Raw genomic sequence first — 49,609 nt, forward strand, 5'->3', positions numbered from 1 at the left:
TCGGCCGATCTCCACGTGCTCCAGCACGCCCAGCGCATCCGGGACCAGCACGGCCACCGAGTAGTAGGCGCTGACCAGGTAGGACACGATGGCCTTCTCGTTGATACCCATGAACCGGGCGTTCAGGCTCGGCTGCACCTCGTCCGGGATGCCGGGCTGGTGCAGGCCGATCACGCCGTTGTCCTGCTCGCCGATCCGCATCGCGATGATCGAGCTGGTCTGGCGCTCGGTGACGGGGATCTTGTCCGACGGCAGGATCGGGATGCCCCGCCACGTCGTCACCCGCGTGCCGTCCACGTCGGCCGTGTCCGGGTAGAGGCCGCGCTTGTTCAGCTCCCGGCCGAACGCCGCGATGGTGCGCGGGTGGGCCAGCATGAACGCGGTCTTGCGCCGCCTCGACACCAGTTCGTCCAGGTCGTCCGGGGTGGGCGGGCCGTTGCGGGTGTGGATGCGCTGCTTGAGGTCGGCGTTGTGCAGCAGCCCGATCCGCCGGTTGTTGATCATCTCGTGCTCCTGCCGCTCGCGCAGGGCCTCGATGGTCAGCCGCAACTGCTCCTCGGTCTGGTTCATCGGGTGGTTGTAGAGGTCGGCGACCCGGCTGTGCACCCGCAGCACGGTCTGCGCGACGCTCAGCTCGTACTCGCGCGGCGTGAGCTCGTAGTCGACGAACGTGCCGGGCAGCACGGGCTCGCCGTCGTGGCCGGACGCCACGTCGATCTCGGCCTCGCCGTGCTCGTCCTGCGGCTTGTTGCGGCTGTTGAAGGCGTGCTGGATGTGCTCGCGCAGGCCGCCCGCCTCGCCGTTGAGCGCCTGGAAGTCCTCCCAGGACAACGTGAGCACGGTGACCGGGGTGACGGCCTTGGCGGTGAACTCCCACTCGCCCTGCGGCCCCGCGAGGACGGTCTCGCCGAAGTACTGGCCGTCGGCCAGGTTGCCGAGCACGGTCTCGCCGCCGTACTCGCCGGTGCCGACCTTGTCGACCTTGCCGTGCGCGATCAGGACGACCTGGTCCTTCGGACGGCCCTTCCGGACGATGATCTCGCCGATGCCGTACTCCTGCTGCGTGAAGCGGCCCGCCAGCGCGCTGAGGGCCGCCTCGTCGTCGAAGCCCTTGAGCAGCGCGAGCTCGGTGAGCTCCATCGGGATGACGCGGACCTCGGCACCGATGTTGGTGAACGAGACGCGGCCGTCGCCCAGCGTGTAGGTGAGGCGCCGGTTGACGCGGTACGCACCACCCGAGGCCTGGACCCAGGGCAGCACCTTGAGCAGCCAGCGGGAGGTGATTCCCTGCATCTGCGGAACGGACTTGGTGGTCGTGGCCAGATTACGAGCGGCGGCCGTACCCAAACTCAGCTGCTGACGGCCCTCGTTGAGGTCAGTATCCGTCAAGGTCACAACCCACACCCACCCATCTCAATGCGCTAAAGGACCAATCCGAAAGAAGCCGGAATGGACGTTAGTTCGCGCGATTGGAGGCTGTGAAGGGGCCAAGAAGGCGACATTCGGGTGGGTGGTTTGGGCTCGTGGTTGCTACTGACGGTGTGCCTTTTGATCTAATAGGTTACCTCTACTTGCCCGATCGAGTGAGGGTGGGCTGGTAGCGAGATGCAGGAGCGGGCCACTCGTTTGGCTCAATAGGATCACTCTATTGTGCGCATTTTAGAGGTGTCGGACAGTGCTATGCGATACCACTCCGAGTGGGTTCGAATCCACTCGAAGTGGTGTCCATCAATACCGCCTCGGTGTCCTTGGCGCTGACCGGAACAGAAATCAGGATTTTGTGCCGGAGCCTATTCGTGCTATTGCGCTTCGCGGGCGTTCAAGAAAGATTCGAGCTGGGTCACGACGAACTCGTGGTCGTCGGCCTGGGGGAGTCCCGAGACGCCCGCGGTGCCGACCGGGCCGGTGCCGCGGACGATCACGGGGAAGACCCCGCCGTGCGCCGCGTACAGGACCGGGTCGAGCCCTGAGCCCGCCTCGAACGTCGTGCCCTTCTCGCGGAACGTCGTGCCGACGTAGAAGGAGCTGTGCCCGAACAGGTCGACGACGCGGGCCTTGCGCTCCAGCCACCTGTCGTTGTCCGGCGCGGTGCCCGGCAGCGCGGCGTGGAAGAGCAGGTGACCGTTGCGCCGCACCGAGATCGCGACGGGCAGGCCCTGGTCGCGGGCTGCGTCGAGCAGGTGCAGGCCGAGCTCGATCGCGACGTCGTTGCCGAAGCGCGTGAACTGCAGCCGCCGCTCCTGGTCCAGCAGCTCCTCACTCGTGGGACTCACAGCTCCACCACCCTGTTCTGTCGTGCGGACGTGAACGCGGCCTCGATGACCCGCAGTGCCTGGACGGCGCCGGCCGGGTCGACCGGGACGCGGCCGGCCAGCAGCTCGGCGTAGAAGTTCTGGTAGGCGCCGGGTTCGACGGCGACCTCGGTCGTCCCGCCGAGGACGCCGAGCCGGCCGGTCCGGTCCTCGTGGCCCCAGCCGGAACCGGTGGGACGGCGGCCCGCGGCGAGCGCGTCCTCCTGCTCGTCCAGGCCGCTGATCTCGAACGCGCCCTTGCTGCCGAGCACGCGGAACCGCGGCCCGTGGTTCGCCGCGTGCGCGTTGGCCCACAGGTGCGAGCGGACACCGTTCTCGTGCGTCAGCGCCACGAACACGTCGTCGTCGACCTGAGCGCCTGGCCGGCGCCGGTCCAGCTCCGCGTAGACGGTCCTGACCGGCCCGAAGAGCTGCAGCGCCTGGTCGACGAGGTGTGCGCCGAGGTCGTAGAGCAGGCCACCGGCCTCCTCCGGGGCGCCGAACTCGCGCCAGTTGTCCCAGATCTCGGGGATCCAGCGCTCGAACCGGGACTCGAACCGCCGGACGTCGCCGAGCTCGCCGAGGACCTCGCGGACGGTGAGGAAGTCGCTGTCCCAGCGGCGGTTCTGGAAGACCGTGAGCAGCACGCCCTTGGCCTTCGCGGCGGCCACGAGCTCCTCGGCCTCGGCGGACGTCGGCGCGAACGGCTTGTCGACGACGACCACCACGCCCTTGTCGATCGCGCGCCGCGCGTACTCGACGTGCGTCCGGTTGGGGGTGGCGACGACGACCAGGTCGAGGTCCATCTCGAACAGCTCGTCCGCGGTGACGATCGCCGCCTCCGGGTACGCGGCACGGGCCTGTGCCTGCCGTTCCGGGTTCGCCGTCACGATCGCGACGAGGTCCATGCCCTCGGTGGAGGCGATGAGCGGGGCGTGGAAGACCCGTCCCGCGATGCCGTGGCCCAGAAGTCCGACTCTCATGCTTCCGATTAAAGCAACGCTGTTGAATAATTGCGAGCGTGGACCTCACCTCGCTGCGTTCGCACAACGACCGGACAGTGCTCGGCCTGGTCCGCTCCGGGGCTTCGAGCAGGGCTTCCATCGCCGCACGGGCCGGACTCACCCCGCAGGCGGTGTCGAAGATCGTGGCCAGGCTCATCGACGCCGGCCTGCTGGAGGAGACCGGCGCGGTGCGTGACGGAGGCCGTGGGAAGCCCCGGATGTCGCTCCGGCTCGCCGCCGGGGGCGCCTGCTCGTACGGGGCGTACGTCGACCGCGACGAGCTGCGGGTGGTCCGGCTCGACCTGACCGGTGAGGTGGTGTCGGCGTCGGTCGTGCCGCTCGCGCCGATGTTCACGCCCGGCGACGTGCTGGACGCGCTGGCGCCGCTGGTCCCGGCAGAGGAGAAGGTGCTCGGCCTCGGCATCGGGATCGCCGGTCCGCTCGACTTCCCCAGCGGCGTGGTGTCCCCGAACGGCCTGCCAGGCTGGGGCTCCGTGCCGTTGCGGGCGCTGGCGGAGGAACGGCTCGGGTTCCCCGTCGTGGTCGACAAGGACACCAACGCCGCCGTGCTCGCCGAGGCGTGGCGCCGGCCGCTGGAGGACGCCGCGCTGGTGTTCGTCGGCACCGGTCTGGGCGTCGGGCTGCTGCTCGGGGGAGAGGTCCACCGCGGCGCGCGGTCGGGGGCGGGCGAGTTCGGGCACATGACGATCCAGCTCGACGGCCCGCTGTGCGTGTGCGGGCGGCGCGGGTGCGTCGAGGCGGTGCACGCGGCGGCGTCCACCGGCGTGGAGGCGGCACGGGTGCTGGGTGCCGCGGTGGCGAACCTGGTACAGCTGCTGGACCTCGACCAGATAGTCCTGAGTGGACGGAAGGTGCTGGAGTCGCCAGAGCTGTACCTGCGGGCCATGCCGGACGTCGACGTGAGCATCACGTCCTACGGGCCGGACCTGGTGCCCGTGGGCGCGGGGCTGCTGGTTCTGGGAGGACTGTTCTAGCATCGGCGCTGTGGACGTGGAACACGTCGTCGGCCTGCCGCACCCGCGGCTGAGACCGTTCGTGACGCGGTACTCCGGGTATCGGATGCGGACCGAGCCCGGCATCCACCGCGGCCTCCCGTCGCGTTCGCTCACCCTGGTCGTCACGATGGACGGCACCGTCGACCTCGCCGACGGCCGGTTCGCCGCGTTGTGCGGCGGCCTGCACGACGAGGCCGTGATCATCAGTCACGACGGGTTCCAGCACGGTGTCCAGTGCGACCTCACGCCGGTGGGGGTGCGGGCGTTCTTCGGCATGCCCGCCGGCGAGCTGTCCGGGGTGACGGTCGCGCTGGACACCCTCGGCGTGCCGGCCGCGGAACTGCGGGAACGCCTGCGGGTGGCCGCGACGTGGGCCGACCGGTTCGCGCTCGTGGACGAGGTGCTGAGCGGGCTGGTGCGGCCGGTGAGGCAGCAGGTCGAGGTGGCGTGGGCGTGGCAGCGGCTGGCCGCCGGGGCGCCGGTCGGGGAGATCGCCGCCGAGGTCGGGTGGAGCCGCCAGCACCTGAGCGCGCGGTTCGCCGCCGAGTACGGGCTGACGCCGAAGGTCGTGGCCAGGGTCATGCGGTTCGAGCGGGCGGGCCGGATGCTGCGCGGCGAGCGCAGGCCCACGCTCACCGAGGTGGCCGCCGCCTGCGGCTACACCGACCAGGCGCACTTCAACCGCGACTGGCGCGCGTTGTGCGGGGCGACCCCGACCGAGTGGATCACCGCCGAGCTTCCATTCGTACAAGGCAGCGAACCCGGATAGGACGCAGAGTGGTCGCCATGACGACACCTGCACCCACCTGCTGGCCGACACTGTCCTATCAGGACGCTCCCGCCGCGATCCGCTTCCTCGTGGAGGCCTTCGGGTTCTCCGAACACCTCGTCGTGCCAGGAGAGGCCGACGGCGAGGTCGTGCACTGCGAGATGGTCTGGCCGGAAGGCGGCGGCGTGATGCTCGGGTCCGTCGTGCGGTCGGCCGGCGAGACCGGGGCGACCAGGGCGGGCGCCGCGTCGATCTACGTCGTGACCGACCGGCCGGACGAGGTCCACGCGCGGGCGCTGGCCCGTGGGGCGACCGAGATCCGCGGGCTGCGCGACGAGGACTACGGGTCGCGCGGCTTCACCGTCGCCGACCCCGAGGACAACCGCTGGAGCTTCGGCACCTATCGCGGAGCCTGACCAGGCGCGGTGAAGTTCACCGCGTCGCGTCAGCCGGGCACTTTGCGTGAATTCCGCGGACGCCTCGGTCGACGACGGCCTCGACCGGGTGTCCGTGACGCCTCGAGCGGGACGGCCGATGGTCACGTATCGCTACGCCTGGTTGCGGTGAACGCCGCCGACGCCTCTGTCGGCCAAAAGGTCCTGCGCCCGTACCGCCTTTGGGCGTAACCGCGCGGCCGAACGGTCGTTGTACCCCGGCGGCGGCACCTGCCCGTCGTTGCGCGAGGCGAACCAGGGACGCGGCGTCTCGCAGCACCGGGCGGGTGTCGTTTTTTTGATGCGAAACGATGTCACGTGCGGTTGCGATGGAACGTGCGACGCTTCTGACACTCTGATCGGACACCGTTGCCGCACGTATTCATCAGCTACAGCCGCAAGCAGCGGGAGTACGTGCGTCGGCTGGCCACTCATCTCGCCGAGGCGGCCGGGGTCGAGATCTGGTTCGACTACGAGATCGTCACCGGAGAGCGCTGGGACGACGTCGTTCGTACGAAGATCGACACGTGCGCCGCGCTGATCGTGGTGATGACGCCGGACGCGGAAAGCTCGCACTGGGTCGCCGAAGAGGTGGCGCGGGCGCGCGACCAGGGCAAGGAGCTGCTGCCGCTGCTCCTCGAGGGATCTCCGATCTTCGGCTTCATGACGGTCCACCACGAGGACGTGCGTGGCGAGCGCATGCCAAGTGACAGATTCATCGAGGCACTGAGGAATGCTGCGGGCCACAGCTCGCGACCGGCGGGCCCACCGCTGCGTGGGCGATCAGCCGGACCGACGAAGCCGGCGGCGAGGCCGCCGCGACCGCGAAGTGCGCAGAGGAGTCGCTCGGTCCAACGACCGCAGCGAAATGCTCGGCTCCTGGCCTCGACCACGATTGCCCTGGTGGCGATCGCGATCGCCTTGGTGGCGGCCTTGTACCTGAGCGACACGATCTGGTCGTTCGTCACCAAGCCGGACACGTCCGGTCAGCAGCTGAGCACAGGATCGAGTGTGACCACCCGGCCATCCGCCACGACCGCCTCATCGGTCACCGGTTCGTCCTCTGCGACGTCGTCGTCGACGACGGCTGCACCAGGCCGGAACGTACGGTTGTCCTGCTACAACAACAACACCATCACTGGGCTCACTGCTCGCGCGTGCGATGACGCGAGGTCATTCGGCTGGAACGTGGCCGAGATCGGCAACTACAGCCAGGGCACGATTCCCACGACCACGGTGTACTTCCGGCCCGGTACCGAGGAGGAAGCCGCCGCGAAGGAGCTCGCTGCCCTTCTTCGTACGAGGGTCGAACCGAGGTTCAGCGGAATCGAGAAGGCCGAAGGCGGTCTGATATTGATCATCACGAACGACTACCAGGGGCCGGCGCGCAACGGCTGACGCCACGGTATTCCGATGGCCTCTGATGGGGCAGCTGTGGTCCCATTCGTGCCCATGGGGACGTTCGAGGAGCTGGTGGCCGAGGGGGCCGCGGTACCGCTGGAGGGCTGGGACTTCTCCTGGTTCGAGGGCAGGGCCACGGAGGAACGCCCGCCGTGGGGCTACGCGGCGTTGATCGCGGAGAAGCTCGCGGCCGTGGAGTCCGCGCTGGACCTGCAGACCGGCGGGGGAGAGGTCACGGCGTCCGCGCCGGTCAAGCCGCCGCTGCTCGCCGCCACGGAGTCGTGGCCGCCGAATGTCGTCGTGGCGGCGCGGAACCTGCCGGACGCGCTCGTCGTGCGGGCACCGGACGCGGGGCCGTTGCCGTTCCGCTCCGAGGTGTTCGACCTCGTGATCAGCCGGCATCCCGTGGTGACGCCGTGGGCGGAGATCGCGCGGGTGCTGAAACCCGGCGGAACGTACTTCTCGCAGCAGATCGGCGAGGGCACGAACCGCGAGCTGACGGACTTCATGATGGGACCGCAGCCCGTCGGTGACGCCCGCTCCACGTCGCGGGCCCGGTCCGACGCCGAAGCGGCGGGGCTGGAGGTGCTCCGGCTGGAACCGGTGGCGTTGCGGGTGGCGTTCTTCGACGTCGGCGCCGTCGTGCACTTCCTGCGCAAGGTGCTGTGGACGGTGCCGGGGTTCACCGCGGAGGCGTACCGGGACCGGCTCCTGGACGTGCACGAGCACATCCAGGAGCACGGTGAGTTCGTCTGCACCTCGGCGCGGTTCCTGGTCGAGGCCAGGAAGCCGTGACCGTCAGGCCTGGTGCCGCCGCCGGGCCAGGATCACCTTGAACAGGTCGACGTCCTGCTGGTTGATCGTCATCAGCCAGCCCTGCTTGCGCAGGTCCTGCACGGCGTGGACCAGGTCGGTCCCCACCCAGCCCGACTCGGGCGTGTAGCGCTCCTGCACCGTGCGCCCGTCGGCGCCCGTTCCGATCCTGGCTATCTCCCGTGCGTCTTCCACGGACTCCTTGTCCTCGGACAGCCAGGCGAAGTACTGGAAGTCCACGGGCGTCAACGCGGCTGACGTTCGCGGCGGATCGTCACGCGCTTGCCCTTGATCGTCGCGTCGCGCAGCTGCTCGATCACGTCGTTCGCGGTGTCACCGGGCACCTCGACCAGCGAGAACCGGTCGGCGATCTCGATCGCGCCGATGTCGCGGCCCTTGAGGTCCGTCTCGCCGGTGATGGCGCCGACGATGTCCTGCGGCCGGATGCCGGACGACCGGCCCGCGCCCAGGAACAGCCTCGTCATGCCCTCGGACGGGCCGCGGCGCTCGCGGCGGGGACCCGCCGGCGCACCGTCGCGGCGAGGACGGTCCTCGCGCGGGCGCACCTCCGGGATCTCCTCCTCGTCCGCGGCGGCACCGGAGGCCTCGTGGGCGAGCTTCACCGCGGCCAGCGCGATGTCCATGACGTCGAACTCGTCGGCCAGCGTCTCGACGACGACGCGGAAGCGCGACAGGTCGTCCTCCATCAGCGACTCCTGCAGCGACGAGCGGGTGAGCTCCAGCTGCCGGGCGCGCAGGTCGGCGACCGTCGGGACCTTCTCCATCGGGATCTTGGTCTTGGTGACGCGCTCGATCGTCTTGAGCAACGAGTTCTCGCGCGGCTCGACCAACGTGATCGCGACGCCCTCACGGCCCGCGCGGCCGACACGGCCGATGCGGTGCGTGTAGGCCTCGGGCGCGGACGGCACGTTGTAGTTGACGACGTGCGTGAGCTGCTCGATGTCGAGACCGCGGGCGGCGACGTCGGTGGCCACCAGCAGGTCGGCGGTGCCGCCGCGCAGGCGTCCCATGACGCGGTCGCGCTGCTCCTGGCTGATGCCGCCGTGCAGCGACTCGGCGCGGTAGCCGCGGCCGTTCAGCGTCTCGGTGAGCTGGTCGACCTCGTCGCGCGTGCGGCAGAAGACGACGGCGGCGGTCGGCGACTCGACGTCGAGCACGCGGCCCAGTGCGGCGGGCTTGTGCTCGCGGCGCACCAGGTACGCGGTCTGCCGGACGCGCGGCGCCTCGCCGGGCTCGGTCTTCTCGCGCTCGATCTGGATCAGCACGGGCGTGCGCAGGTGGCTCTTGGCCATGCGGTCGATGCGCGGCGGCATCGTGGCGGAGAACAGCACGGTCTGACGTTCGACGGGCGTCTCGCTGAGGATCGCGTCGATGTCCTCCGCGAAGCCCATGTCGAGCATCTCGTCGGCCTCGTCGAGCACGACGACCTGCAGGTCGCTGAGCTGCAGGGTGCCGCGCTGCAGGTGGTCGATGGCGCGGCCGGGGGTCGCGACCACCACGTCGACGCCGCGGGACAGCTCGCGCAGCTGCCGTCCGATCGGCTGGCCGCCGTAGATCGGGAGGACGCGCGTGCCCAGGTGCCGGCCGTAGCGGTGGACGGCCTCGGACACCTGCACCGCCAGCTCGCGGGTGGGGGCCAGCACGAGGGCCAGGGGCTTCTCGCCCTTGCCGATCCGGTCGGCGATGCGTTCGAGCAGCGGCAGGGCGAACGCCGCCGTCTTGCCCGTGCCCGTGGCGGCCTGCCCGAGCAGGTCGTTGCCCGCGAGCAGTGGCGGGATCGCTTCGCTCTGGATCGGCGTCGGCTCCTCGTAGCCCAGAGTGGTGAGTGCGTTGAGGATGTCGGGCCGCAGCCCCAGGTCGGCGAAACCGTTGTCGGCGGTGGTCATGCCGACTATTCTCCCCCACCGCCCGACACCGCACTCACCCAGACCAGCTCAGGCGGCCTCCCGCGGCCCGATCCGCACCTCCGCGCTGCTCCGCACCCCGTTGACCACGGCGGAGATCTCGACCTGACCAGGCCTGACTCCGATGAGGACACCCGAGTCCGGGTCGAACCGGGCCACGTGCCACGGCCGGATCCCGTCCGCCCCGCCCACGTGCAGACCGCGTGACCCTTGCCACACCACGCCCATGGGATACCTGACCGGCACGGTCCGCGATCCCTGTTTCAGCGTCGCCGCAACCGTTTCCGCCGCACCGGGCCGCAGGTGCGCCGGAGCGTGCACCTGGAGTGCGTCCAGGTGAGGCCGGACCTCGGCCTTGACGCCGGCGCCCGTGACGCCGACGAGGGTCCAGCCGGTGAACCCGCCCACCTCGGCCGGCGCCTTGCCGGAGTTGCCGTTCACCACGTGCGGCACGCCGTCCACAGTGGACGCGAAGAAGCCGCCGACGTGCCCGCCGATGAACGCCGTGGGTTTGTCGCGTTCGGACATCAGCCGCTGCAGGTAAGCGGCTTCCATCCGGTCCGCCAACTGGCTCGTGCGCGCGGGCGTGGGGTCGTCCGGCGGGTGGTGCATCATCACGACGGCCTGGCCCTGGGCGGTCCGCAGCGCGGTCCGCAGCATCTCCACCTGGTCGAAGCCGCCGCCGCGGAGCGTCCCCGTCGACGAGTCGAGCAGCACGAACCGCGTGCCCCTGTGGTCGAAGGCGCGGTGGGTGGCGCCGAACTCGCGGCGGAAGTCGTCGATCGTTCCGGGTCCCATGATCTCGTGGTTGCCGGGCACGTAGTACCAGGGGAAGCCGCCGAGCTCCTCGTCGAGGATCCGGTGCGCGAACCTCAGGTCCTCGGGGGAGGCCTCGTCGACGAAGTCGCCGTTGATCACGACGAACTCGGCCCCGGACGCCTTCACCTCCCGGAGCGTCCGGCGCGCGGACCTCACCAGCTCGCTGTCGGGGGCGCGGGCCACGAACTGGGCGTCCGACACGACCGCGAACTTCCAGCCCCCGGCCTGGCCGATCACGTCCTCCTTCAGCACCGGCGCCGGTGGCAGGCCGACCTCGGGCGGGATCCTGGCGGTGATGTCGTCGACGACCACCTCGCCGGTGTACGAGCGGTCGGCCTTCGTCTCGATCACGGTGAACCTGGTGACCTGGACGGGGAACGCGAGCTCGGGCGGCACCGGCACTTCGATCCGCTGCCAGCCGGTCCAGGTGACGTACGGGCCGTAGAGCGACCGCGACTGGCCGGTCGAGTCCGTGACGGTGAACGCGGTCCACTCGCCCTTGCCGCTGCCGTGCACGTGGGCGGCGAGTGACAGGGGCTGCCCCTGGACCGGGATCGGCTTCGGTGGGACGGCGTGAGCGGTGCGCGTGCCGGTCGACCGGGTGAAGTCGTAGCTCAGCTTCAGGCCCTGGCCGGTGTGGCCGTCGGGGTGCGGGCTGACCGAGCCGGTCGCCCTCGCGGACCCGAAAGTCCACTGTGGAGCGTCGTCGAAGGTCGCGACCAGCTCGTCGTGCGCCCCGACGGTGACCGCGATCTGCGTCTCCTCGCCGCCCGCCCTCGCCGTGACCGTGGTCGCGCCGGCCTTCAGCGCCTTCACCTGGAGGTCCGGGGTGATCGCGATGACCTCGCGGTCGTAGCGGAGGTCGAGGTCGGCCCGCTCGACCGGCGCGCTGAAGCCCCTGGCGTCGACACCGCTGATCCGCAACGGCTTCTGCTCGGCCGGGTTCAGGCTGATCCTGCGCTCGGCCGGCGCGAGCCTGGCGAGCCTGCCCAGCACGGTCAGCTCGGTCGTCTTGGAGATGCGGCCGCGTGACGCCGTGAACGACGCCGGGCCCGGTTTCGTCGCCGCGTGGAAGGTGTCGCCGATCGCCCAACCGCCCGTGGCGCGCGTGACGTGCTCGTCGGTGGCCGGGCCGTACGTCTCGTCGTGGGCTCGTACGGTCATCCTGCGCGTCATGCCGGGGAAGACGCGCTTGCTGCTGGTCTGCACGTCGAAACCGGTGAGGCGGCCGGTGCCGGTGGGCGCGTAGAGCGCGAGGCCGTTGGGGACGGGGCGCTCGCCGCCGTCCGAGGGCGTGTTGACCGTCCTGAGCCCGGTGGTGCCGGGTTCGCGGACGAGCATGGTCGACGAGCCGCCGCCGTCGAGGTTGAGGGCGTTGTGCGCGCCGAGCTCGATCATGGCGTCGGCGAGGTCCTTCAGGTTCAGCCCGAGGAGGTGCGCGCCCTGCCGTCCGTCGACGGTCAGCATGTGCATCTTCTTGCCGTCCCGGGAGAACCCGACCGCGGTGCGCGGGTGCACCGTGTCGTCCGGTGCGACGTTCCTGCCGTTCTCGACCAGCAGCTGCCGCCCGCCGATGGCCGTCCTGGGCTCGCTGCCGTTGCTCGTGCGGCTCGTGTACTCGACCTTCACCTGGTCGCCGGGCTGGAGGGTTTTGAGCACGTCCGCGCCCTTGTCCCGGCCCACGAGCGCATAGCCGCTGATGGGCTTGTCTCCAGGCGTGGTCACCTCTTGGACGATGTCGTCCTTGACCAGCACTTCGGCCGTGTTGGCCGCACCTTGCACAGCGCGCGCTCGGCTGTACGTGCCCCACAGAGGATTGAAGACACCGATGCCGTCCACGTCGATGCGCGCGCTGTTGAGCTGTGTCAGCTTGTGCGTGCCGTTGAGCGTGCCTTCGAAGAAGGTCTCCATAACGCTGCCCACGCCCGCCGCATCGATGCCGACAGCTCGTCCCCGCCCCGACTTCCTCAGCCGGCCGTCCTGGATGCCGACACCTTCGGGTGAGTTGGAGTTGTCGATGTCGAAGAAGTCACCGTTGATCGCCGCGACGGCTCCGGCGGTCTGGGCGGAGAGGGGAGCGGCGTGCGCGACGGTGCCGGTGTCGACGTACCCGACCTGCGCCCGGGTGAGGTCGACGGCGAGCGCGTCACCGCGGATCCAGCCGTCCTCCTCGTACCAGTCGAAGGAGCCGAGGGTGACGCCGGGCGCGACGGGTCTCTCCACCCGCTCGGTCTCGATGCGCCTGGTGATGCCGGCGTGAGCAGAGGGAACGGGAGCAAGCAGGACCGCGGTGATGATTACCGCAAGTGCACGTCTCGTCACACCGTGAAACTTAAGCTGATCCGGTGAAGAACCGCTTAACGGTCTGCGCCTCGCACCTGATCACCCTGCCCAGCGCACCCCGCGGCCCGGTCCGCGAGGCGATCGCGACCGCGCGCGAGGCCGTGCGCGAGTTCGACCCGGAGCTGGTCGTCTTCTTCGGCACGGACCACCGGCGCGCCTTCCGTTCCGTCGTCCCGACCTTCGCCGTGGTGCTGTCGGCCACCGCGCAGGGCGACGTCGCCGGCCCCGTCGGCGCCTACGACGTGCCTTCAGCTCAGGGACGTGCGCTGATAGCCGACCTGGTCGCGCACGACTTCGACATCGCGACGGCCTTCGACGCCGCTCTGGACCACGCGTTCGGCCACACGACCCGAGACCTGCTGGGCTCGATCTCCGCGAAGCCGGTGCTGCCGATCTTCCTCAACTGCGCCTCGCCACCGCACGCCTCCTTCCGCCGCGCGGCGTCACTGGGACGCCGCGTCGGCGAGTTCTTCGCCACTCAGCGAGTGCTGTACGTGGGATCCGGCGGCCTCGCCCACGACCTGCCCGGCTTCCGCGAGCCCGAGACGGGCGAGGTGCTCACGGAGGCCGAGCGGCAGGCGTGGATCAGGTCCGTCAACGAGAGGGCGCGCTCCGAGGGCACGATCCGCTCGCTGGCGCGCACCTGGGACGACGCCTTCCTGTCCGGCGTCGGCGGCACGTCGTGGGAGTGGCTCGACTCGATCGGCGACGACCTCGTGTCGCGCGCGGGCAACGGCGCCGCCGAGTGCCTCACGTGGACGGCCGCCTGGGCCGCCGGTGGGCGGGCTTTGACGACCCTGGCGCACGAGTTCGACACGAACGGCCGCGCTGTCGCCATGTCGTAGGCCTCACGTCGTCGGCACCTCCACGGTCGCGAGCTCGTCGGCCTCGGCCAGGTACAGGCGGCCGAGGTCGATGAGCAACGTGCCGAGCTCCCGGTAGTGCGCCGCGCGTTCGAGGTCCGGAATCAGGCCGCACGTGCGCAACATGTTCTTCGCGAGCAGCTCGCCGAACTGTGGATAAGTCTTCACCACCTCACGCGAGAGCCGTTGAAGAGATATGCGGAGCAGGTCCTCCGTCAGGATTTCCGCGGCCATGGCAGGATCCCCTCGCTTTCTCGCCAGATGCCGTCGCAGTCCCGGCACGTCGGCCACACGTTCTTGTCGCGCCACAGGCTGACCTGGTGCGGGATGAAGGGATCGCCGCACAGCGTCTCGACGAGCTGCCCCCTGGCCGGCTCGTCGGGGATGGCGTGACGTCGCCCCTCGTGGGGCGCCCAACGAAACTTCACCGTTTTATTTTGCGGCTTGGAACTCGGCCAATCCACCGGCCTCGCGCGTGTTGCACCCGAATGGACGGGCGTGACGACTAAATGGGGCTTGGGGCGGTGTGAATGCGTGGTGCATAGCCGTTTTTGATTACGAGCGCGTAGTCGGCGCACGGCCGTGCGTTGTCGTCTGAAGCGATGACAGCGCGTATGCGAATGCATTCGAGCTATGAGATCCGCTAGCTTGATTTCGGCGCCTGAATGATCGACGGAGACCAGCCGAGCGATGTACCGGGAGACGAGCAGCCGGGCACCCCGGCCGCCAGGGTCGACCCGGGCCGGGGCGACCACCTCACCGACAACTTCGACGTGACCACTACCGAGACCCCTGGTGATGGCGGTGGCGCAGCCCATCGTCACCACCCGATCGCCGGGTGGGTCAAGAACAGGACGACTTCCCGAATGCGGTGTCATCGCCGCCTCTACGATCCGGGCATGAGTCAGCCGATCCCGTTCGCCGACATCAACTTCAAGCTCGCCGTCGTCCACGAGCTGATGTACGCCCAGGGCCTCCTGCCGAAGTTCCGGTTGACCGAGTACGCCGCCGCGCAGGGCTTCACCTACGACGCCTGGAGCGTCGAGGCGGTGCCCGAGGCGCTGGCCTACTTCGAGGCGCTCGAGGTCCCCGCCGAGCTCGCGGAGAAGATCACCGAGATCGAGATGGACGGCGGCAACAGCATCTACCTCCAGATCGCGCCGGGCTGGGACGGCGAGGACGACCTGTTCGACGTCGACGAGTTCGCCGACCTGCGGCACTTCCCCCACCTGAAGTCGATGACGCTGCTCTACACCGGCAACGAGGAGGCGCTGGAGATGCTGCGCGCCCGCGGGATCGACGCGGACTGGGTCTGACCCGGCCCCGAGGCAGGTCGTTACCATCCGAACCATGACCATGCCCGCAGCGATCGATGCCGTCAGAGAAGCGTTCATCGGGCTCACCGCGGGCGAGTTCGACCTGCCGCCGCGCCACGCCTTCAGCGACAGCCGGTCCCTCGTCATGGCCGTGCACCACCGGCCGACGGCGTCGACGGCGGTCAAGGTGGTCAGCATCGAGATCGAGCGGGATCCCGTCATCGCCGGCACGGTCGTCTACTCGCACCCGGACGGGCAGTTCGTCACGGACGCGGTGCCGCTCACCACGCTGCGGACCGGTGCTGTCGTTGGTGTGGCGACGGATCTGCTGGCCGACGAGGGGGCCTCGCACCTCGCGTTGCTGGGGGCCGGGGCGCAGGCGGCGGACCAGGTGCGGGCGGTGCACGCGGTGCGGCCGTTGAAGACGCTGGTCGTGTTCAACCGCAATGCCGGGAGGGCCGAGGCGTTGGTCGAGGACCTCAGGGACGAGTTGCCGGACACGGTGATGGACGTGGCGGCGAACGCCGCGGAAGCAGTGAGCGGGGCGGACGTCGTGTGTTGTGCCACGGCTTCGACGGTGCCGTTGTTCTCGTGCGACGCGCTCAAGGAACGTGTGCACGTCAACGCTATCGGGTCGTACCGGCCCGTCATGCGGGAGTTGCCGCAGGAGTTGCTGGCGACCGCGGAGGTCGTCGTGGTGGACCAGGTCGAGGCCGCGCTCAGCGAGGCGGGGGAGATCATCCGGGCGGTGAGCTCCGGCGTGCTGCGGCTGGAGTCGCTCGTCGAGCTCGGCGCGGCGCTGGGGAACCCGCCGCTGCGGCAGGGGCGGACGGTGTTCAAGTCCGTCGGCGTGGCGGTGCAGGACTGGGCGGTGGCAAGGCTTCTGGCGTGAGACGGCGCTGGACGCGAACCCTTCCGCCGCGGGGGTTCGCGTCCAGCGTTCTGGTCAGGTCAGGTGCGACCCGGAGGTGCTCCGGCGATACGCGAACCGTCCTGACCTGCTGGAAGACCTGCGCCAGTTCGACGACGTCTTAGCCGAGGAGCACAAGGACCAAACCTCTTGATCACGTCGTTGGAGGGGACGCACGCGCACCGGGGAGTCTCAAACAGGTCTTCGACATCGGCATTGCCCGGCATGCCTACCTCAGCATCCGTGCATCGAGTCACCCATCCGTGCCGGAGGTGCCTACAGCCGAAAGTGCCGCACCCCAGGGATACGCGTCCATGACCTGCCCACCCGTTCGTGGCGGATGCGGCACGAACCCGCCCTCGCCGAACAGCACGGTCACACCCGCTTCGCGCAGCTCCTCGACGCTGCGCCGGAACGGACGGTTGTTGGCAAGCGCCGTGTTCACAAACGGCAGGACTGCGATCGGGACGCCCAGCCCGGTCAGCTCGGCGAGCTGGGTGAGCACATAGGTGTCGGCGATGCCTGCCGCCCACTTGTTGATCGTGTTGTACGTCGCGGGCGCGACGATGACAGCCGTGGCTTCGGGGAGTGCTGGTTGTCCGGCCCGCTGGTGGCCCGTACGAACAGGATGGCCACTGAGTGCTTCGAGTGCTTCAAGGTCGAGGAAGTGTTCTACAGCGGCCGGCGTGGCCACGCACCAGACGTCCCATCCGTCCGCCTGCGCGAGCTTCACCATGCGGTCGATGTGGTCGGCCGGACCCGCCCCGCAGATCATCAGGTACAGGACAGGTGCGCTCACGCCTCGACTCCCGCCCGTTCAGCCATCTGACGCACCAGCTTTGCCGGCTCGCCCGTGGTGTTGTTCAGCAGCGATCGCAGCAGGCCGTGAGCCAACGGCCGACAGCGAACTTCCTCGGGCGCGACCTGTTCCGCACGGCCCAGCATTCGCACCGCCTGGCGGTAGTCGCCGACGCCCGTATGCGCCTCGGTGAGATCGAGTAGGTAGTTGGCCTGCCGTTCAGCAGACAGCGCAGCGACAGCACGGGGGCTGATCGTCGCGGCGAACTCCAAGGCCTGCCCGCACTCGTGCAGCCGCACCAAGGCGGAGACACGGTGAAGCTGCGTGTTGGTGACACCGAAGAAGGTGTGATGGTCGTTGTGGTGCGGCTCGTAGATCAGCGCGGACGCAAGCGCCGCCTCATGCATCTCGCGGGCCTGCCCGGCGTCTTCCTGCCCGGCCGCCGTGATCGAGGCCGCCAGGTACAACATCCCGTGTAGCGACAGCAGTTCGGACGCGTTGCTGTTGACCTCTGCTCGCATCCGGTCAGCCATCGCCAGCAATGTGGCGATGGCGTGCGCCTGCTCGTGAATGCTCGTCATAGCGCGGGCAACGCTGCGAGTGGCGCGGGCGAGCGACCACGTGTCGTCGATCTGCATCGCTGTGTTCATGGCGCGGTCGGCGGCGAGCCAAGCCACGTCGTTCGTCTCGAACTTGAGCAGCATGGACGACGCCAGGCGGTACACCGTGACCAAGATGCGGCAGGCCGCCACGCGGTCAGCTTCTGGCACGGTCTGCACCGCGGCTTGCGCCTCCGCCATGAGTCCCGGCAAGTGCCTCGCCACAACCGCGAAGCGGGACATGGTCCAGGCGTGGTCGAGGTAGGAAGCTTGGCGTGTGACAGCTTCGAAGTCCGTCGTCTCCGGGGCCGACGTCCGCAAGCCGGGATAGGCGGCGAGTGCTCGGCGGATCGCTTGGACTTCGCGGACATCAACGCATCGGCGGGCGCGCTGGTCGCGGTTGTCGTCGGTGAGCACAGCCGAGTCGATGCCCAGCACCTCCGCCACGCGCTCGATCATCGGCACACGAGCCAGGTCACGCTCGCCAGACTCGATCTTGTCCAGCCACGACGTCGAGCGTCCGACCATGTCGGCGAACTGCTGGCGTCCGAGCTTGCGCCGCTCACGCCAGTAGCGGACGCGTGCGCCGATGCGCTCGTCGGCCTGCTCCATGTCCCACCTCACTGACCTGCATGGACAGCCATCACTGTACCTAGTCGGAGGTCACACATTTTGTACGAGCCGTTACCCGCGGTCGCCATAGCGTCCTTCCGGGCGCTGGACCGTGGCACGCCTCCCAGCGGTCCTGTCAGCAGAGAGATCGGTGCGTTCTGCACTGCGCGAGGGCTGACGCTCTTCGCGGTGTTGGTCGTCTGCGGAGATGAGGAGAAGTGGGTCAGATCATCGCCCCATACATCACCACCTGGAGCGCCGAGCAGGAGATTCCTTCCCGCGTGGTGGAGCGTCCTGGTTTTGGCGTGGGTTACGCGAACGAGGTTCTTGGCGACCGAGACGCGCACGGCGTCCTGTGGCTGCGGTCCGGTGTGCGCCACGGCGTCGGCAAGCCGGAGTTCGGCAAGGTGCACCCGCTCAGGCAGCGGCGGGCTGTGCGCAAACTCTTGTGCCAGGTGTGCGCCGGCCCCGCTGATCGGAACGACGACGGCGTCCTGTGGCTGCTACGCGATCACCGAGGCGACTGGCCGGGATGGCCCGATGGCATGGCCTGTACCGAGCCGCCCGTCTGCGTGCCGTGCGTCGCCGTCTCCTTGCGGTTGTGTCCGGCATTGCGCCGGGGAGCCGCGGCTGTCCGGGTCCGTGTGTCCGAGGTCGCCGGAGTCCGCGGAGCGCTCTACCGGAAGGGCGTGTTCGGACCTGTCGTGGTCGAGGACGTGAACCTGGCCTACGACGACCCGGACATCCGGTGGGTGGTGGCCTCGGCACTCATTCGCGAACTCCGGGGCTGCACGCGCGTGCCGCTCGAGGAACTCACCGCCGAGCAGTACGACGCAGCCCGAGTGCGGTGATGGCAGCCCGGACACGCAACAAGAGCGGCACCCTCCCGGAGGAGAGCACCGCCCTTGTTGATCAGTCCATCATGGACCTGGTGACCACGGTCCTCGACCGCGGTTCCTCTGAAGCCATGGTGGTGTAGAGGAGGGTGTCAGACCCGCCACTTCTGGCTGGCGACGCCGAGGCAGTCCCAGATGTGGAGTCTCGTGCCGTCGGCCGAGGAACCTCCCACGGCGTCCAGGCACTTGTTGGCCTGCGGGTTCACTATGTCCTGGGCTCCTGTCACGACCCACTGCTGTGCGGCGGAGCCGTTGCAGTCCCAGAGTTGCGTCACCGTGCCGTTCGCGGTGCCGCCGCCGCTGACGTCCAGGCACTTGCCCAGCGCGCGGATGGTGCCGTCACCAGGACGGCTCCACTTCTGGGCGGCGTTGCCGTTGCAGCCGACGAGCTGGACCGGCGTGCCGTTGGCGGTGTTCGCCCACGCCACGTCGACGCACTTGTCGCCGATACCGCGGATCTCCGAGCCACCACCGGGCGCGGGGGTGTCGTTGGAGACGCGGACCCAGTCGATCACGAGCTGCTGCGGGAACGTCGTGCTGCCGTCGGGGTAGCCCGGCCACTCACCACCGACCGCGAGGTTGATGATGATGAAGAACGGCTTGTTGAACACCCACGGGTTGCCGTTGACGTCCGTCGGGGTGTTGCGGGCGTAGACGTTGCCGTCCACCGACCAGGTGATCTCGCCCGGCTTCCAGTCAACCGCGAAGTTGTGGAAACCGTCCGAGAAGTTCGGGCCGTTGTAGGCGTGGGACTTGCCGCCGGAACCGGAGTAACCGGGGCCGTGGATCGTGCCGTACACGGTGTTCGTCTGGTGTCCCAGGAACTCCATGATGTCGATCTCGCCGGAGCCCGGCCACGGGTTGCCGCTGTTGATGTCGGCACCCAGCATCCAGAACGCGGGCCAGATCCCCTTGCCGCGCGGCATCTTCATGCGCGCTTCGAACCGGCCGTAGGTCTGGGTGAACTTGCCCGCGGTGTTGATGCGGGCAGAGGTGTACTCACACCGGCCGGACCAGCACTGGTAGTTGCCGGGGTTCTCACGCTTGGCGGTGATGACCAGGTTGCCCTGGCCGTCGTGCACCGCGTTCGAGGTGCCGGCCTGGTACCACTGCGACTCTCGGTTGTTGCCGTTGTTGTTTCCGACTTCCATTTGCCACTTGCTGCCATCGACACCACTGCCGGCGGGAGCGTTGAACTCGTCGGCCCAGGTCACCGCCGCGTTGGCAGGGGGAGCTTGGCTGGTGGTGGCGACGGTGATCCCCGCGGCCACCATGAAGGCGGCGGCGAGGCCCGTCCCGATGCGTCGAAGCATCGAACCGACCTTTCCGGGTGTTTGGTCGTGCGCCCAGTGGTTCAGAAGTGTTGTCACGCCGTGACCCTCGGTCAACGTGTAAACGTTTTCATCTTTTTGTCACGTGAGAGCGCTCTCAAGCGACCTGGGCGCTGACCAGCGCGTTAACAGGGCACGAAAAACATGTTGCGCCCCAAAGGGGGTGTCACAGGTTCAGACCACGTATCCGAACAGGGGTGGTTGCTTGACGAAACCTGGCTAATGGCTTTAGCTCTAAAGCTATGGTCGTTCGCTCACGTCTCACCACCGCCAAGGTCGTCGACGCCGCGCTGGAGCTGCTCGACGAGCACGGCGTCGAAGGGCTGACGCTCGCCGCCGTCGCCGCGCGGACCGGCGTCGCCACGCCTTCGCTCTACAAGCATGTCGCGAGTCTCGGCGAGCTGCGCGGTCACCTCGGCGTGCGGGTGATGGAGCAGATGACCGACCGGTTCACCGAGGCGGTGCTGGGACTGGCGGGCGACGACGCGGTCAGGGCGCTGATGCACGCCTACCGCGCGTACGTCGCGGAGTACCCGAAGCGCTACGCGGCCGCGCCGATGGACCCGTTGCACGACGACCTGCAGCGCACCGCGGGCGTGAAGCTCATGGAGGTCCTGTTCGCGACGTTGCGCGGGTACGGCCTGGAGGGATCGGAGGCGGTGCACGCCACGCGACGACTGCGGGTGATCGTGCACGGCTTCGCGTCGATCGAGTCCAGCGGCGGCTTCGGGCTGCCGGAGGACCTCGGCGACACGTACGACCAGCTCGTCCGGATGTATCTCGACGATCTCAGGGGGAAATCGTGAAGTGGACGCTCACCGCCGCCGGACTGCTGTTCCTGCTCTACCCCGCGGTCAGACCGTGGGAGGACGAGACGACCGCCCAGGGCGCGGCCGCCGCGATGGGGTCGCAGGCGTGGGTGTTGTCGCACCTCTTCGCCATGATCGGCTTCATCCTGGTGCCCATCGCGCTGCTGGAGGTCCACCGCGCCGCCGCGATCACGTTCTGGGTCGGCGCCGGCCTCACGCTGCCCTACTACGGCGCGGAGGACTTCGGGCTGCACGCGATCGCCGCGCAGCCGAACCTCCTCGACCTGGCCGAGGCCGTGCGCTACAACCCCTTCGCCATCACGACGTTCGGCGTCGGGCTGGTGACGATGGGCGTCGCCGCGGTCCTGGTCGCGCTGAAGCTCCGGACTATGCCCTCGATCGTGTTCGCGGTGGGCTTCGCCCTGTTCCTGCCGCAGTTCTTCACGCCGCCCGCGGTGAGGATCGCCCACGGCGTGCTGATGGTCGTCGGCTGCGTGTGGCTCGCGTGGGACTCAGCGCGGAGTGAGGCGGAAGACCCGCAGCTCGCGGCCGCCTGAGCGCTCGACGTAGTCCTGGAACGCAGGCCAGGCCGCCACCATCCTGCTCCAGGCGGCCTCGCGCTCGGCCCCTTCGAGCAACGTCGCGCGCACGTCCCGGACATCACCGCGCACGTTCACCTGGACGTCCGGGCCGGCCAGCAGGTTCGCGGTCCAGGCGGGGTGGTGCGGCTTGCCCCAGTTGGACCCGACCACCAGCATCGACGAGCCGTCGGCCACGTACTGGACCTGGTTCTCGCGCCGCTCACCGCTGCGGGCGCCCACCGTGATCAGCGTCAGGCCGGTCTGCCCGCTGAACGACACGAGCCCGATCCTGCCACCGGTCAGCTTGTACAACAGGCGATCGGTGCCGATCACGGCCTTCTGCTGCCAGGACATTCAGAGCGCTCCCGTCGACCTCGCCGCGTGGACGGCGGCGGTTCTGTTGTGCACCCCCAGCTTGCGCATCGCGCCCCGGAGGTAGGCCTTGACGGTTTCGGTGCTCAACCCGAGCTCGGCGGCGATCTCCCGGTTGGACGCACCGACCGCGGCCAGCCGGAGCGTATCGAGTTCCCGCGGCGTCAGCCCCGTCGGGACGGCCACCGGCACCTCGCCGCCGAGGTCCTGGTGCACCTTGCGGAGCCGTTCGCGCAGCACGGGATCGCGGACGAGCTTGGCGACCTCGGAGAGCTCGCGGAGTGCGGCCTGCGTGTGAAGAGAAGGCATGTCGAGATCCCCTGCGAGGCCCTGTGCGACGGCTCCGGCCGTCCTGATCGCGCGGTCGCCGATGGTCGTCTGCCCGCGCACGGCCCCGTAGAGCACGCCGCGCACCGTGCCGCGCACCGTCACCGGGTAGGCGAACACCGAGGTCAGGCGCTCGTTCACGACCACCATCTGGTCGAACTCGTGGGTGATCGCGCGGGTGGTGGCGTAGTCGTTCACGCGGACCGCCGTGCCCAGGGCGATCGCCGTGCCGCCCAGGCCGCGGCCGGCCCCGACGCGCAGCCCGTGCAACGAGGTGCCCTGCGTGCCGAAGAAACTGCTCAGCACCAGGTCGCTGCCGGGCGTGACGGCACCGCCGAACACCACGGGCAGCCCGGTGGCCCGGCGCAACACGTCCAGGCGTTGCGCCAGCAGCGACGGGAAACGGTCTGGCAACACGCCCGCAGTCTCGCCGACACCCTCACCCCCGAAAAGGGGCACACCCCCGGACGGGGGTATACCGATCGCTCCGGTCCTCTCCACTCTTCGGGAATGTCCAGTCACGACACCTACCGCGCGGCCCGCGACCTGATGCTCCACGACCCCGAGTCGTTCGCCTGGCCGAGCTTCGAGGGCGACAGCTTCAACTGGGCGCACGACTGGTTCGACGTCATCGCCGTCGGCAACGACACCACGGCGTTGCACCTCGTCGAGGAGGACGGGTCCGAGCGCGTCCTCACGTTCGACGAGATGCGCCGCCGGTCGAACCGCGTCGCGCACTGGCTCGCGTCGCACGGCGTGGGCAGGGGCGACAGCGTCATGATCATGCTCGGCAACCAGGTCGAGCTGTGGGAGTCGATGCTCGCCGTGATGAAGCTCGGCGCGGTGATCATGCCGACCACCACGGCGCTCGGCCCCGCCGACCTCGCGGACCGGCTGCACCGCGGGTCCGTGCGGCACGTCATCGCACGGGTGCAGGACGCGGGCAAGTTCGAGGCCGGTCCCGTCCTGATCGCCGTGGGGGGCACCGCGGAGGGCTGGCTCGACTACACCGAGACGGAGAAGGCGCAGGACGACCCGCTGCCGCACCCGCTGACCAGGGCGGACGACAGGCTGCTGCTGTACTTCACCTCCGGCACCACCAGCCGCCCGAAGCTCGTCGAGCACACCCAGGTCTCGTACCCGGCCGGGCACCTCACGACCATGCGCTGGATCGGCGTGCGCCCCGGCGACGTCCACCTCAACATCAGCTCGCCCGGCTGGGCCAAGCACGCCTGGAGCTGCTTCTTCGCGCCGTGGATCGCCGAGGCGACGATCTTCGTCCACAACTACACCCGGTTCGACGCGGCCGCGCTGCTCGGCCAGATCCGGGACAAGGGCGTCACGACGTTCTGCGCGCCCCCGACCGTGTGGCGGATGCTGATCAAGGCCGACCTCAGCGGCGGACCGGGGTCGTTGCGGGAGGTCGTGGCCGCCGGTGAGCCGCTCAACCCCGAGGTGGTCGAGCAGGTCCGGCAGCAGTGGGGCCTCACGCTGCGGGACGGCTTCGGGCAGACCGAGACCACGCTGTCGGTCGGCAACCTGCCCGGTGAGCGGGTGAAGCCCGGCTCGATGGGACGGCCGCTGCGGGGCGTTCCCGTCGTGCTCGTCGACCCGATCACCGGTGAGCAGGCCGACGAAGGCGAGATCTGCGTCGACCTGGGACAACGGCCGATGTCGCTGATGGTCGGCTACTTCGGCGACGAGGAGCGCAACGCCGAGGCGATGGCCGGCGGTTACTACCACACGGGTGACATCGCGAGCCGTGACGAGGACGGCTACCTCTTCTACATCGGGCGGACCGACGACGTGTTCAAGGCGTCGGACTACAAGATCTCGCCGTTCGAGCTGGAGAGCGTGCTGATCGAGCACCCGGCGGTCACGGAGGCCGCGGTCGTCCCGTCACCGGACCCGTTGCGGCTCGCGGTGCCCAAGGCCTACGTGGCGCTGAGCGCGGGCTGGGAGCCGACCCGCGAGACGGCGCTCGAGATCCTGCGGCACGCCCGCGAGAACCTGGCGCCGTTCCAGCGGATCCGGCGCCTGGAGTTCTTCGAGCTGCCCAAGACCGTGTCCGGCAAGATCCGCCGCGTCGACCTGCGCGCTCGCGAGAACGAGGGTGCCGAACGGCCACAGGAGTGGCGGGACGACCAGTTCCCCGAGCTGCGCCGCTAACGTGGGGTGCCGCCGTCGACGACGACAGGAGCACCCATGCTGCGCAAGATCGCCGGACGTCCGGCCGTGATCACCGGAGCCGCGTCGGGAATCGGCCGAAGCCTCGCGCGACGGCTGTCCCGGCACGGCTCACCGGTGGTCATCGCCGACGTCGACGAGGCGGGCCTGGCGGAGACGGCCGCGTCGCTGACGGGCCCGGTGCTGAGCCGGGTCCTCGACGTGCGCGACGCCGACGACATGCGCCGGTTCGCCAAGGAGACCCAGGACTGGCTCTCGCTGCCGTTGGCCGCGGTGTTCAACAACGCGGGCGTCGCCACGTCCACGACCGTGCTCGACTCACGCCCGGAGGACGACTCCTGGCTGTTCGACATCAACTACTGGGGTGTCGTCAACGGCACGCGGGCCTTCCTGCCGCAGCTGATCGAGCGGAACTACGGCGTCATCGTCAACACGTCCAGCGTCTTCGGACTGGTCGGCATGCCGAAGCAGAGCGCTTACTGCGCCGCGAAGTTCGCCGTCCGCGGCTTCACCGACTCGCTGCGCCAGGAGCTGCGCGGCACCGGAGTCTCGGCGGTCACCGTCCACCCCGGCGGCATCAGGACCGGCATCATCCGCAACGGCCGCATCCACGCCGAGCTCGACGAGCAGGGCCGGTCGCTGGAGCAGATCGCGGCCGACTTCGACAAGATCGCGCTGACCACGCCGGACAAGGCGGCCGAGATCATCCACCGCGGCGTCGAACGGGGGAAGGCGCGGATCCTCGTCGGACCGGACGCCTACGTGTTCGACGCGCTGGCCCGCATCGCCCCGACGCACTACTTCAGCGTGCTGGCCCGGTTGTTCGACCGGTGAGGCATGATCCACGCCATGGCTTCCCCGGAGGTGGTGTGGCGGACCGAGCAGTGGTTCGTGCGGCAGGGCGCGCCGACCATGATCGAGGGCTACGGCTTCCGGTCCCACGTGCTGCCGCGGATGATGCCCGCGCTGGCGTTCGTCGCCGTCGGCAGCCTCGCGTGGCTGGTGCTGCAGCAGTCCTCGGGACTGTCGCGGTGGGTGCTGCTCGGGCTGATCGTCGCGGTGATGGTGACCGCCTGGGTCCTGCTCTCGGTGGTCGTGCGGCGGATGCCGAACTTCTCGCCGCGCACCACCGTGCTGGTGCTGGTCGCGTACGCGGCGATGCCGGTGATCACACCGTTGGTCCAGTACGCCATCGACAGCAAGGTGACCGCGCCGGCGGGCGATGACCAGCCCGACTCCGTGTGGGGAGCGCTGGCGTTGTTCGTCGTCTTCTTCGGACTTGCCTTCCTGGCAACGATGCTGGCCACCACCTACGGGCTGGGGTCGCTGGTCCGCGCGGCCATCCGGCACGTGATCGCGGACCTGCGCAACAGCGTCCACCTGCTCGGCAGGGCGTTGCCGCCGATGCTGTTCGTGACGCTGTTCCTGTTCTTCACCGGTGAGCTGTGGCAGGCGATGAACCAGCTGCGGTGGCCGCGGGTCAGCCTGGTGGTGCTGCTGTTCGCCTCGATCACCGTGCTGGCCGCGGCGGCACGGCTGCGCGACGAGATCGGCAGGGTCGAGCAGGACCTGCGGCCGGAGATCCTCGAGGTCGCCTGCAAGGGCACTCCGCTGTCCGATGTGGACATCACAGAGCCGTTGCCGCCCAGGCGGTTGAACGGCCAGCAGGTGCGCAACCTGCTGGTGATGCTCGCGATCCGCCAGCTCGTGCAGGCCGCGGTGGTCGGGCTCGCGCTGTTCGCGTTCTTCGTGGTGCTCGGCCTGATCGTCGTCACGCCCGCGATCGCCGAGCAGTGGATCGGCGCGACGCCCGCGATGTCGCTCGTTCCCGGCGTGCCGTCGGCGATGCTGCGCAACGCGACGCTGTTCGCGGCGTTCGGCAGCATGTACTTCTCGGTGATCTCGATGAGCGACGCCGAGCACCGGCGCCAGTTCTTCGCGCCCGTGCTCGAGAAGGTCGAGCGCACGCTGGAGGTCCGCGCGGTGTACCTGGAGGTCAGAGAGCGGGCTCTGGCCTGAGCATCGCGTCCCTGCTGGGCGGCGCGCCGAACTGGCGGCGGTACTCGCGGCTGAACTGCGACGGGCTGTCGTAGCCGACGCGGTGGCTGACGCTCGTGACGTCCCTGGTGGTCGCCAGCAGCAACCTGGCCTCCTGCAGGCGGATCTGCTTCTGGAACTGGATCGGGCTCATCGCCGTGACGGCCTGGAAGTTGCGGTAGAACGCCGACTCGCTCATGCCGGCGATCCGCGCGACGTTCTCGACCTTGAACGACTCGGCGAAGTTCTCCCGGATCCACCTCACGGCCTTGGCGATGTGGCTGAGGCTGCTGTCCTGCGCGCCGAGCTGGCGGACGACGGCGCCCTGGTCGCCGGTCATCACCCGCCAGAGGATCTCCTGCTTGATCAACGGCGCCAGGGCGCGCGCGTCGCGCGGCTGGTCGAGCAGGCGCGCGAGCCTCGTCACGGCGTCGAGCAGCTCCGGGGTGGCGTCGCTGACGGCGAGGCCCTCCGGCGTGCCCGCGGGTTTGGGGAGGTCGTTGCTCAGCAGCAGTGCGGCGACCTGCTGCGGGTGCAGGAGGAGGCCGATGCCGAGCGCGGGTTCCGACGGGCTGATGCCGACGTAGTTGCCGGTGATCGGCATGTCGATCGAGGCGACCAGGTACTGGCCGGCGCGGTAGTCGTAGACGCGGTCGCCCAACGCGATGCGCTTGCGGCCCTGGGCGACGAACGCGAGGATCGTGCCGGTCATCGCCGGTGACGGCGGTCCGCCGACCGCGGTCCTCGAGACCAGGACGTCGGGGATGGCCGTGGTCAGGTCGGGGCGGGCGTGCTTGGAGATCAGCGCGCGTAGTTCGTCCACGCCGCCGATGGTCCTCGCCGGTGGGACGATCAGGCAAGCCCGCCGACGAACGTGAGCGCGTCCGGCAGTGGTGCCGACGACGCCCGTGGTGCTGGGCTGGGCGAGCGGACCGTTGACGCGCCGCGCGCAGGCGTTCGCCGAGCACTGCCTCTTGCTGTTCGGCCAGGCCCGCACAGTCTCATTTGGTTGACAAAACAAGACATTCTTTTTGTTGTCCCTGCAATGCGGTGATCGCGGGGTCCCGCTTCTTGCGAATGCTCTCCGGAATCCCGTGCGCCCGGTGTCGAGGAAACGAACTTGCCGGTTCACGCACAGCGCGTTTACCGGTATGGTCCAGACCAAGTAGCCGTCTGGTCGAGACGGCGCTGAAGGAGCTGGCCAGGCTCTGTGCTGGAACAACGTTGAAGAGAAGTCGCACTGCGTATCAATTGGTGGGCTGAGATTCTCGTGTGATCCGAGCAGGGAAGGGCACCGTCGGAGTGACGAACGACAACACGCTCGACGACGTTCGCCGTGTGCGAATCGAATTGATCCGCAATGGACGCTGGAAAGAGGCGGACCTGCTCGCCGGCGACGCGGTGACACGCGCGTTCACCGCGGGCGGACCGGTTCCCGGACTGGATCCGGCTGACCTCGCCCACGTGCCGGGGTGCCCCGGCACGGGGGAGCGGTCCCCGACGGCCGCGCTCGTGTTCCGCGCCGTGCAGGCGGCGAACCGCGGAACCGGCCGGGCAGAGGCGACCGCCACCGCGCGGCAGGTGCTGACGTCGGCGGAGTCGCTGGACGCCGGCACGTTCTGGCAGGCGGTGGTGGTCCTGACCCACGCCGACGAAGTCGCCCTGGCGCACCGGCACTGGGCCTGCTCGGCCCACAAGCACGGCAGGGACGTGCACGACGTGCTCGGCGGGCGGATCATGGTGCGGCGCGGTGATCCGCGCACGGCCGTCCGGCTGCTGGACGCCGCGCTCCGCAGAGGCGTGCGCCCGCGGTTGCGGGGCGTCGCGGTCGCGTGGCTGGTGCTGGCGCTCGTCGAGGCCGGTGAGCTCGGCAGGGCTCGTGTCGTGCTGGAGTCCCGGCACGGGGCGGACGAGCACCCGGACAACGCCGAGCTGCGGTTCGCGCGGGGCCGCCTGCTGCTGGCCGAGGGACAGGCCGCCGCGGCGCTGGACGAGTTCCTCGACTGCGGCCGGCAGGTCGCGGCGGCCGGTGTCGTCAACCCGGCGGTGCTGCCCTGGCGGTCGTCGGCCGCCCTGGCCGCCGCCGACGGGGGAGACCTCGTGCTCGCGCGGATCTGCGCCGACAAGGACCTGGTCGCGGCGCGCCGGTGGGGTGGGCCGCGGGGGATCGGGCTCGGCCTGCACGCCTCGGCGCTGGCGCACGGCGGTGACGACGTCCTGCTCGAGGAAGCGCTCACCTACCTGAGCCGGGCCTCGACCGCGGGCGAGGCGTTGCGAGCGCGTCACGACCTGGCACAGCTCCTGCTCGCACGTGGGGAGGTCGACCGCGCCCGCAAGCACACCCGCTGCCTGCGTGAGGCGGCGGCCGACGCTGGATGTCCACAGTGGAGCAAAGTGGCGGACGAGCTGACCTGCCGGCTGCTGCGCAACGACGGCGAGTCCGCCCTCAGCGTGCAGCAGCGCAGGATCGCCCTGCTGGCCAGAGCGGGGAAGTCGAACCGCGAGATCGCCGCCGAGCTGAACCTGACGTTGCGCACCGTCGAGTTCCACCTCACCGCCGTCTACCGCAAGATGGGGGTGGAGGGGAGGCCGGGGCTCCGCCGGGCGTTCGTCCCGACGGCGTGAGCGGGCTGTTCCCGTGCCGGCCGGCTGATCCGGGCCACGAGTGCCCGGCGGTGGTCGCCGCCGGTCTGCTCGCCGCGGGGGAGAACTGGACCGTTGCCGTCGAGTCGGCCGAACAGGCGCTCGCCGCTCCTGCCTGCCGCGAGAACGCGCTGTGCGTGTCGCGTGCGTTGGCGACGCTGGTCTGCGCCGGTGAGCTGGTCGCGGCGGACGCGCACAGCCTCGCCCTGCTCGACGAGGGTTCCGGTGACAGGGCGATCGCGCTGCTCGCCCAGGCCTGCGTCGCACGGCGCACCGGTGACCTGGCGAGGTGCTCGGCGTTGCTCGCTGGGTTGCGGCACGACGGCGTCGCGGAGGAGATCCGCCCGGTCGTGCTGCTCTGGACGGTGGAGGACTTCGTCGTCCGAGGGGAGCCGCGCGACGCCGAAGCCGCGCTGCTCGCCCACGAAGCCGACGCTGGTCATCCGTTGTTGCACGCGGCCGAGGCCGTGGTGGCAATGGCAAGGGGACGTCCGCGCGACGCCTTGCAGGCCAATCTCGCCTGTGGACGGGCGTTGGCCGGGGCCGGTGTCGTCAACCCCGCTGTCCTGCCGTGGCGCTACCGGGCTTCCAGAGCCGCGTTGGCCTGCGGTGACAACGATGACGCCGCGCGCCTCGCGATGGAGGAGCACGCCGCCGCGGCCCGGTGGGGCGAGCCCGGAACCCTCGGCCTGAGCCTGTCGGCGGTCGCGGGGGCGAACCCGCCCGACGGCGAGGACCTCCTGGCCTACGAGCGCTCGATCCGTTTGCTGGAGATGGCACACGCCCGGCTGGAGCTGGTGGAAGTCCTCTGCGACTACGGAGATCGCCTCACCGGGCACGGCAAGCAGGTGGTGGCGCGCGAGATCTGCACGCGAGCACGTGCCACGGCCCTCGACATCGGCGCCACGGCACTCGTCCGGCGGGTCGACGAGGCCTTGGGTGGCGTCGCGTCACGCGATCCCGAACCCGTGCTGACGCCCGTCGAGGCCGAGGTCGCGCGGCTCGTCCGCACGGGCCTGGCGAACAGGGAGATCGCGTCGAGGCTCGCGATGGCGACGCGGACCGTCGAGCTCCACCTGACCAGGGTCTACCGCAGGCTCGGGCTGTCCGGCCGCCGGGAGTTGCAGGTCACCCGGTGGTTCCCGGTTCCGGAAGACCCCCGCTGAAACTTTGCGGTCTCACCGTGAAGCGTCGTTCGGCTCCGCTGCGTGACCGTGGGGCACTGACGACATCCGGTGCGTCCGCACCGAATTCGCAGGAGGGAGCCCGCAGATGCTCACAAGACGACTCGGCCGTTGGGTCACCGCTCTGTCCGCCCTCGCGCTCGCCCTCGCCGGTGTCAGCGCACCGGTGGCGAACGCGGCGATCGACCACAGGGTCACCTTCGTCAACAGGACCGGTCAGACGATCTGGATCGGCGCCACCGTGAACGCGGACGGCTCGCGTGCCCTGACGGGCCTGCCCACGCTGGCCAACGGCCAGTCCGCGACCATCACGATCCCCGAGACGGCCTCACCCGGTCACTGGCGCGGCAAGTTCTTCGCGCGGCAGGGCTGCACGGGCACGTCCGGCGTCGACTTCCGCTGCGCTGTCGGCGACTGCGGCGTCTACGCCGACCGGTGCGTCCTGGGCGACCAACCGGCCAGCCTCGCGGAGTTCAACTTCGACTCCCGCGACGGCCTCGCCCCCTGGTACAACGTCAGCTACGTCAACGCGTTCTCGGTTCCGGTGATGATCACCCCGGTCGACGCGGTGGTACCACCGGGTTCGACCTCGTGCGGCACCGCCGGGTGCACCGAGAACCTGTTGCCCTACTGCAACCCCGCGTACGTCAAGTACGGCGCCAACGGGCAGCGCGTCAACTGCGTCAACCCCGACCGGGACGCGCCGACGGACTACAGCAACACCATCAAGTCCCGCTGCCCCAAGGCCTACGCGTGGTCCAAGCAGGACACCGAGCCCGGCAACCAGACCGTGTTCCAGTGCTCGAACTGCAGCGGTTTCACCGTCACCTTCAGCTCCGTGGCCTGAGCCACCCCTGATCTGGAAAGGAAAGCCATGAAGCCCATCGCCAAGGCACTCGGCGCCCTCGCGTCGGCCGCGGTCCTCTCGTTCGTCTTCTCCGGTACCGCTTCCGCGGTCAGCGGGACCGCCAGCTACTACAACGACGCCGGCTACGGCGCCTGCGGCACCCAGATCAACGCGGCGACCGAGCTGCTCGTCGCGGCGCCCGCCGGCCTGTGGACGACGCCCAACCCGAACAACGACCCGTTGTGCCGCAAGTCCATCCGCGTCACGCACAACGGCCGCACCATCACCGTCCCGATCAAGGACAAGTGCCCCAGCTGCCCGACCAACAAGATCGACCTCAGCCAGCCCGCGTTCTCCCAGCTGGCCGACACCGCGGTCGGGATCATCAACGTCACCTGGGAGATCGTCTGACCTCGAAGTCCCTGCCGCTCAGGAGAACAACGATGTTCGCGTCACGCACTTCCCTGATCGCCGCCGCAACCCTGGCCGCGGCCGCCGTTCTCACACCCCCTGCCACGGCGGCCACCGTGCAGGAGGACGTCATCGCCCTCACCAACGCCGAACGCGCCAAGGCGGGATGTCCCGCACTGCGCCAGGACCCGGCGCTGAGCACGGCGGCACAACGACACTCGGAGGACATGACCGCACGAAACTTCTTCAGCCACAACGGTTCGGACGGCAGCAGCTTCGTCGCCAGGATGGAACGGGCCGGCTACACCCGCTGGACCAGGGCCGCCGAGAACATCGCGGCCGGCCAGCAGACCGCAGCCGACGTTGTCCGCACGTGGATGAACAGCGCGGGGCACCGCGCCAACATCCTGAACTGCGACCTGCGCGACATCGGCGTCGGCCACCAGTACCGCCAGGGCACCACCTACGGCCACTACTGGACGCAGGACTTCGGAACGCGGTGATCCCCTGACCTCCCGGCGCCCCTGACAACGTTGTCAGCGGCGCCGGGAGAGGGCCTTCGCCGGGCACTGCGCCGCTCTCTCCAGCCCTGATACGTTGCCGGGTGGTCGGGTCGCTGAGGATCCAGCGCCCAGCGAGAAGGGGTGGCGCGATGAGCTTGCTGCGCAGCTACGTGTCGGGTGGATGGCACACGCCGTCGGTGGAGGGCGCGCCGTTGCACGACGCCGTCACCGGTGAGGAGATCGCCCGGATCTCGTCCGCGGGCGTCGACATGGGTGCGGCGCTGCGGTACGGCCGCGAGGTCGGCGGGCCCGCGCTGCGCGAGCTCACGTTCCACCAGCGGGCGCAGCTGCTGAAGGCGCTCGGGCTGTACCTGAAGGAGCACAAGGCCGAGCTGTACGCGTTGTCCGCGCGCTCCGGCGCCACCCGCTCCGACTCGTGGATCGACGTCGACGGCGGCTTCGGCGTGCTGCTCGGATACGCGTCCAAGGCCAAGCGTGAGCTGCCGAACGACAAGGTGTTCGTCGACGGCGCGCTGGAGCCCCTCGGGCGTGGCGGCACGTTCGTCGGCCAGCACATCTGCACGCCGTTGCGCGGTGTCGCGGTGCAGATCAACGCCTACAACTTCCCCATGTGGGGGCCGCTCGAGAAGTTCGCGCCCGCGTTCATCGCCGGGGTTCCCTCGCTGATCAAGCCCGCGTCCCAGACCGCCTACGTGACCGAGAAGCTGGTCGAGCTGATGCTCGCCTCCGGTCTGCTGCCCGAGGGGTCGCTGCAGCTGGTCTGCGGTTCCGCCGGCGACCTGCTCGACCACCTGACGCCGCAGGACCTCGTCGGGTTCACCGGCTCCGCGTCGACCGCCCAGCACCTGCGCACGCACCAGGCCGTGATCCGGTCGTCGGTGCGGTTCAACGCCGAGGCGGACTCCCTGAACTGCTCGATCCTCGGCCCGGACGCCGTCGCGGGGACGCCGGAGTTCGACCTGTTCGTCGACCAGCTGGTGACCGAGATGACGACGAAGGCCGGCCAGAAGTGCACCGCGATCCGGCGCGCGCTCGTGCCCGCGTCGCTGATCGACGCGGTCGCCGAGGCGACGTCGGCGAAGCTGTCCGGGGTGGTGATCGGCAACCCCGCCGACAAGTCGGTGAAGATGGGCGCGCTGGCCGGCCTGGAGCAGCGCGAGGAGGTCCTCCGGTCGCTGAAGGCGTTGCGGGAGAGCGCTTCGGTGGTCTACGGCGACGGCGCCCTGTCCCTTGTGGACGCCGACGCCGAACGCGGCGCGTTCATGTCACCGATGCTGCTGCGCGCCGCCGCCGACGCCGTGCAGCCGCACGAGGTCGAGGCGTTCGGGCCGGTGTCGACGCTGATGCCGTACGACTCGGTGGAGGACGCCATCACGCTGGCGGCACGCGGGTCCGGTTCGCTGGTCGGGTCGATCGTCTCCGCGGACACCGAGTTCGTGCGGGACGTCGTGATCGGCGTGGCGCCGTGGCACGGCCGCCTGCTGGTGCTGGACCGCGAGGACGCGGGCGAGTCGACCGGCCACGGGTCACCGTTGCCGATGCTGGTGCACGGCGGTCCCGGGCGTGCCGGCGGCGGCGAGGAGATGGGCGGCATGCGCGGCGTGATGCACCACATGCAGCGCACAGCCGTGCAGGGCAGCCCGCGCGCGTTGTCCGCCATCACCAACCGCTGGGTCACGGGTGCCCCGCGCCGTGAGGCGGACGTGCACCCGTTCCGCAAGACGCTGGCCGAACTCCGTGTGGGCGACACGGTCGTGGCCGGCCCCCGCGAGGTGACGCTGGAGGACATCGAGCACTTCGCGTCGTTCACGGGCGACACGTTCTACGCGCACATGGACGAGGAGGCCGCCGCCGCGAACCCGTTCTTCGGGGGACGCGTCGCGCACGGCTACCTCGTGGTGTCGTTCGCCGCCGGTCTCTTCGTCTCGCCGGAGCCGGGACCGGTGCTGGCCAACTACGGGCTGGAGAACCTGCGGTTCCTCACGCCGACGTTCCCCGGCGACCAGCTGACGGTGACGCTGACGGCCAAGCAGATCACGCCGCGCGAGGACCAGGACTACGGCGAGGTGCGCTGGGACGCCGACGTGGCGAACCAGAAGGGTGAGTCCGTGGCCCGTTACGACGTGCTGACGCTGGTGGCGAAGAGCTAGCAACGCTGTGACCGCTGGCTTCACCGCGTCTTCCGGCGTTCAGGGGAGCACCTCGTCCGAACGCCGGAGCACGGGGCGGACACCGGCGGTCACAGCGCTAGCGCGGCTCCTTCTTCGGGAGGGGCCGCGTCGCCGGTCCCTCCAGCACCGTGCCGTCGACGTCGAAGCGCGAGCCGTGGCACGGGCAGTCCCAGCTGTGCTCGGCGGCGTTGAAGCGCACCAGGCAGCCGAGGTGCGTGCAGCGCAACGACACCCCGTGCAGCTTGCCGTCGGCGTCGCGGTAGACACCCGTCTTGCCCAGGCCGTCGCGGATGACGTGCGCCTGGCCGCACAGCAGGTCCTCGCTCGACGTGGCGTCGGCGGGCGCGATGCGGTCGCCGACCATCTGCGCCGCGACCTCGGCGTTCTTCTTCACCAGGTCCGGCAACGACTTGAGCGACAGCCGGTGCGGGCTGAAGCGGTCGGCGAGGTCGTTGGGCTTGCCGGTGACGAGGTCCGCGAGCAGCGTTCCCGCGAACGTGCCGCTGGTCAGGCCCCACTTCATGTAGCCGGTGGCGGTGAACAGCGTGTCGCTGCCCGGCGTGTAGCCGCCGATCATCGGCAGGTGGTCGTAGGACGTCGGGTCCTGCGCCGACCACCGGTGCGTGACCTCCTCGACCTGCCAGTGCTGGCGCGCGAAGTCCTCCAGCCGGCGGAACGGCTCCACCACGGGCTTGCCGGTCGCGTGGCTCTGGCCTGCGAGGATCAGCTTGTCCCCGTGCGCGGAGACGGACCACGACGGGCTGCCGGTGCTGATCGCGAGCGCTTGCGTCGGGTTCCTGACGCGGGCGGCGATGCAGTAGGCGCGGGTCAGCTCCAGGCGGGCGAAGTACAGGCCGCGATCGAGCGTGGGGTAGTGCGTGGCGATCACGACCTGTGACGCGTTGACGCTGCCGTCCTTCGTGGACAGTCGCGTGCCGGTCACGTCGAGCACCCTGCTGTGCTCGCAGACCCTGCTGCCGTCGCCGTCGACCGCGTCGGCCAGGCCCTGCAGGTACTTCACCGGGTGCAGCGCGATCTGGTCGTCGAGCCGGATGGCCGCGTGCACGGGGAACGGCAGGTCGACGTCCGTGGCGCCGCTGCGCACCGGCAGCCCGACGTGGCGCGCGGAGATCAGCTCGTGGTCGACGTCGCGCACCTCGTCCTCGGTGTAGGCGTAGGTGACGGCGGGGGCGCGGCGCAGGTCGCAGTCGATGTTCTCGGACCGGACCAGCTCGGCGACCTGGGCGACCGCGGCCTGGGAGGCGGTGGCGTAGTCGGTGGCGGCCGCCAGGCCGTGGGTGCGCCGGATCCGCGAGTACACGGTGGCCTGCAGGGCGGTGACCTTCGCGGTGTTGTTGCCGGACACACCCGACGCCACGCGGTCGGCCTCCAGCACGATCACGTCGAGGCCGCGGCGCTTGAGCAGCAACGCGGTGGTGAGGCCGGTGATGCCGCCGCCGACGACGGCCACGTCGAAGGTGTGCTCGCCGGTCAGCGGGGGGCGCGACTGCGCGGGGATGGCGGTGAGCCAGAGAGACTGGTCGGCCGTGGTGGTCATGGCGGCGGTGTACCCCCGTCACGCGCGGTTATGCGGCCACGCGCCACCGGCGGACGTGCGACCGGCTACGATCGGGCGCCCGGTCGGATACCTTGCCCGATCTGGGGTATGCGAACCGCATGAGCAAGCACCGGGTAGTCGTTGTCGGTGGCGGTTTCGGCGGACTGGGCGTGGTGCGCGGACTGAAGCGCGCGGACGTCGAGGTCACTCTGATCGACCGCACGAACCACCACCTGTTCCAGCCGTTGCTCTACCAGGTGGCGACGGCGTTGCTCCCGACAGGAGACATCGCGCCCGCGTTCCGGGCGATCCTGCGCAAGCAGCGCAACGCGCACGTGCTGCTGGGCGAGGTGACCGGGTTCGACACCGCGGGCAAGAAGGTGCTCGTCGACCTGCCGGACGGGTCGTCGCGCCAGGTCGGGTACGACACGCTGGTCGTGGCGGCCGGGTCGCAGGACAGCTACTTCGGGCACGACGAGTGGGCCGAGGTCGCGCCGCCCATGAAGACCCTCGAACAGGCGGTCCACCTGCGGTCGCGGCTGTTGCGGGCGTTCGAGGCGGCAGCGGCGGCCAACGACCCCAAGCAGTGGTTGTCGTTCGCCGTGGTCGGGGCGGGACCGACCGGCGTGGAGCTGGTCGGGCAGCTCGCCGACCTCGCGCGCAGGGCGTTGAAGGGGCAGTTCCGGGAGATCGACCCGCGCGACATCCGCATCACGCTGCTCGACGCGGTGCCGCACGTGCTGCCGCCGTTCCCCGAGAAGCTGCGGGCGCACACCAGGAAGAAGCTGGAGCAGCTCGGCATCACGGTGATGACCGGCGCCATGGTCGAGTCGATCGACGCGGAGGGCCTCACCACCAAGGACGGCGACCGGGTCGAGGCGCGGACGATCATCTGGGCGGCCGGCGTGCAGGCGTCGCCGTTGTCGCGCAAGCTCGCCGAGGCCACCGGGGCCGAGGTCGACCGCAAGGGCAAGATCCTCGTCGACCCCGCGGACTGCTCGGTCACCGCCGACGTCTTCGCGATCGGCGACATGGTCAACCTCGACAACCTGCCCGGTATCGCCGAGCCCGCGATCCAGGAGGGCCACCACGTCGCGAAGGTGATCAAGGCGCGGCTGGAGGGCAGGACGCACAAGCCGTTCAAGTACCTCGACCTCGGCACCATGGCCACGATCTCGCCCGCCGACGCCGTCGCCGACATCAAGAAGCTGCGGCTCAGCGGGATCATCGGCAAGGTGGCGTGGGCGGTGGTGCACATCGCGTTCCTGGTCGGGTGGCGCAACCGGGCCGCCGTGCTGGTGCAGTGGGGGTTGAACATCGCCACCGGGCGCCGCGCGCAGCCGATCATCCTGGAGCCGATGCGGGCGAAAACGGCTAAGTAGCGGCACGGCTGGGTAACCCTGGGCCGTGAACACGGAGCTGCTCGGCATCTACCTCAACGACCACCTGGCGGGGGCGACGGCGGGCACGGAGCTCGCTCGCCGCATCAGCCGCACGCACCCGGAGCTGCGCGTCCTCGCCGACGACCTCGACGCCGACCGCAAGGAGCTGCTCGACTTCATGCGCGAGGTCGGTGTCGAGTCGCGCCCGCACAAGGCCGCGATGGGCTGGCTCTCGGAGAAGGCGGGCAGGCTCAAGCTCAACGGCAGGGTGCTGAGCCGCTCACCGCTGAGCGACGTCCTCGAGCTGGAGGGGCTGCGCATCGTCATCGAGGCCAAGTCCGCGATGTGGAGGACGCTGCGCAAGCTGCAGAGCTTCGACGACGAACGGCTGGAGCGGCTGGCCGGGCGCGCCGCGGGGCAGGCGGAGCTCGTCGACCAGTACCGGGTCCGCCAGGTGCCGCAGGCGTTCAACGCGCCGCACACGTCCGGCGTCGACGTCGAACGCACCTTCACCGTCGCGTCCACGCCCGAGGGCGTCGTCGAGTACCTGCGCGACTTCTCCCGCACCGAGCAGTGGGATCCCGGCACGGTGTCGTGCCGGCGCCTCGACGACGGACCGGTCGAGGTCGGCTCGCGCTGGCACAACGTGTCGACGTTCCTCGGCCGCAAGACCGAGCTCGTCTACGAGCTGACCCGCGACGACCCCACGGGGCTGCAGTTCGTCGGCCGCAACGACACCGCCACCGCGACGGACGACATCACGATCACCGCCGGTTCCTCGCCCGGCACCACCCGGATCGCCTACCACGCCCACCTCGAGTTCAACGGGATCGCGAAGCTCGGGGCGCCCGTGGCGAAGCTGGCGCTCGAGAAGCTGGGCACCGACACGGAGAAGAATCTGATTCGCGTGCTCGGCTCCGTGCGGTAAAGACAACGGAAAAAGCCAGGTCAGACTGGATTCCCCGCGTCGGACACGATCCCTAGACTCCCTCGCGCCGGGTGCTGGGACAGGCTTTCCCCTGTCCGCTCCGGCGCGGACTCGAGAGGGAGTACTGGGGTGTTCGAGAACAACGTCACCAGGCGCGGCTTCGTCACAGGCGCGGCGGCCGTCGCCGGTCTCGCCGGTCTGTCCACCATCGCGCCCGGCCTGGCCGGTGCCGCCCCGAAGACGAACGACCAGCACACCGAGGCGGAGATCAAGGCCGCCGAGGTCGGCGCGCTGGCGATGACGACGTTCCAGAAGATCGACGGAACGCCCGTCTACTACTGGCGTTCCGACCGCGGCAACACGACCGCGCGCAACTGGCAGGCCACCGAGGCGTTCTACAACGCGCTCGTCGCGTGGATCCGGGACCTGCGCTCGCTGTCGTCGAGCTACGGCTCGATCAGCTACATCGTCTCCGCCGGGTTCTACGTCGACAAGCCGGGCCAGCACGGCGCGGGCACCGCGATGGACCTCGACCACGTCCGGTGGTCCGGCGGCAACACCGTCTCGCCGCTCGACCAGGCGCACGCGTCGGGCACGGCGTCGGTCCGCAAGCGCTACCTCGCGACGGAGGCCGTGTGCCGCCGCCGGTTCCGGTACGTGCTCGACGGCTGGTACAACGCCGACCACGCCGACCACATCCACTCGGACTTCGGCGGCATGCCGGTCCGCGCGGCCACGGACTCCGAGTCGGACACCAAGTTCGTCCAGGCCGTCTGCAACAACTTCCGCGCCTCCGGTCTCGTGATCGACGGCGACTGGGGCCCCAAGACGACGACGGCGTTCAACGGCCTCAAGTCGGCGCTCGGCGTCACGGGCGACCCGCACTCCAGTGCGTCGGTCTGGCAGGGCATGCTCTCGAAGATCGCCACCAAGGGATTCGCGAACCAGAACATCTGATCGCGGTCCTGATTCCGTGAATCGAGCTGGCAAAGCGTCCACGGGCTCGAACGACAAAGGCGCGTCCATCACTGGACGCGCCTTTGTCGTGAAAGCGGAAGGGGCCTAGCGGGGGCCGCCGCCCATGGAGCCACCGAGGCCGAAGAGAATTCGCTGGATGAGTTCGGGATCGACGTTCGGCTCGTCACCCAATGCCTCGGCCGCGGGCGAACGGCGCTTCTCGCGACGGGGGAGCGGCACCGCGGTCGCGTTCACGCCGGTGGGCAGCTGCAGCTCGCACCAGATCAGCTTGATGCCGCCCGCGAGCTGGAGCTCACCGGTGCGCAGGTCGGGTGAGGTGGGCGGCATCGTGAACCGCGCCGCCTCCAGCTCGACCACGAGGTAGTCGCCGCTGAGCCTCAGGCGCAGCGTGATCAACCGGGACGTCTTGGGGTCCGCGGACTCGACGGCGGCTTCGACCAGCGCGCAGGCGACGGCCGAGCACTCTCCGATCATGTTGCGCAGACGCCACTCACCGAGTGTGAAGCGCACGAACAGATCCGCGCAGTTCACCGCGGTGGGCAGCGCGATGAGTGTCAGGTCGTCGACCTGGGCGGTCTGGGCGTTCGCCTGCATGCTGCCTCCGTTTCGCGTGCGGCGCGCGATCCGCGGTGGTCACCCGAATGGCCGTCGCGGTGAGCGGGAATCTACATGGGTATACGCGGGAAGCAATGCCCTGGTTGACCCACCCGTCAAAAGTCACGTCCGGGTCACAGTACTCGGTCGTTCTGCTCACTGTGAGTATAGCGTCCGGGTCTCTGCGTGATCGGTCGGGGTCCGGATCGCCTTCCGGCGAACCGCCCCGGTGAATTCGTGAAGCAACCGCCCGCGCATTCACGTTCCGGCCGGTATGCCACGTCGCGGGGGCGCGTGGACCGAGCCGGCTCCTGTCCGGTTGAGGCGAATGCCGCGCAGGTTTAAATCGAATCAAGGAAAGTCGATTCGACGCGCGAAGCTTAAAGATATTTAAGTCCGATTAATCGTCTGAACGGGGGAGTGGTGGCGCCGGGCGGTCAGCTAGTTTCATGTCAGATCAAGCGATCGAAGTCCTGCTGAATACACCGGCAACCCCACACCAGACGCCGAGAGCCCCGGCAGATCCACCTCGTTACACCGGTGTGGGAAAGGCAAGCGCGCACTGCTCATCGGGTTCCTCCCTCCTGCTCGGGACCCGGTGGTGCGGCAGCGGTGCGCCGCGGCCGGCCGGTGCCCGCCGGCGGCGTCGGACCCGTCCCACGGTCCGCACGCCGCCGGCGGAGTTCTCCCCGGCTCTTCCGCGAGAGCCCACTAGATGCGACGGAGCCTCATTTGCACGCGTGCGCCCCCCAGCGGCCCGCGGTCGACGTGGAGAGAGCCACCCGTGCTCTCCGCCGCGCGACGGGCGATGTCGAGCCCGAGGCCGGTGGAACCACCACCGCTGGCGCCGCGGCGCACCGCGCGTTCGCGGTCCGCGATGCCGGGACCGGCGTCGTCGACGACGAGCACGACCAGGTCGGCCTGGTGCACGAGCGTCACGGCGAACCGCGTGCCCTCCGGCGTGTAGCGGAAGACGTTGCCCAGCAACGCGTCCAGCGCGGCCGCCAGCTCGGTGCGGGCGAGCGGCACGGGCGCGGGCTTGTCGGTGCCCCTGACCGTCCAGGGGCGCTCCTGGTCGTCGGCGAGCGCGGACCAGAACCCCAGCCGGTCGCGGACGACGTCCGCCGCGTCGGCGCCGCTCCCGCCGGGCCGCAGACCGGACCGGGCGGCCTTGATGATCTCGCCGATCTCTCTCTCAAGCCCCTGAACGGCCGTGCGGACGCGATCCGCACTCGACCCCTGTCCGAGGGCGTCCGCGTCCAGCAGCAGGGCCGTCAGGGGCGTTCTGAGGCGGTGGGAGAGATCGGCCACCACCTCCCGTTCGGAGGCGAGGAGGTGGCGGACGCGCTCGGCCATGGCGTTGAACGCCTTGCCGGCCTCCGCCACCTCGGGAGGTCCCTTGACCGGAACGCGCGCGGTGAGGTCCCCCTGTCCCATGCGCCGCGCGCCTTCCGCCAACGCCCGTGTGGCCTCCACGGCTCGTGCGCCCAGGCGGTCGGCGACGAGCACCGACACGGCGACCAGGCCGACCGCGACCGCGGCCAGCAGCCACCACGTGCCGATCACGCCGTGGGTGAGCTCCTCGTGCGGCACGAACGCCTCGACGATCGCGATGCCGCTGTCGCTGGTGGCCAGCGGCTGCAGGTAGGCGACGCCGTCGGGGCGCTCGACCGTGGTCGCCGTCGCGAGGTTCCGCGCCTGTTCCAGGTCTCGCGCGGTGATGTGCGACGTGCCGTAGGTCTCGGCCGGGACGCTCAGGTGCACGGCGAGGCGTTGCTGGCCGCCGTAGCGGGTGCTGCGGATGGCCTGGCGGACCTCCTGCGGCCTCCTGGTGATCACCAGCGCCGGGGTGAGCGCGTTGGCCTGCTTCTCGGCCTCGCTGAGCGCACGGGTGTACGCGGCGTTCTTGACGACGATCGCGAGCGGGATGAGGAAGGCCAGCGCCACCATGCTGGTCGCCGCGAGAGCGACCAGCACCAGTGACCGCCTCACCTCGGTGCGACCAGGCGCACGCCGACGCCACGCACCGTGTGCAGGTAGCGCGGCTGTGCGGCCCGCTCTCCGAGCTTGCGGCGCAACCAGGACAGGTGGACGTCGAGCGTCTGGTCGTCGCGGTGGGACGGCCACAGGTTCGCGAGGATCTCGGCGCGCGGGACGACCTCGCCGTGGCGTGCCGCGAGGTAGGAGAGCAGCTCGAACTCCTTGTGCGTGAGCGAGAGCTCCCGCCCCTCCACCGACGCCCTGCGGCGGTTCACGTCGATCTCCAGGCCGCCGACGACGAGCTGCCTGTCGTCGCGCGCCCGCCGGAGCACGGCCTGCACGCGGGCCTCCAGGTGCTCGCTGGAGAAGGGTTTGACGAGGTAGTCGTCCGCGCCCGCGTTGAGCAGGCGGATGATCTCCGCCTCGTCGTCGCGGGCGGTGGCGATCACCACGGGGGTGTTCGTGACGCCGCGGATCATCCGCAGCGCGTCGCCGCCGTCGAGGTCGGGCAGGCCCAGGTCGAGCACCACGACGTCGTACCCTGTGGCGCTGACTTCGCGCAGGGCCTCGATCGCGAGCGCGACACCGTGCACGATGTGGCCCTGGCCGGTGAGGGCGCGCGTGATCGCCGCCCGCACCACGGGGTCGTCCTCGACCAGAAGTACCGATGCCATGTCAGAGGAGGGTCGTCGCGGTGAGACGGTCGATCGGATACCTGGCCGCGTGGGCCGTGGTGACCGCGGTCGCCGTCGGCCTGTCCTGGTTCGGCATCCGGTCGGCGATGGAGCCCGCTCCGGTGGTCGCGGCGGACCCCGCGCTGGGGGCGGCCGTGCTGCCGCTGCCGACCGTCACCTCGCTCTCCGTCCCGGTGCCGGAGGAGGGTCCCTCCACCAGCGCACCACCCGTCACGTCCACACCCACGACCACCAGGCCTCCTGTTGTCAGCTCGTCCGCACCGGTCCCTCCCAGTAGTACGGATGCGCGTCCCCCTTCGGCTCAACCGCAGGAAGGGGAATGGCAGGCGGACGGATCCTACGTCCACGCCTTCCACCTGCGTGGCGGCGACGTGGTCGTCCGGTACCGCCCGACGGGCGTGGTGGTGGCGTTGTCCGCCACTCCGGCCGACGGCTGGTCGGTGAACGTGGAACAGCCGGGCGGGCCGCTCGTGGTGAACTTCCGCACCACCGCCGGCCGGTTGTCCAGGCTGGAAGCGACCTGGACGACCGGGCCGACGGCGCGCGTGATCGAGCAGTGACCAGGGCCTGTATCGAGGTCTCGTTCGATGAGAGTCGAGCCGGAGGTGGTTCCGGCCGTGCTCCCAGGGGCCGCCTCAGGCCCGGCCATCGCGAACATGGACTTCGACACAGGCCCTACAGGCCGATGGCCTTCGAGATCCGCGCGGGCTCGAGCACCCGCAGGATCGCCTCGAACAGGTAGTAGTCGCCGTAGGGCAGCGAGACCTCCACGCCGTCCTCGGACGGGCGGTTGCGGGTGCCGCGCGCCATGACCGCCTCCGCCCGCGTCGACCTCGTGGTCAGGCAGGTGCCCACCAGGCCGTCGAGGATCCGCAGCGCCCGGTCGCGGTAGCGGTCGGTGCCGGTGGCCTTGGCCAGGTCGAGCAGGCCGCACGCCATGATCGCGCCCGCCGACGAGTCCTTGACGTCGTTGGCGCCCAACGGCGAGCGGTAGTCCCACACCGGCACGTGGTCCGGCGTCAGGGCGTCGAGGGCGAAGTCGGCCATCTTGCGCGCGGTGTCGCGGAACTCGTGCAGGCCCGTGCGGCGGTACATCGTCGTGAAGCCGTAGATGCCCCATGCCTGGCCGCGCGACCAGCACGACGTCGGGCTGTAGCCCTGGACGGTGTTCTGGCCGATCGCCGCACCCGTGTCCGGGTTGAAGTCGAACACGTGCGGGGTCGAGCCGTCGGCGCGCAGGAAGTGCGTCTGCGTGGTCCTGGCGTGGGCGATCGCGATGTCGAGGAACGTGCGGTCGCCGGTCTGCTCGGTGGCGAACGCGAGCAGGTCCAGGTTCATCATCGTGTCGATGATGACGCGGCCCGCGTTGCCCGGCGTGCCGATCGCGCCCCACGCGCGGATGAACCTGCCAGTGGCGTTCCAGCGCCTGGTCAGCGTGGTCGCCGCCTCGACAGCGCCGTCACGCCACCTGGTGTTCCCGGTGAGCCGGTACGCGGTGACCCAGGACGGCGAGAACAGGAAGCCCAGGTCGTGGTCGCGGGGGTCGAGCCGGCGCGGCGCCAGCCTGTCGTTCGCGGCCTCGGCCAGCGCGCGGAACTGCGCGTCGCCGCTGTCGAGGTGCGCGAGCCAGAGGGTGCCCGGCCAGAAACCGCCGACCCAGCCGCCGTCGGCGACGTAGGTCCACTTCTCGGCACGGGTGATCTCCGGGAACGACGTGATGCCCGGTGCGACCGCCTTCAGCTTGGCGAGGCCGTAATCGAGTGCGCCGCGGAGCCGTGCGGGGGAGGCGGTGGCCTCTCCCGCACCGAGTGCGACACCGGCTCCGGTGAGCAGGGGAGTGGCCGCGGCAGACGCCAGCAGGGTGCGTCGAGACAGGTTCACGAGACTGTCCAGTCCCTTTCTCGTCTTGCGCCCGGCGACACAGTGCCAGATCTGTTCGGCGGCTGACAAGGTGCGTCAAGAATTGATTATTCCGCCTTGCCCCAGGCCGCTGAGCAGGGTAAAGGGTGGAGTTGCAATTCATCAGACATGTGAACCCGCTGGAATCCGACGTTGTAAAACAATTGTTCACAAGGGTGAACTTCTCGTCTTGTCAGACCGGGAACAGAACGGCGTCCAGATGGCGCGGGCTCAGGCCGTGCCGCTGCTTGAAGGCCGCGTTGCTCCTGCCGTCCTCCAGCGTGGGCTTGCCCAGGCGCAGGGCGAGCCGGACCGACTCGGCGAACAGCACGCCGTACGGGCTGTAGTTGCCCTCGACGGTGTAGTCGATCCCGCACGTCCAGGTGTGGAAGCGGGTGGCGTCGGAGAGGCAGACACCGGCCGCGACGAGCCGTCCGTGCTGCCGCACCTCGACCACGTGGACCAGGTCGCCGAGGGCCCCGACGAACGCGGTGAACGTGCTGTCGCGGTAGAAGTCGTTGTTGTCGAACCGGTTCGCGGTCTTGTCGCACAGCGCGGTGATCTCGACCAGCGCGGCGTGGCCCACGTCCACGGCCTCGGCGGTGACACCCGCTTCGCGCGCTCTCCGCTCGTTGCGGCGCAGGTTCGCCCTCGCGCGCTGGCTCAGCCGCGCCAGGTAGTGCTCGTACGACTCGACGCCGGCCAGGTCGGTGACCCACCTGTCGGTCAGGTGGCGCGCCGGCAGGCCGCTCGCCCGCAGGTCGCGGGAAAGCGCGTCGCCGCGCTGGACGTTCACGAAGCCGCACCACCGGGCGCCGAAGATCGACGCCGTGCGGATCATCGACTCCAGCAGCCGCGGCAGCACCCTCGCCGTGGCCGGCACGTGCGCGTCGTAGCAGTGCCACGCGTGGCTGAGCAGGGCGCGCTGGTCGCGTGCCTCCGGATAGGTCTCGTGCAGGCGGCGCAACGGATCCGCGACCGTCTGGAGGTAGGCCGGGGTGACGGCGACGGCCTTGTCCCCGTCGCGCACCACGAAGTACGCGAAGGAGTGGACGTCCGTCAGCGGCGCGTGTTCGTACGCGCTGAGGTACGCGTGCCGGTAGAACACCGGCGCACCTGTCGCGTGCACCACCGAATCCCAATCGGCAGCATCGATTTCCCTTATGGAACTTGAAAATTCGACGCGCACACCGTCACTGTACGGCCTGCCAGACCGCGAACGGGACGTCGATCTCGTCGCGGCTCAGACCGCCGTGCTCGAACTTCCTGGAGGGGTCGGGGATCGGGAACCCCGGCGACGCCGCCACCGCGACGACGGGGCCCGCCTCCGGCTGGGGGAGACCGAGGTCGGTGGCGTGGTGCACGGTCGCCGCCGAGCCCAGTGCCGCTGCGACGCGGTCGAACACGGCGTCCATGCGCTCGGGCCTGGGGTAGAGCCACCTCGTGCGCCCGGCCCCGCCGGATGGAATCTCGCAGTCCTCGCGCACGATCGCGTCCCACGCCTCGACGAGCCCGGGATCGGGGTCGACGGCGACCTGGCCGTGCGCGGAGTGGGCCACGACGGTCCAACCCTGTGCGGCCCAACGGGAAGCGTGCGCGTCGAGACGGAGCATCGCCTCGTGCACCGATTCGTCGTACCCGTTGCGGTGCACGTAGTCGTCGACGTTGACGTACGTCCAGAGCAACCCGGCGTCCGGTAACGCCTTGTCCAGGTCTGCCACGACGTTCGCGACGAGCAGGGGCGGGTCTTCCGCCTGGGCGGTCAGTTTGTGCCTGGGCGGCGCGGGTATCCGGGCGCATCCTCGGAGCAGGGCCCTGGCCCAGGGGCCTTCGAGGAGGTCGAGCTCGCGGGCCAGGACCGTGGCGCCGTGCCGTTCGAGCACGGTCGGCAGGTCCGGGATCGCCGGCGTGCCGTTGATGGCGTGCACGAGTCCGGAACCGTTGCGGTACACCGTTCCCGGGACGCGGTGGACGTCGGCGGAGACACCGGTCAACGCGGTCAGCCAGGCCGTCGCGGCCGTCGAGGGCACTGTCGAGGAGAGGGTGGAGAGGGATGCGGCCAGCCACGACTGCTTGGCCACGTCGGACGAGAGACCGTCCACCGCCAGGACGATCACGCCACGTCGAGCCTTGCCGAGGGCGTGTTCGAGCCGGGAAGGTATCTCCACCAGTGACATCGGGTGACTGTAACGCATCTCATCCGGCGTACTTCGCCTGATCGGGGGCTCCGTTCCCGCACAATGGGCGCCGATGGGGTAAAGGGAACTCGACGAGAAGGAGAGTGGCGGATGGCGGTCGGGGTTCTCGACGTCGGGTGCTTCAGCGCACACCTGGTGATCGTGGAACGTGACCTGACACGTCCGCTGGTGTCCCACAAGGTCCGGTTGCGGCTGGACAGGGAGCTGGACTCCACCGGCGCCATCAGCGCCGCCGGTGTCGAGTCGCTCTGCGCCGCCGTCAGGGCCGCCCGCAAGAAGGCCGGTGACGTCCCGTTCCTGCCGTTCGCCACGTCGTCGGTGCGCGACAGCACGAACGCGCAGGAGGTCATGCGCAAGGTCGCCAGACGCACCGGTGTCGACCTGAAGGTGTTGTCGGGCAAGGAAGAGGCCCGCTACTCGTACGCGGCGGCGCGGCACTGGTTCGGCTGGAGCGCTGGTCCGATGGTCGTGCTCGACGTCGGTGGCGGCACCGTGGAGCTGGCGGCCGGGTTCGGGGCCGAGCCGGAGTTCGCGCTGTCGTTGCCGCTGGGGGCGAGGACCCTGACGCGGACGGGCCTGGCCGTGGAGGAGATGCGGGCCGAGGTCCGCGACCGGCTGTCGGAGGCCTTCCCGCGCGACGAGAGCGCTCGCGCGGTCGGCTGTTCGAAGGTGTTCGAGCAGCTCGCCCGGCTGGCCGGAGCGCGCAACGGCACCTACGCGCAGCGGCAGCTGCGGCTCAAGGACCTGGAGAAGTGGATCCCCCGTCTCGCGAAGCTCTCGGTGCGCGAGCGCGCGGCGCTGCCGGGGATCTCCCGCCACCGGGCCCAGCAGTCGCTGGCGGGCGCGGTGGTCGCGGAGGGGTTGATGAAGGTCTCGGGGCACGACGTCGTGGACATCTCGCCGTGGTCCACCAAGGAGGGCCTGCTCCTGGACCTGGTCGAGCGGTCGCGCGGCCGGCGCGAGTCAGCCGCGTAGCGCGGTCACGGCGTCGTCGACGTCGGCGAACAGGCGGAGGACCCGGTCGACTGCCGTCATCTGCAACGGGAGCAGCACGACTCTCGTGTCGCTGACGACGCCGAACTTGACGCCGAGCTCGTCGGCCTGGGCCTGGGCGTCCACGAGTGCGCGGATCCCCTCGGAACCGAAGAACCGCACCTCCCGCAGGTCGACGACCAGAGCGGGCGGTTTGTGGTCGAGGAGCTCGGCGAGCCTGCTGGTCACCGGCGCGGACGACATCATGTCGATCTCACCGGTCAGCGCGACGATCGGGATGGACTGGACATAGGTGGTTCTCTGCCGAAGCTCGTTCATGAGGACTCCCGTCCATACCGACCGTACGCGCCTCACGGTGACGGTCACAAGCTGAATCGCCGCTGCGGACACGTCAGCCCAGCAGGAAAGCCCTGGTCACGAACATGGCGGCCATCAGAACAGCGAACAGCACGATAAGTCCGATCACAATGCGTGACGCGGCCTTGCTCGGCGGTTTCTGCTCGTGGTGCGACAGTCCCGAGGTCTGCCCGGACTCGGGCGGCGTGTCACCCGGCGCGACACCGCCACCGGGCTCCAGGCCGGGCGTGCGGAGCGGGTCGGGGTCAGGAGGCATGGCGGTCATACGGGGTCAGGTACCCCTTTTTCAGGCTTCTAGCTGAGCCCAGACCACTTTCCCACCGCTGTCCGGCGTGGTGCCCCAGCTGACGCTCAAAGCCTTGACGAGCTGCATCCCCCGCCCTCGCGCCGAACCGGGGTCCACGGGTCTGAGCAGAGGCAACTTCGGCGACTCGTCGTGCACCTCGATGAGCATTCCGCCCGCCTTCCGGCGCACCGAGAGGGTGATGAGGCCCTCACCGTGGTCGATCCCGTTGGAGACGAGTTCGGTGACCACGAGCTGCGCGTCGTCGGCGAGGTCCTCGGACAGGCCCCACGAGGCAGCGGCCTTGCGCACCACCTGACGAGCACGTGCGCAGGACCCGCCCTCAGCGGTCAGAGTCACCCGCACCTCAGCCAGTGGGTCGTTCAACACAAGGCGCATCGTCGCACATCCGGCCCCCCGTTCGGATCTTTCAGCCCCCCGGTGGTCGCATGCCAGGACGTCGTGCTGCACGATTTGGTCGCACGAGTCGGGCGTGGCGGAAGGAACGGCGACGATGGAGCTCAACGTCGGCAGCGAGGTCCAGCGGGGATGGCGAGTGCTCGCCGTCGCCGGTGAACTGGACATCGACACCGTCCCCGTGCTGTCCGCACGGCTCGACGCGGACGTCAGCGGCGCGCACGCGGTCCTGGACCTGACGCACCTGCAGTTCATGGACTCGACCGGTCTGGCGCTGGTGCTGGACTGGCACCGGCGGCTGGCCGAGGCCGGGGGACAGCTGCGGATCGCGTCCGCCCAGGTCCCGGTGCGGCGCTTGTTCGAACTGGCCGACGTGGCCGAGGTGCTGAACCTGCACTCGTCGGTGGACGACGCGGTCCAGGAGCCGGTGGACACGGCGCCGTAGGTTTCTTCGGGTGGTCCCGTGAGGCCGGCTGCACAGTTGCACAGCGTGGTCCGGCGGGCGGCTCGGCTTCGCCGTGAGTGTCAGACCTGCTGGGTACGGTGGGCCGCGGGGGGTCCGAGATCCAGGGGGACTCCTGCGCAAGCCTGTCCGCGCGGCCGTGGCAGGTGTGTGGACCTGGGGGTTGGCTTCACGGCGTCGCGTCGCGGCACCGTACCCACAGACTGGCTGCGCGACCGCGCCACGCCTCGGCTACCGCGCCCGCCGCCTCACGCCACGGCAACCGCGTCTACCGCGGCCTGCTTCGGCTGAGCCAGACCTCGGCGACCGCATCCGGCGGTCCGTCCGCCGCGGCCACGCCAACCGGGTCCGCCGCCTTCTGCCGCACCACGCTCAGGCCACGTCCCAGCACCGCGCCCGAGGCCAGCCCTCACACCCCAGCCACCGCGCCCAGCCACCGCGCCCGCGGCCGACCCGGCCACGCCCAGCCACCGCGCCCCCAGCAACCGCCTGCGGCGAACCGGGCCCCTCGCCCGGCCCCACGCGCCGGCCGCGTCACGACTCCGACGACACGCCCAGGTAGTACGCGATCAACCGGATCAGGTGCTCGGTGTCCACCGGCTTCGCCACGTAGTCCGTGGCGCCCGAAGCCAGCGACTTCTCGCGGTCGC

The 49,609-nt window shown here is 69.9% G+C and carries 51 protein-coding genes; 27 read left to right on the forward strand and 24 right to left on the reverse strand.

Features of this window, described 5'->3' with window-relative positions; all coding sequences use genetic code 11:
* From VM306_RS06385 to VM306_RS06395, 3 genes are all read right to left on the reverse strand, one after another.
* On the reverse strand, window positions 1–1,395 hold a 1,395-nt coding region (locus VM306_RS06385; RefSeq protein WP_325511899.1), incomplete at its 3' end, for a family 2B encapsulin nanocompartment shell protein.
* A 404-nt stretch (window positions 1,396–1,799) separates the two neighbouring features.
* Window positions 1,800–2,273, reverse strand: a complete 474-nt coding sequence (locus VM306_RS06390; protein ID WP_325511901.1) for a heme-degrading domain-containing protein — start codon at window positions 2,271–2,273, stop codon at window positions 1,800–1,802.
* On the reverse strand, window positions 2,270–3,274 hold the full coding sequence (locus VM306_RS06395) for a Gfo/Idh/MocA family protein (protein ID WP_325511903.1): 1,005 nt from the start codon (window positions 3,272–3,274) through the stop codon (window positions 2,270–2,272). Before VM306_RS06395 ends, VM306_RS06390 begins: the two co-directional genes overlap by 4 nt.
* Before the next feature lie 38 nt (window positions 3,275–3,312).
* Between VM306_RS06395 and VM306_RS06400 the strand changes: the two genes are divergently transcribed.
* The 5 genes from VM306_RS06400 (at window position 3,313) to VM306_RS06420 (ending at window position 7,710) form a co-directional block, all read left to right on the forward strand.
* Window positions 3,313–4,290 carry an ROK family transcriptional regulator gene (locus VM306_RS06400; RefSeq protein WP_325511905.1) on the forward strand — a complete coding sequence of 326 codons (978 nt, stop codon included), beginning with the start codon at window positions 3,313–3,315 and terminating at the stop codon, window positions 4,288–4,290.
* 10 nt (window positions 4,291–4,300) lie between these two features.
* On the forward strand, window positions 4,301–5,080 hold the full coding sequence (locus VM306_RS06405; RefSeq protein ID WP_325511907.1) for a helix-turn-helix domain-containing protein: 780 nt from the start codon (window positions 4,301–4,303) through the stop codon (window positions 5,078–5,080).
* A 17-nt stretch (window positions 5,081–5,097) separates the two neighbouring features.
* Entirely contained in the window at window positions 5,098–5,496 is a 399-nt protein-coding gene (locus VM306_RS06410; protein ID WP_325511909.1) for a VOC family protein, read from the forward strand.
* Between the two features lie 387 nt (window positions 5,497–5,883).
* The gene (locus VM306_RS06415; protein ID WP_325511911.1) at window positions 5,884–6,912 is read left to right on the forward strand and encodes a TIR domain-containing protein; all 1,029 of its coding nucleotides are present in this window, start codon (window positions 5,884–5,886) and stop codon (window positions 6,910–6,912) included.
* A gap of 54 nt (window positions 6,913–6,966) precedes the next feature.
* Complete coding sequence (locus tag VM306_RS06420) at window positions 6,967–7,710, forward strand: methyltransferase domain-containing protein (protein ID WP_325511913.1); 744 nt, start codon at window positions 6,967–6,969, stop codon at window positions 7,708–7,710.
* Between the two features lie 3 nt (window positions 7,711–7,713).
* Here the strand turns inward: VM306_RS06420 and VM306_RS06425 are convergent, their stop codons facing one another.
* The 3 genes from VM306_RS06425 to VM306_RS06435 are packed head-to-tail and all read right to left on the reverse strand — an operon-like array spanning window position 7,714 to window position 12,794.
* Window positions 7,714–7,977 (reverse strand): hypothetical protein, encoded by a 264-nt coding sequence (locus VM306_RS06425; protein ID WP_325511915.1) that lies wholly within the window; start codon window positions 7,975–7,977, stop codon window positions 7,714–7,716.
* The gene (locus VM306_RS06430) at window positions 7,974–9,635 is read right to left on the reverse strand and encodes a DEAD/DEAH box helicase (RefSeq protein ID WP_325511917.1); all 1,662 of its coding nucleotides are present in this window, start codon (window positions 9,633–9,635) and stop codon (window positions 7,974–7,976) included. Before VM306_RS06430 ends, VM306_RS06425 begins: the two co-directional genes overlap by 4 nt.
* Before the next feature lie 48 nt (window positions 9,636–9,683).
* Window positions 9,684–12,794: a phosphodiester glycosidase family protein gene (locus VM306_RS06435; RefSeq protein WP_325511919.1), complete on the reverse strand. Its 3,111-nt coding sequence runs from the start codon at window positions 12,792–12,794 to the stop codon at window positions 9,684–9,686.
* 23 nt (window positions 12,795–12,817) lie between these two features.
* Here VM306_RS06435 and VM306_RS06440 point away from each other — a divergent pair, with 23 nt between their 5' ends.
* Window positions 12,818–13,660: a hypothetical protein gene (locus tag VM306_RS06440; RefSeq protein WP_325511921.1), complete on the forward strand. Its 843-nt coding sequence runs from the start codon at window positions 12,818–12,820 to the stop codon at window positions 13,658–13,660.
* A 3-nt stretch (window positions 13,661–13,663) separates the two neighbouring features.
* On the opposite strand, the gene VM306_RS06445 is transcribed toward VM306_RS06440, so the two are convergent.
* Together VM306_RS06445 and VM306_RS06450 are read right to left on the reverse strand one after the other, a co-directional pair.
* A complete protein-coding gene (locus VM306_RS06445; RefSeq protein ID WP_325511923.1) occupies window positions 13,664–13,912 on the reverse strand; it encodes a hypothetical protein in 249 nt (82 codons plus the stop codon).
* Window positions 13,894–14,106, reverse strand: coding sequence for a DUF3039 domain-containing protein (locus tag VM306_RS06450; protein WP_325511925.1), 213 nt, complete (start codon window positions 14,104–14,106; stop codon window positions 13,894–13,896). Before VM306_RS06450 ends, VM306_RS06445 begins: the two co-directional genes overlap by 19 nt.
* Window positions 14,107–14,577: 471 nt before the next feature.
* Between VM306_RS06450 and VM306_RS06455 the strand changes: the two genes are divergently transcribed.
* Together VM306_RS06455 and VM306_RS06460 are read left to right on the forward strand one after the other, a co-directional pair.
* The gene (locus VM306_RS06455; RefSeq protein WP_325511927.1) at window positions 14,578–14,994 is read left to right on the forward strand and encodes a DUF6892 domain-containing protein; all 417 of its coding nucleotides are present in this window, start codon (window positions 14,578–14,580) and stop codon (window positions 14,992–14,994) included.
* Between the two features lie 34 nt (window positions 14,995–15,028).
* Window positions 15,029–15,886 (forward strand): ornithine cyclodeaminase family protein, encoded by an 858-nt coding sequence (locus VM306_RS06460; RefSeq protein WP_325511929.1) that lies wholly within the window; start codon window positions 15,029–15,031, stop codon window positions 15,884–15,886.
* A 271-nt stretch (window positions 15,887–16,157) separates the two neighbouring features.
* On the opposite strand, the gene VM306_RS06465 is transcribed toward VM306_RS06460, so the two are convergent.
* Both VM306_RS06465 and VM306_RS06470 read right to left on the reverse strand, forming a co-directional pair.
* Entirely contained in the window at window positions 16,158–16,703 is a 546-nt protein-coding gene (locus VM306_RS06465) for a flavoprotein (protein ID WP_325511931.1), read from the reverse strand.
* Window positions 16,700–17,914, reverse strand: coding sequence for a helix-turn-helix transcriptional regulator (locus VM306_RS06470; protein ID WP_325511933.1), 1,215 nt, complete (start codon window positions 17,912–17,914; stop codon window positions 16,700–16,702). The genes VM306_RS06465 and VM306_RS06470 overlap by 4 nt, the downstream gene beginning before the upstream one ends.
* A gap of 218 nt (window positions 17,915–18,132) precedes the next feature.
* On the opposite strand from VM306_RS06470, the gene VM306_RS06475 reads away from it, so the two are divergent.
* Window positions 18,133–18,765 carry a hypothetical protein gene (locus VM306_RS06475; protein ID WP_325511935.1) on the forward strand — a complete coding sequence of 211 codons (633 nt, stop codon included), beginning with the start codon at window positions 18,133–18,135 and terminating at the stop codon, window positions 18,763–18,765.
* Entirely contained in the window at window positions 18,765–18,893 is a 129-nt protein-coding gene (locus tag VM306_RS06480) for a hypothetical protein (RefSeq protein WP_325511937.1), read from the forward strand. The genes VM306_RS06475 and VM306_RS06480 overlap by 1 nt, the downstream gene beginning before the upstream one ends.
* Before the next feature lie 9 nt (window positions 18,894–18,902).
* On the opposite strand, the gene VM306_RS06485 is transcribed toward VM306_RS06480, so the two are convergent.
* Window positions 18,903–20,123: a family 16 glycosylhydrolase gene (locus VM306_RS06485; protein ID WP_414672334.1), complete on the reverse strand. Its 1,221-nt coding sequence runs from the start codon at window positions 20,121–20,123 to the stop codon at window positions 18,903–18,905.
* Between the two features lie 260 nt (window positions 20,124–20,383).
* Between VM306_RS06485 and VM306_RS06490 the strand changes: the two genes are divergently transcribed.
* Both VM306_RS06490 and VM306_RS06495 read left to right on the forward strand, forming a co-directional pair.
* Window positions 20,384–20,947 (forward strand): TetR/AcrR family transcriptional regulator, encoded by a 564-nt coding sequence (locus VM306_RS06490; protein WP_325511939.1) that lies wholly within the window; start codon window positions 20,384–20,386, stop codon window positions 20,945–20,947.
* Complete coding sequence (locus VM306_RS06495) at window positions 20,944–21,507, forward strand: hypothetical protein (protein ID WP_325511941.1); 564 nt, start codon at window positions 20,944–20,946, stop codon at window positions 21,505–21,507. The genes VM306_RS06490 and VM306_RS06495 overlap by 4 nt, the downstream gene beginning before the upstream one ends.
* On the opposite strand, the gene VM306_RS06500 is transcribed toward VM306_RS06495, so the two are convergent.
* Window positions 21,463–21,885: a nitroreductase family deazaflavin-dependent oxidoreductase gene (locus VM306_RS06500; RefSeq protein WP_325511943.1), complete on the reverse strand. Its 423-nt coding sequence runs from the start codon at window positions 21,883–21,885 to the stop codon at window positions 21,463–21,465. The genes VM306_RS06495 and VM306_RS06500 overlap by 45 nt on opposite strands.
* On the reverse strand, window positions 21,886–22,647 hold the full coding sequence (locus tag VM306_RS06505; RefSeq protein ID WP_325511945.1) for a helix-turn-helix transcriptional regulator: 762 nt from the start codon (window positions 22,645–22,647) through the stop codon (window positions 21,886–21,888).
* 93 nt (window positions 22,648–22,740) lie between these two features.
* Between VM306_RS06505 and VM306_RS06510 the strand changes: the two genes are divergently transcribed.
* The 3 genes from VM306_RS06510 to VM306_RS06520 are packed head-to-tail and all read left to right on the forward strand — an operon-like array spanning window position 22,741 to window position 26,436.
* The gene (locus VM306_RS06510; RefSeq protein WP_325511947.1) at window positions 22,741–24,399 is read left to right on the forward strand and encodes an AMP-binding protein; all 1,659 of its coding nucleotides are present in this window, start codon (window positions 22,741–22,743) and stop codon (window positions 24,397–24,399) included.
* Between the two features lie 36 nt (window positions 24,400–24,435).
* The gene (locus tag VM306_RS06515; protein WP_325511949.1) at window positions 24,436–25,251 is read left to right on the forward strand and encodes an SDR family oxidoreductase; all 816 of its coding nucleotides are present in this window, start codon (window positions 24,436–24,438) and stop codon (window positions 25,249–25,251) included.
* A gap of 15 nt (window positions 25,252–25,266) precedes the next feature.
* The gene (locus VM306_RS06520; RefSeq protein ID WP_325511951.1) at window positions 25,267–26,436 is read left to right on the forward strand and encodes a hypothetical protein; all 1,170 of its coding nucleotides are present in this window, start codon (window positions 25,267–25,269) and stop codon (window positions 26,434–26,436) included.
* Here the strand turns inward: VM306_RS06520 and VM306_RS06525 are convergent.
* Window positions 26,414–27,277 (reverse strand): AraC family transcriptional regulator, encoded by an 864-nt coding sequence (locus tag VM306_RS06525; RefSeq protein ID WP_325511953.1) that lies wholly within the window; start codon window positions 27,275–27,277, stop codon window positions 26,414–26,416. The genes VM306_RS06520 and VM306_RS06525 overlap by 23 nt on opposite strands.
* Window positions 27,278–27,792: 515 nt before the next feature.
* On the opposite strand from VM306_RS06525, the gene VM306_RS06530 reads away from it, so the two are divergent.
* From VM306_RS06530 to paaZ, 6 genes are all read left to right on the forward strand, one after another.
* The gene (locus VM306_RS06530) at window positions 27,793–29,079 is read left to right on the forward strand and encodes a LuxR C-terminal-related transcriptional regulator (protein WP_325511955.1); all 1,287 of its coding nucleotides are present in this window, start codon (window positions 27,793–27,795) and stop codon (window positions 29,077–29,079) included.
* Window positions 29,076–30,263 carry a helix-turn-helix transcriptional regulator gene (locus VM306_RS06535; RefSeq protein WP_325511957.1) on the forward strand — a complete coding sequence of 396 codons (1,188 nt, stop codon included), beginning with the start codon at window positions 29,076–29,078 and terminating at the stop codon, window positions 30,261–30,263. Before VM306_RS06530 ends, VM306_RS06535 begins: the two co-directional genes overlap by 4 nt.
* A gap of 106 nt (window positions 30,264–30,369) precedes the next feature.
* Entirely contained in the window at window positions 30,370–31,128 is a 759-nt protein-coding gene (locus tag VM306_RS06540) for a thaumatin family protein (RefSeq protein ID WP_325511959.1), read from the forward strand.
* Between the two features lie 27 nt (window positions 31,129–31,155).
* On the forward strand, window positions 31,156–31,539 hold the full coding sequence (locus VM306_RS06545) for a cysteine/serine endopeptidase inhibitor (RefSeq protein ID WP_325511961.1): 384 nt from the start codon (window positions 31,156–31,158) through the stop codon (window positions 31,537–31,539).
* A gap of 32 nt (window positions 31,540–31,571) precedes the next feature.
* Complete coding sequence (locus VM306_RS06550; RefSeq protein WP_325511963.1) at window positions 31,572–32,042, forward strand: CAP domain-containing protein; 471 nt, start codon at window positions 31,572–31,574, stop codon at window positions 32,040–32,042.
* A 149-nt stretch (window positions 32,043–32,191) separates the two neighbouring features.
* Window positions 32,192–34,213: a phenylacetic acid degradation bifunctional protein PaaZ gene (gene paaZ, locus VM306_RS06555; protein WP_325511965.1), complete on the forward strand. Its 2,022-nt coding sequence runs from the start codon at window positions 32,192–32,194 to the stop codon at window positions 34,211–34,213.
* Window positions 34,214–34,310: 97 nt separating this feature from the next.
* Here the strand turns inward: paaZ and VM306_RS06560 are convergent, their stop codons facing one another.
* Complete coding sequence (locus tag VM306_RS06560) at window positions 34,311–35,792, reverse strand: FAD-dependent oxidoreductase (RefSeq protein ID WP_325511967.1); 1,482 nt, start codon at window positions 35,790–35,792, stop codon at window positions 34,311–34,313.
* A gap of 119 nt (window positions 35,793–35,911) precedes the next feature.
* On the opposite strand from VM306_RS06560, the gene VM306_RS06565 reads away from it, so the two are divergent.
* The 3 genes from VM306_RS06565 to VM306_RS06575 all read left to right on the forward strand — a co-directional run bounded on the left by VM306_RS06565 (window position 35,912) and on the right by VM306_RS06575 (window position 39,059).
* The gene (locus VM306_RS06565; protein WP_325511969.1) at window positions 35,912–37,174 is read left to right on the forward strand and encodes an NAD(P)/FAD-dependent oxidoreductase; all 1,263 of its coding nucleotides are present in this window, start codon (window positions 35,912–35,914) and stop codon (window positions 37,172–37,174) included.
* Window positions 37,175–37,199: 25 nt separating this feature from the next.
* Window positions 37,200–38,102 (forward strand): SRPBCC family protein, encoded by a 903-nt coding sequence (locus VM306_RS06570; RefSeq protein WP_325511971.1) that lies wholly within the window; start codon window positions 37,200–37,202, stop codon window positions 38,100–38,102.
* Window positions 38,103–38,231: 129 nt separating this feature from the next.
* On the forward strand, window positions 38,232–39,059 hold the full coding sequence (locus VM306_RS06575) for an extensin family protein (protein WP_325511973.1): 828 nt from the start codon (window positions 38,232–38,234) through the stop codon (window positions 39,057–39,059).
* Window positions 39,060–39,164: 105 nt separating this feature from the next.
* Here the strand turns inward: VM306_RS06575 and VM306_RS06580 are convergent, their stop codons facing one another.
* From VM306_RS06580 to VM306_RS06590, 3 genes are all read right to left on the reverse strand, one after another.
* A complete protein-coding gene (locus VM306_RS06580) occupies window positions 39,165–39,674 on the reverse strand; it encodes an ATP-binding protein (protein WP_325511975.1) in 510 nt (169 codons plus the stop codon).
* Between the two features lie 711 nt (window positions 39,675–40,385).
* Window positions 40,386–41,651: an ATP-binding protein gene (locus tag VM306_RS06585; RefSeq protein WP_325511977.1), complete on the reverse strand. Its 1,266-nt coding sequence runs from the start codon at window positions 41,649–41,651 to the stop codon at window positions 40,386–40,388.
* Window positions 41,652–41,662: 11 nt separating this feature from the next.
* Complete coding sequence (locus tag VM306_RS06590) at window positions 41,663–42,328, reverse strand: response regulator transcription factor (protein ID WP_325511980.1); 666 nt, start codon at window positions 42,326–42,328, stop codon at window positions 41,663–41,665.
* A 20-nt stretch (window positions 42,329–42,348) separates the two neighbouring features.
* On the opposite strand from VM306_RS06590, the gene VM306_RS06595 reads away from it, so the two are divergent.
* Window positions 42,349–42,909 carry a hypothetical protein gene (locus tag VM306_RS06595; protein WP_325511982.1) on the forward strand — a complete coding sequence of 187 codons (561 nt, stop codon included), beginning with the start codon at window positions 42,349–42,351 and terminating at the stop codon, window positions 42,907–42,909.
* A 115-nt stretch (window positions 42,910–43,024) separates the two neighbouring features.
* Here the strand turns inward: VM306_RS06595 and VM306_RS06600 are convergent, their stop codons facing one another.
* The 3 genes from VM306_RS06600 to VM306_RS06610 form a co-directional block, all read right to left on the reverse strand.
* The gene (locus tag VM306_RS06600) at window positions 43,025–44,230 is read right to left on the reverse strand and encodes a glucuronyl hydrolase (RefSeq protein WP_325511985.1); all 1,206 of its coding nucleotides are present in this window, start codon (window positions 44,228–44,230) and stop codon (window positions 43,025–43,027) included.
* A gap of 211 nt (window positions 44,231–44,441) precedes the next feature.
* Window positions 44,442–45,377 carry a GNAT family N-acetyltransferase gene (locus VM306_RS06605; protein ID WP_325511987.1) on the reverse strand — a complete coding sequence of 312 codons (936 nt, stop codon included), beginning with the start codon at window positions 45,375–45,377 and terminating at the stop codon, window positions 44,442–44,444.
* Between the two features lie 64 nt (window positions 45,378–45,441).
* Window positions 45,442–46,425 (reverse strand): hypothetical protein, encoded by a 984-nt coding sequence (locus tag VM306_RS06610; protein WP_325511989.1) that lies wholly within the window; start codon window positions 46,423–46,425, stop codon window positions 45,442–45,444.
* Between the two features lie 111 nt (window positions 46,426–46,536).
* Between VM306_RS06610 and VM306_RS06615 the strand changes: the two genes are divergently transcribed.
* Complete coding sequence (locus VM306_RS06615) at window positions 46,537–47,421, forward strand: exopolyphosphatase (RefSeq protein WP_325511991.1); 885 nt, start codon at window positions 46,537–46,539, stop codon at window positions 47,419–47,421.
* On the opposite strand, the gene VM306_RS06620 is transcribed toward VM306_RS06615, so the two are convergent.
* The 3 genes from VM306_RS06620 to VM306_RS06630 all read right to left on the reverse strand — a co-directional run bounded on the left by VM306_RS06620 (window position 47,410) and on the right by VM306_RS06630 (window position 48,439).
* Window positions 47,410–47,757 (reverse strand): STAS domain-containing protein, encoded by a 348-nt coding sequence (locus VM306_RS06620; protein WP_325511993.1) that lies wholly within the window; start codon window positions 47,755–47,757, stop codon window positions 47,410–47,412. The two genes, VM306_RS06615 and VM306_RS06620, sit on opposite strands and share 12 nt — an antisense overlap.
* Window positions 47,758–47,830: 73 nt before the next feature.
* Window positions 47,831–48,061 (reverse strand): DUF6480 family protein, encoded by a 231-nt coding sequence (locus tag VM306_RS06625; protein ID WP_325511995.1) that lies wholly within the window; start codon window positions 48,059–48,061, stop codon window positions 47,831–47,833.
* Between the two features lie 21 nt (window positions 48,062–48,082).
* Window positions 48,083–48,439 (reverse strand): ATP-binding protein, encoded by a 357-nt coding sequence (locus VM306_RS06630; RefSeq protein ID WP_325511997.1) that lies wholly within the window; start codon window positions 48,437–48,439, stop codon window positions 48,083–48,085.
* A gap of 133 nt (window positions 48,440–48,572) precedes the next feature.
* Between VM306_RS06630 and VM306_RS06635 the strand changes: the two genes are divergently transcribed.
* Window positions 48,573–48,941, forward strand: coding sequence for an STAS domain-containing protein (locus tag VM306_RS06635; RefSeq protein WP_325511999.1), 369 nt, complete (start codon window positions 48,573–48,575; stop codon window positions 48,939–48,941).
* The last annotated feature ends 668 nt before the right edge of the window (window positions 48,942–49,609 follow it).

It is taken from the genome of Lentzea sp. (genome assembly GCF_035525475.1).
Lineage (GTDB): Bacteria > Actinomycetota > Actinomycetes > Mycobacteriales > Pseudonocardiaceae > Lentzea.

Bases quoted from the DNA above. Each gene is read 5' to 3' on its own strand.
- VM306_RS06395 (WP_325511903.1), bottom strand. From the start codon at position 3,274: ATGAGAGTCGGACTTCTGGGCCACGGCATCGCGGGACGGGTCTTCCAC.
- VM306_RS06410 (WP_325511909.1), top strand. From the start codon at position 5,098: ATGACGACACCTGCACCCACCTGCTGGCCGACACTGTCCTATCAGGAC.
- VM306_RS06420 (WP_325511913.1), top strand. From the start codon at position 6,967: ATGGGGACGTTCGAGGAGCTGGTGGCCGAGGGGGCCGCGGTACCGCTG.
- VM306_RS06430 (WP_325511917.1), bottom strand. From the start codon at position 9,635: ATGACCACCGCCGACAACGGTTTCGCCGACCTGGGGCTGCGGCCCGAC.
- VM306_RS06445 (WP_325511923.1), bottom strand. From the start codon at position 13,912: ATGGCCGCGGAAATCCTGACGGAGGACCTGCTCCGCATATCTCTTCAA.
- VM306_RS06455 (WP_325511927.1), top strand. From the start codon at position 14,578: ATGAGTCAGCCGATCCCGTTCGCCGACATCAACTTCAAGCTCGCCGTC.
- VM306_RS06460 (WP_325511929.1), top strand. From the start codon at position 15,029: ATGACCATGCCCGCAGCGATCGATGCCGTCAGAGAAGCGTTCATCGGG.
- VM306_RS06470 (WP_325511933.1), bottom strand. From the start codon at position 17,914: ATGGAGCAGGCCGACGAGCGCATCGGCGCACGCGTCCGCTACTGGCGT.
- VM306_RS06480 (WP_325511937.1), top strand. From the start codon at position 18,765: ATGGCAGCCCGGACACGCAACAAGAGCGGCACCCTCCCGGAGGAGAGC.
- VM306_RS06485 (WP_414672334.1), bottom strand. From the start codon at position 20,123: ATGCTTCGACGCATCGGGACGGGCCTCGCCGCCGCCTTCATGGTGGCC.
- VM306_RS06490 (WP_325511939.1), top strand. From the start codon at position 20,384: ATGGTCGTTCGCTCACGTCTCACCACCGCCAAGGTCGTCGACGCCGCG.
- VM306_RS06500 (WP_325511943.1), bottom strand. From the start codon at position 21,885: ATGTCCTGGCAGCAGAAGGCCGTGATCGGCACCGATCGCCTGTTGTAC.
- VM306_RS06510 (WP_325511947.1), top strand. From the start codon at position 22,741: ATGTCCAGTCACGACACCTACCGCGCGGCCCGCGACCTGATGCTCCAC.
- VM306_RS06515 (WP_325511949.1), top strand. From the start codon at position 24,436: ATGCTGCGCAAGATCGCCGGACGTCCGGCCGTGATCACCGGAGCCGCG.
- VM306_RS06520 (WP_325511951.1), top strand. From the start codon at position 25,267: ATGGCTTCCCCGGAGGTGGTGTGGCGGACCGAGCAGTGGTTCGTGCGG.
- VM306_RS06540 (WP_325511959.1), top strand. From the start codon at position 30,370: ATGCTCACAAGACGACTCGGCCGTTGGGTCACCGCTCTGTCCGCCCTC.
- VM306_RS06545 (WP_325511961.1), top strand. From the start codon at position 31,156: ATGAAGCCCATCGCCAAGGCACTCGGCGCCCTCGCGTCGGCCGCGGTC.
- VM306_RS06550 (WP_325511963.1), top strand. From the start codon at position 31,572: ATGTTCGCGTCACGCACTTCCCTGATCGCCGCCGCAACCCTGGCCGCG.
- paaZ (WP_325511965.1), top strand. From the start codon at position 32,192: ATGAGCTTGCTGCGCAGCTACGTGTCGGGTGGATGGCACACGCCGTCG.
- VM306_RS06560 (WP_325511967.1), bottom strand. From the start codon at position 35,792: ATGACCACCACGGCCGACCAGTCTCTCTGGCTCACCGCCATCCCCGCG.
- VM306_RS06565 (WP_325511969.1), top strand. From the start codon at position 35,912: ATGAGCAAGCACCGGGTAGTCGTTGTCGGTGGCGGTTTCGGCGGACTG.
- VM306_RS06580 (WP_325511975.1), bottom strand. From the start codon at position 39,674: ATGCAGGCGAACGCCCAGACCGCCCAGGTCGACGACCTGACACTCATC.
- VM306_RS06590 (WP_325511980.1), bottom strand. From the start codon at position 42,328: ATGGCATCGGTACTTCTGGTCGAGGACGACCCCGTGGTGCGGGCGGCG.
- VM306_RS06610 (WP_325511989.1), bottom strand. From the start codon at position 46,425: ATGTCACTGGTGGAGATACCTTCCCGGCTCGAACACGCCCTCGGCAAG.
- VM306_RS06615 (WP_325511991.1), top strand. From the start codon at position 46,537: ATGGCGGTCGGGGTTCTCGACGTCGGGTGCTTCAGCGCACACCTGGTG.
- VM306_RS06620 (WP_325511993.1), bottom strand. From the start codon at position 47,757: ATGAACGAGCTTCGGCAGAGAACCACCTATGTCCAGTCCATCCCGATC.
- VM306_RS06625 (WP_325511995.1), bottom strand. From the start codon at position 48,061: ATGACCGCCATGCCTCCTGACCCCGACCCGCTCCGCACGCCCGGCCTG.